General features: G+C 74.1%; 49 protein-coding genes and 1 pseudogene (1 of these 50 only partly in view). 32 read left to right on the top strand and 18 right to left on the bottom strand.

Going from position 1 to position 56277, the window contains the following annotated elements; all coding sequences use genetic code 11:
• Positions 1–42: 42 nt before the first annotated feature.
• The gene (locus tag ACIPRD_RS23120; RefSeq protein ID WP_356404696.1) at positions 43–237 is read right to left on the bottom strand and encodes a hypothetical protein; all 195 of its coding nucleotides are present in this window, start codon (positions 235–237) and stop codon (positions 43–45) included.
• 201 nt (positions 238–438) lie between these two features.
• Here ACIPRD_RS23120 and ACIPRD_RS23115 point away from each other — a divergent pair, with 201 nt between their 5' ends.
• From ACIPRD_RS23115 to ACIPRD_RS23085, 7 genes are all read left to right on the top strand, one after another.
• Positions 439–1446, top strand: coding sequence for a helix-turn-helix transcriptional regulator (locus ACIPRD_RS23115; protein WP_356404698.1), 1008 nt, complete (start codon positions 439–441; stop codon positions 1444–1446).
• A 345-nt stretch (positions 1447–1791) separates the two neighbouring features.
• Positions 1792–2292, top strand: a complete 501-nt coding sequence (locus ACIPRD_RS23110; protein WP_356404700.1) for a hypothetical protein — start codon at positions 1792–1794, stop codon at positions 2290–2292.
• A 120-nt stretch (positions 2293–2412) separates the two neighbouring features.
• A complete protein-coding gene (locus ACIPRD_RS23105) occupies positions 2413–2607 on the top strand; it encodes a hypothetical protein (RefSeq protein ID WP_356404702.1) in 195 nt (64 codons plus the stop codon).
• A gap of 113 nt (positions 2608–2720) precedes the next feature.
• Entirely contained in the window at positions 2721–2915 is a 195-nt protein-coding gene (locus ACIPRD_RS23100) for a hypothetical protein (RefSeq protein ID WP_356404702.1), read from the top strand.
• 192 nt (positions 2916–3107) lie between these two features.
• Positions 3108–3977 (top strand): JmjC domain-containing protein, encoded by an 870-nt coding sequence (locus tag ACIPRD_RS23095; RefSeq protein ID WP_356404704.1) that lies wholly within the window; start codon positions 3108–3110, stop codon positions 3975–3977.
• Between the two features lie 167 nt (positions 3978–4144).
• Positions 4145–5017 (top strand): JmjC domain-containing protein, encoded by an 873-nt coding sequence (locus ACIPRD_RS23090; RefSeq protein ID WP_401565553.1) that lies wholly within the window; start codon positions 4145–4147, stop codon positions 5015–5017.
• A gap of 139 nt (positions 5018–5156) precedes the next feature.
• The gene (locus ACIPRD_RS23085; RefSeq protein WP_401565550.1) at positions 5157–6146 is read left to right on the top strand and encodes an EamA family transporter; all 990 of its coding nucleotides are present in this window, start codon (positions 5157–5159) and stop codon (positions 6144–6146) included.
• A gap of 236 nt (positions 6147–6382) precedes the next feature.
• On the opposite strand, the gene ACIPRD_RS23080 is transcribed toward ACIPRD_RS23085, so the two are convergent.
• Positions 6383–7126: a class I SAM-dependent methyltransferase gene (locus tag ACIPRD_RS23080; protein WP_356404708.1), complete on the bottom strand. Its 744-nt coding sequence runs from the start codon at positions 7124–7126 to the stop codon at positions 6383–6385.
• Positions 7127–7240: 114 nt separating this feature from the next.
• On the opposite strand from ACIPRD_RS23080, the gene ACIPRD_RS23075 reads away from it, so the two are divergent.
• From ACIPRD_RS23075 to ACIPRD_RS23035, 9 genes are all read left to right on the top strand, one after another.
• The gene (locus ACIPRD_RS23075) at positions 7241–8035 is read left to right on the top strand and encodes a TIGR03084 family metal-binding protein (RefSeq protein ID WP_401565548.1); all 795 of its coding nucleotides are present in this window, start codon (positions 7241–7243) and stop codon (positions 8033–8035) included.
• The gene (locus tag ACIPRD_RS23070; protein WP_401565545.1) at positions 8032–9894 is read left to right on the top strand and encodes an acyclic terpene utilization AtuA family protein; all 1863 of its coding nucleotides are present in this window, start codon (positions 8032–8034) and stop codon (positions 9892–9894) included. The genes ACIPRD_RS23075 and ACIPRD_RS23070 overlap by 4 nt, the downstream gene beginning before the upstream one ends.
• A gap of 136 nt (positions 9895–10030) precedes the next feature.
• Complete coding sequence (locus ACIPRD_RS23065) at positions 10031–11629, top strand: carboxyl transferase domain-containing protein (protein WP_356404714.1); 1599 nt, start codon at positions 10031–10033, stop codon at positions 11627–11629.
• 5 nt (positions 11630–11634) lie between these two features.
• Positions 11635–13491, top strand: a complete 1857-nt coding sequence (locus tag ACIPRD_RS23060; protein ID WP_356404716.1) for a biotin carboxylase N-terminal domain-containing protein — start codon at positions 11635–11637, stop codon at positions 13489–13491.
• A gap of 75 nt (positions 13492–13566) precedes the next feature.
• Positions 13567–14727: an acyl-CoA dehydrogenase family protein gene (locus tag ACIPRD_RS23055; protein ID WP_356404718.1), complete on the top strand. Its 1161-nt coding sequence runs from the start codon at positions 13567–13569 to the stop codon at positions 14725–14727.
• Between the two features lie 74 nt (positions 14728–14801).
• Complete coding sequence (locus ACIPRD_RS23050) at positions 14802–16397, top strand: 4-coumarate--CoA ligase family protein (protein ID WP_401565541.1); 1596 nt, start codon at positions 14802–14804, stop codon at positions 16395–16397.
• Positions 16398–16450: 53 nt separating this feature from the next.
• Positions 16451–17227, top strand: coding sequence for an enoyl-CoA hydratase family protein (locus ACIPRD_RS23045; RefSeq protein ID WP_356404722.1), 777 nt, complete (start codon positions 16451–16453; stop codon positions 17225–17227).
• Positions 17215–17820, top strand: a complete 606-nt coding sequence (locus ACIPRD_RS23040) for a TetR/AcrR family transcriptional regulator (protein ID WP_356404724.1) — start codon at positions 17215–17217, stop codon at positions 17818–17820. The genes ACIPRD_RS23045 and ACIPRD_RS23040 overlap by 13 nt, the downstream gene beginning before the upstream one ends.
• A gap of 297 nt (positions 17821–18117) precedes the next feature.
• Positions 18118–19173, top strand: a complete 1056-nt coding sequence (locus ACIPRD_RS23035) for an isopenicillin N synthase family dioxygenase (RefSeq protein WP_401565538.1) — start codon at positions 18118–18120, stop codon at positions 19171–19173.
• Between the two features lie 95 nt (positions 19174–19268).
• On the opposite strand, the gene ACIPRD_RS23030 is transcribed toward ACIPRD_RS23035, so the two are convergent.
• The 3 genes from ACIPRD_RS23030 to ACIPRD_RS23020 all read right to left on the bottom strand — a co-directional run bounded on the left by ACIPRD_RS23030 (position 19269) and on the right by ACIPRD_RS23020 (position 23433).
• A complete protein-coding gene (locus ACIPRD_RS23030) occupies positions 19269–20984 on the bottom strand; it encodes a methyltransferase (RefSeq protein ID WP_401565802.1) in 1716 nt (571 codons plus the stop codon).
• A 65-nt stretch (positions 20985–21049) separates the two neighbouring features.
• On the bottom strand, positions 21050–22213 hold the full coding sequence (locus ACIPRD_RS23025) for a 4-hydroxybenzoate 3-monooxygenase (protein ID WP_401565799.1): 1164 nt from the start codon (positions 22211–22213) through the stop codon (positions 21050–21052).
• Positions 22214–22332: 119 nt separating this feature from the next.
• Positions 22333–23433: a citrate synthase 2 gene (locus ACIPRD_RS23020; RefSeq protein ID WP_356404730.1), complete on the bottom strand. Its 1101-nt coding sequence runs from the start codon at positions 23431–23433 to the stop codon at positions 22333–22335.
• Positions 23434–23596: 163 nt separating this feature from the next.
• Between ACIPRD_RS23020 and pdxH the strand changes: the two genes are divergently transcribed.
• From pdxH to ACIPRD_RS23005, 3 genes are all read left to right on the top strand, one after another.
• On the top strand, positions 23597–24283 hold the full coding sequence (gene pdxH, locus ACIPRD_RS23015; RefSeq protein ID WP_356404732.1) for a pyridoxamine 5'-phosphate oxidase: 687 nt from the start codon (positions 23597–23599) through the stop codon (positions 24281–24283).
• A gap of 423 nt (positions 24284–24706) precedes the next feature.
• Entirely contained in the window at positions 24707–25195 is a 489-nt protein-coding gene (locus ACIPRD_RS23010) for a GNAT family N-acetyltransferase (protein WP_356404734.1), read from the top strand.
• Between the two features lie 88 nt (positions 25196–25283).
• Positions 25284–26717 carry a PAS domain-containing protein gene (locus tag ACIPRD_RS23005; RefSeq protein WP_401565534.1) on the top strand — a complete coding sequence of 478 codons (1434 nt, stop codon included), beginning with the start codon at positions 25284–25286 and terminating at the stop codon, positions 26715–26717.
• A gap of 30 nt (positions 26718–26747) precedes the next feature.
• Here the strand turns inward: ACIPRD_RS23005 and ACIPRD_RS23000 are convergent, their stop codons facing one another.
• The gene (locus ACIPRD_RS23000) at positions 26748–27503 is read right to left on the bottom strand and encodes an SIS domain-containing protein (RefSeq protein ID WP_356404738.1); all 756 of its coding nucleotides are present in this window, start codon (positions 27501–27503) and stop codon (positions 26748–26750) included.
• 236 nt (positions 27504–27739) lie between these two features.
• On the opposite strand from ACIPRD_RS23000, the gene ACIPRD_RS22995 reads away from it, so the two are divergent.
• Positions 27740–28432 (top strand): metal-dependent transcriptional regulator, encoded by a 693-nt coding sequence (locus ACIPRD_RS22995; protein ID WP_356404740.1) that lies wholly within the window; start codon positions 27740–27742, stop codon positions 28430–28432.
• A 392-nt stretch (positions 28433–28824) separates the two neighbouring features.
• Complete coding sequence (locus ACIPRD_RS22990) at positions 28825–29682, top strand: alpha/beta hydrolase (protein ID WP_356404742.1); 858 nt, start codon at positions 28825–28827, stop codon at positions 29680–29682.
• A gap of 151 nt (positions 29683–29833) precedes the next feature.
• Here ACIPRD_RS22990 and ACIPRD_RS22985 read toward each other — a convergent pair whose 3' ends face one another.
• The 3 genes from ACIPRD_RS22985 to ACIPRD_RS22975 all read right to left on the bottom strand — a co-directional run bounded on the left by ACIPRD_RS22985 (position 29834) and on the right by ACIPRD_RS22975 (position 33022).
• Positions 29834–31498, bottom strand: coding sequence for a transporter (locus tag ACIPRD_RS22985; RefSeq protein WP_401565531.1), 1665 nt, complete (start codon positions 31496–31498; stop codon positions 29834–29836).
• Positions 31495–32271 (bottom strand): ABC transporter ATP-binding protein, encoded by a 777-nt coding sequence (locus ACIPRD_RS22980; RefSeq protein ID WP_356404744.1) that lies wholly within the window; start codon positions 32269–32271, stop codon positions 31495–31497. Before ACIPRD_RS22980 ends, ACIPRD_RS22985 begins: the two co-directional genes overlap by 4 nt.
• Before the next feature lie 100 nt (positions 32272–32371).
• Positions 32372–33022, bottom strand: a complete 651-nt coding sequence (locus ACIPRD_RS22975; protein ID WP_401565529.1) for a bifunctional DNA primase/polymerase — start codon at positions 33020–33022, stop codon at positions 32372–32374.
• Positions 33023–33297: 275 nt separating this feature from the next.
• On the opposite strand from ACIPRD_RS22975, the gene ACIPRD_RS22970 reads away from it, so the two are divergent.
• Both ACIPRD_RS22970 and ACIPRD_RS22965 read left to right on the top strand, forming a co-directional pair.
• A complete protein-coding gene (locus ACIPRD_RS22970; RefSeq protein WP_356404748.1) occupies positions 33298–34683 on the top strand; it encodes a transcriptional regulator in 1386 nt (461 codons plus the stop codon).
• A gap of 200 nt (positions 34684–34883) precedes the next feature.
• The gene (locus ACIPRD_RS22965) at positions 34884–36410 is read left to right on the top strand and encodes a hypothetical protein (RefSeq protein ID WP_401565526.1); all 1527 of its coding nucleotides are present in this window, start codon (positions 34884–34886) and stop codon (positions 36408–36410) included.
• Positions 36411–36492: 82 nt separating this feature from the next.
• On the opposite strand, the gene ACIPRD_RS22960 is transcribed toward ACIPRD_RS22965, so the two are convergent.
• Positions 36493–37833: an ABC transporter substrate-binding protein gene (locus tag ACIPRD_RS22960; protein WP_401565524.1), complete on the bottom strand. Its 1341-nt coding sequence runs from the start codon at positions 37831–37833 to the stop codon at positions 36493–36495.
• Positions 37834–37950: 117 nt separating this feature from the next.
• On the opposite strand from ACIPRD_RS22960, the gene ACIPRD_RS22955 reads away from it, so the two are divergent.
• Positions 37951–38451 carry a hypothetical protein gene (locus ACIPRD_RS22955; RefSeq protein WP_356404755.1) on the top strand — a complete coding sequence of 167 codons (501 nt, stop codon included), beginning with the start codon at positions 37951–37953 and terminating at the stop codon, positions 38449–38451.
• An 89-nt stretch (positions 38452–38540) separates the two neighbouring features.
• The gene (purU, locus tag ACIPRD_RS22950; RefSeq protein WP_356404757.1) at positions 38541–39422 is read left to right on the top strand and encodes a formyltetrahydrofolate deformylase; all 882 of its coding nucleotides are present in this window, start codon (positions 38541–38543) and stop codon (positions 39420–39422) included.
• Between the two features lie 95 nt (positions 39423–39517).
• Here purU and ACIPRD_RS22945 read toward each other — a convergent pair whose 3' ends face one another.
• Positions 39518–40717: an MDMPI N domain containing protein gene (locus ACIPRD_RS22945; protein ID WP_401565521.1), complete on the bottom strand. Its 1200-nt coding sequence runs from the start codon at positions 40715–40717 to the stop codon at positions 39518–39520.
• On the bottom strand, positions 40714–41286 hold the full coding sequence (locus ACIPRD_RS22940; protein WP_356404761.1) for a sigma-70 family RNA polymerase sigma factor: 573 nt from the start codon (positions 41284–41286) through the stop codon (positions 40714–40716). The genes ACIPRD_RS22945 and ACIPRD_RS22940 overlap by 4 nt, the downstream gene beginning before the upstream one ends.
• A gap of 337 nt (positions 41287–41623) precedes the next feature.
• Here ACIPRD_RS22940 and ACIPRD_RS22935 point away from each other — a divergent pair, with 337 nt between their 5' ends.
• The 3 genes and pseudogenes from ACIPRD_RS22935 to ACIPRD_RS22925 all read left to right on the top strand — a co-directional run bounded on the left by ACIPRD_RS22935 (position 41624) and on the right by ACIPRD_RS22925 (position 43293).
• Complete coding sequence (locus ACIPRD_RS22935) at positions 41624–41998, top strand: STAS domain-containing protein (RefSeq protein WP_356404763.1); 375 nt, start codon at positions 41624–41626, stop codon at positions 41996–41998.
• A gap of 551 nt (positions 41999–42549) precedes the next feature.
• Positions 42550–42744 (top strand): annotated as a pseudogene (locus ACIPRD_RS22930) (ATP-binding protein); the annotation flags it as partial.
• A gap of 105 nt (positions 42745–42849) precedes the next feature.
• On the top strand, positions 42850–43293 hold the full coding sequence (locus tag ACIPRD_RS22925; protein ID WP_401565797.1) for an ATP-binding protein: 444 nt from the start codon (positions 42850–42852) through the stop codon (positions 43291–43293).
• Between the two features lie 372 nt (positions 43294–43665).
• Here ACIPRD_RS22925 and ACIPRD_RS22920 read toward each other — a convergent pair whose 3' ends face one another.
• Entirely contained in the window at positions 43666–44727 is a 1062-nt protein-coding gene (locus ACIPRD_RS22920; protein WP_401565518.1) for a GlxA family transcriptional regulator, read from the bottom strand.
• Between the two features lie 104 nt (positions 44728–44831).
• On the opposite strand from ACIPRD_RS22920, the gene ACIPRD_RS22915 reads away from it, so the two are divergent.
• Positions 44832–46151: an MFS transporter gene (locus tag ACIPRD_RS22915; RefSeq protein WP_356404767.1), complete on the top strand. Its 1320-nt coding sequence runs from the start codon at positions 44832–44834 to the stop codon at positions 46149–46151.
• Positions 46152–46207: 56 nt separating this feature from the next.
• Here ACIPRD_RS22915 and ACIPRD_RS22910 read toward each other — a convergent pair whose 3' ends face one another.
• The 3 genes from ACIPRD_RS22910 to ACIPRD_RS22900 form a co-directional block, all read right to left on the bottom strand.
• Positions 46208–47401, bottom strand: a complete 1194-nt coding sequence (locus ACIPRD_RS22910; RefSeq protein WP_401565515.1) for a flavin-containing monooxygenase — start codon at positions 47399–47401, stop codon at positions 46208–46210.
• A gap of 305 nt (positions 47402–47706) precedes the next feature.
• A complete protein-coding gene (locus ACIPRD_RS22905; RefSeq protein WP_401565513.1) occupies positions 47707–48375 on the bottom strand; it encodes a pyridoxal 5'-phosphate synthase in 669 nt (222 codons plus the stop codon).
• A gap of 253 nt (positions 48376–48628) precedes the next feature.
• Entirely contained in the window at positions 48629–49264 is a 636-nt protein-coding gene (locus tag ACIPRD_RS22900) for a TetR family transcriptional regulator (RefSeq protein WP_401565795.1), read from the bottom strand.
• Positions 49265–49422: 158 nt separating this feature from the next.
• Here ACIPRD_RS22900 and ACIPRD_RS22895 point away from each other — a divergent pair, with 158 nt between their 5' ends.
• From ACIPRD_RS22895 to ACIPRD_RS22885, 3 genes are all read left to right on the top strand, one after another.
• Complete coding sequence (locus ACIPRD_RS22895) at positions 49423–50181, top strand: VOC family protein (protein WP_356404774.1); 759 nt, start codon at positions 49423–49425, stop codon at positions 50179–50181.
• A 213-nt stretch (positions 50182–50394) separates the two neighbouring features.
• On the top strand, positions 50395–52752 hold the full coding sequence (locus tag ACIPRD_RS22890; protein ID WP_356404776.1) for a serine/threonine-protein kinase: 2358 nt from the start codon (positions 50395–50397) through the stop codon (positions 52750–52752).
• A gap of 34 nt (positions 52753–52786) precedes the next feature.
• Complete coding sequence (locus ACIPRD_RS22885) at positions 52787–53440, top strand: hypothetical protein (RefSeq protein WP_401565509.1); 654 nt, start codon at positions 52787–52789, stop codon at positions 53438–53440.
• 170 nt (positions 53441–53610) lie between these two features.
• Here the strand turns inward: ACIPRD_RS22885 and ACIPRD_RS22880 are convergent, their stop codons facing one another.
• Both ACIPRD_RS22880 and ACIPRD_RS22875 read right to left on the bottom strand, forming a co-directional pair.
• Positions 53611–53796 (bottom strand): sigma-like protein, encoded by a 186-nt coding sequence (locus tag ACIPRD_RS22880; RefSeq protein ID WP_356404780.1) that lies wholly within the window; start codon positions 53794–53796, stop codon positions 53611–53613.
• A gap of 203 nt (positions 53797–53999) precedes the next feature.
• Positions 54000–56277, bottom strand: partial view of a BTAD domain-containing putative transcriptional regulator gene (locus ACIPRD_RS22875; RefSeq protein ID WP_401565506.1) — the 3' portion only. Its footprint extends 689 nt past the window's final position; 2278 of the gene's 2967 nt are visible here — the last part of the coding sequence; the start codon falls outside the window, past its right edge; its stop codon occupies positions 54000–54002.

Here is a 56277-nt window from a genome sequence, read left to right as displayed (position 1 = left end):
CCGGTGGCGGGGCGGCGGGGCGGTGGTGTCGGCGGGCGGTTCTCACGTCAGGGGCTTGCAGAGCGGGAGGTCGCAGCTGCCGCCCCAGGCGGTGTCGTACGCGCTGACCTGGCCGTCGTCCCCGGCCGCGATGCTCGTCAGGCCGTCCCGGCCGTGCTGTCCGGTCGTGGCCAGGACGGAGGCCGTGCCGCCGAGCAGGGCGGCGAGCAGGGCGGAGAGGGCGAGCAGGCGCTTCATGGGACGTCCTCCAGAACGAAGACCGGTGCGGATACGGGTGGTACGCGGCCACCGGAACGCGGACCAGCGAGTGATCCACAACGCCCCGGCGGCGTGCACCTAGCATGTCGACCAGGGGAGGCGGAATTCCATGCCGTGCCCACCTCACCAACTTCGCTGGCAGCAAGATGACTGGGGGACAAAGTGGGCATCTCGATCGATATGGCGGGTCAGACGGTGGATGCCGCTCCCGACCCGGTCGACGCCGCGGCCTACGCCTGGGTGGTGGAGCACGGCCGTGCGGACCCCGACGCCCTCGCCGCGCACCTCGAACGGCTCGGGCTCGATCCGCGGGCCGCGAAGGAGTCGCTGGCCAGGCTGACCGACTGGCACCTCGTCCGTCCAGATCCCCAGGACCCCGCCCGGATCCACGCGCGGGAGCCGCAGGCCGCGGCCGACGCCGCCTGCGCCCCCATCGAGGCCCTGATAGCGCGTTCCCAGGCGGAGATGGCGCGCAGCCGGGCCCGCACGGCCGCCTTCCTGCCCCACTATCTCGACGCCGCCCGGGACCACGCGCCCGGGCAGGGGGTCGAGGTCATCACTCATCTGCCCGACGTACGCGCGGCGTTGGAGCGGGCGTCCGCGGAGTGCACCAGCGAGGTGCTGGCCAGCCAGCCGGGCGGCTCCCGCGTTCCCGAGGCCATGCAGGAGGCGCTGCGCCGCGACCACGCGCTGCTCTCCCGGGGCGTGCGGATGCGCACCCTGTATCACCACACGGCGCGCTTCAACGGCCCCAGCCAGGCCTACGTGGAGGCGGCGTCCGAGCTGGGCGCCGAGTACCGGACCGCGCACCAGCTGTTCGGCCGCCTCATCGTCTTCGACCGCGAGACGGCCTTCGTCCCGCTCAACGACGGTTCCTGGGGTGCGGTGGTCGTACGGCAGGAAGCCCTGGTGGCCTATCTGTGCGAGGTCTTCGAGCAGACCTGGGCGCTGGCGCAGCCGTTCGTCTCGGCCGCGGAGGAGGGGCTGGAGCTCGTCGCGCAGGAGATCGACCGCACCATCCTCCGCCTGCTGGCGGCCGGCCTGAAGGACGAGGCGATCGCGCGCCGGGTGGGCCTGTCCCTGCGGACGGCGCGCCGCCACATCGCCGACATCATGGAACAGCTCGGCGCCGAGAGCCGCTTCCAGGCCGGGGCCGCCGCGATGCGCGCCGGCCTGCTCGACGACTGAGCCCGCCGGGGCCGCGCGGCCGCCCGTCCCCCGGGCGCTTCCGTCCCGCAGCCGCAGCCGCAGCCGCAGCCGCAGCCGCAGCCGCAGCCGCAGCCGCAGCCGCAGCCGCAGCCGCAGCCGTAACCCCGCCCCCGCCCCCGCCCCCGCCCGCGCCCCTGGCCCCGCTCCGCTCCGCCCCGCCCCCGGACCCGCCTCCGCCCCTGCCCCGGACGGATTCGCGTGTCACGGAGGTTCGTGACCGGGGCCCCGGTACCGGTCGTTCGTGACTTTCCGTCATGCCGTCGTCGCAGCAGGATTCATACCAGCGAACGGGAGAACCGGAGCGGGACGGGACGAGGAGCGGAGGTGACGGCCATGCAGTGGGAACAGGAACCCGGCGGGACGACCGGACACGGCGACCCGATGCGTGAGGTGGCCGGCTTCATCCGCGCCCATCTCGGCCGGGGGCCGGCGCTGCTGTGGACGGAGTACGAACCGCCCGTCGGCAGTGACCCGGCACCCCAGGACGCGGCGAGGGCCCTGGCCCACGCGCTGCGCCCGCTGCTCGACCGTACGGTGCGCATCGCGTCGTCCGCCCCCGGGCACGACCGCGGACAGGGCGGCCCGTCCGGGCCGGCCGGTCACGACGTGCTGCTGCTCCAGCGGCGGGCCGCGAGCGATGTCCTGCTCGCCCGGCCGTCCGGTCCCGGCTCCCGGTCGACGGCCGTGCGTCTGCGCGGCGGGCAGTGTCTGCTGCTGCCCCGCCAGTGGAGTTACACGCTGGACCGGCGGACCGCCGTGCGGCCCGTGGTCCTGCACCTCTCGTCCGGCGACCCCGACACCCCGGTGTGTGGCCGGCCGCGCTGAGCGCCCCTCCCCGAACCTCCGGTGCCCGATCCGCCGTCCGGCGATCCCGGGTGTCCGGCCGCTCCACCCTGCCTTTCCCTGCTGTTCCTCAACTCACCATCACAAGAAAGAGGTTGTTCCATGGACATCGAGGTCACCAAGCTCGCGGGTGTCGTTCGTCGTGCGGGTCTGTCCGTGGCGGTCGCCGCGGCGATCGGTGGTGCGGTCTTCGGTCCGGCCGCCGCCGCGCAGGCCTCCCCGCAGCCCGCGACCGCCGCGTCGTCCGGTCCGATCACCCCGGACGCCTGCGGCGGTTGCTACCCCGACGTCATCTGATCCGGTTCCCCCGACCGCGTGCCCGCCCCGCCGTCCGGCGGTTCCGGGGGTCCGCGTCCGGCTGCTCCACCCTGCTGTTCCTCAACTCACCATCACAAGAAAGAGGTTGTTCCATGGACATCGAGGTCACCAAGCTCGCGGGTGTCGTTCGTCGTGCGGGTCTGTCCGTGGCGGTCGCCGCGGCGATCGGTGGTGCGGTCTTCGGTCCCGCCGCCGCCGCGCAGGCCTCCCCGCAGCCCGCGACCGCCGCGTCGTCCGGTCCGATCACCCCGGACGCCTGCGGCGGCTGCTACCCCGACGTCATCTGATCCGGCTGGACCTTCCGCTCCATCCGATCCATCCGGGCCCGCGGGTCCGCCGGCACCCCGGCCGGCGGACCCGCCCTCGGCCGCGACGCACCCCCGCGCCGCGCTGAGCCCCCGACCGCTACGCCTCCCGGTCGCGCCGAGTCCGCGGCCGTTCGTGACACCACCCCTACAAGACAAGCGAGTTGACGGATCATGGACTGGCTCGAACGGTGCTTCCCGGACCCCGACCACTTCCTGCGCACCCAGTGGCGCCAGGGACCGGTGCTGCTGCGGCCCGAGCAGCCGCCCACCGAGGTCCTGACCCCGGAGGACCTGGACGAGCTGATCGACGCCGGACACCTGCGCACCCCGTACGCCGGACTGTTCACCGCCGCCGGTGCCGTGCCCGAGGACCGCTACTGCCCGCCCCGGATCGTCGCGGGGCACGCGCTGCACGGCTGTCTCGACCCGCAACGGGTGCGGGAGCTGATCCGCGAGGAGAACGCCACGCTCCAGCTGCGCTACCTCAACCACTGGCACCCCAAGGTCCGCGAACTGGCCGAGGGCCTGGGCGCGAGGCTGGGGCGCCTCACCGAGGTCTTCATGTTCTACTCCCAGCCCCAGCGGCGCGGCCCCGTCCACCGCGACGACGGCGACATCCTCGTCCTCCAGCTGGCCGGCGCCAAGCACTGGCAGGTGTACGCGGGACCCACCGACGCCTCCTGGCAGCCCGTGCGCGAGGAGAACCCCGGCCCCGTCCTGCTGGACACCGTGGTCCGCGCGGGCGAGCTGCTGTACGTGCCCAACGGGTACGCCCACACCGCCTGGGCCACCGACGAGGGGCCGTCCCTGCATCTGACGGTCACCCTGCGCGAGGCCGGTGCCGGCCATCTGCGCACCCAGCTCGCCGCCGCGCTCGCCCAGGGGCTGGAGCTGCCCGCCCGCCCCCTCGACGAGGCCGCCCTCACCCGCACCGCCGCCGCCCTGCTGGAGCACCTGGGCGAACGCCTCGCCGCCACCAGCCCCGCCGACCTGGTCGCCGCCGCCCGGCGCAACGCCTTCAGCAGCCGCCCCGCGGCCTGACCCCGTCGCCCCCGCGGCCCGACCGCCGTCATCCGCGCGGTCCGGCCCCGTCATCCTCCCGGCGGCCCGAACCGTCGTCCCCGAGGTCTGACCCCCGTCATCCTCCCGGCCGGACCCCTCGCCGTCCCGGCCCGAACCAGCCCGCACCGGGCGGAGAGCGACCCACCATGACCGACGACTGGCTGCGCCGCTGCGTGGCGGACGAAGACGTGTTCCTCAAGGACCTGTGGCGCAGCCGGCCCGCCGTGCTGCGTCCCGACGAGCCGCCGGTGGAGGTGCTGTCCGTCGCCGACGTCGAGCACCTGCTGGACCACGGCCTGCTGAAGGTCCCGTACATCGGGCTGGTCCAGAAGGACGCCCACCTGCCCAGCAGCCGTTTCTGCCGGCCGCGCGTGGTGCTCGGCGAGGTGCAGGGGGACTACGCCGACGGCCAGGACGTGCGCGCCCTGATCCGGGACGAGCAGGCCACCGTCCTGCTGCGCTACGTCGACCAGTGGCACCAGGGTGTGCGGGCCCTCGCCCGCGGGCTGGGCGGCAGGCTGGGCCGTCAGGTCGAGGCGTTCTTCTTCCTCACGCCGCCCGGCACCCAGGGGCGCCCCGTCCACCGGGACGACGCCGACGTGCTCGCCATCCAGATCAGCGGCACCAAGCGCTGGCGGGTGCACGGCGGTCCCGCGGACGGCAACTGGGTGCCCGAGCGTGAGGACGGCGACGTCGGCGAGCCCCTGCTCGACACCGTCCTGCGGCCGGGCGAGGTCCTGTACATCCCCCGAGGCTTCGCCCACAGCGCCCGCTCCGTCGGCGACGAGCCCTCGGCCCACCTCTCGCTCACCATCCGGGAAGTGGCCACGGCCAACCTCTACGCCCTCGCCCAGGCGCTGCTGACCGACGGCACGGAGCTGCCGGGCCGTCCCCTCGACGACGACGCCCTGCACGCGGCGGCCGAGGAACTGCTCACCGGCGCCCGCTCGATGCTGGAGATGCTGACGCCGGAAGCCCTGATCGAGTACACCCGGTCGGCGATGCGCCAGGACGCCTGACCGCAGGGGGTGCCGGACAGGGTGTCCAGAACGCGGACACCCTGTCCGGCACGGCTTCCCAGGCCAGGGAGAGTCCATTACTGTGGACTCGAAGGTGCAGTGTGATGAATGCAGCCTGCGTCGAACCCTGGAAGGCCCCGTGAAGCTCCCCGGCACCGCCCCCGCGTCCCCGACCTCCGCCCCCGCCCCGCCCGGCACGGCGGCGGAGGTGCCCGTGCCGAGCGGCGCGCCCGGCGGTGCGTCCAGCGGTGCGGCGGGCCGCCGGAGTGCGCTCGGGCCCGTCGGGCTGGTGCTGGCCGGCGGGATCTCCGTGCAGTTCGGCGGGGCGCTCGCGGTGACGCTGATGCCGCGGGCCGGGGCGCTGGGCGTGGTCACCCTGCGGCTCGTGGCGGCGGCCCTGGTCCTCCTCGTGGTCTGCCGCCCGCGCCTGCGCGGGCACTCGCGCGCCGACTGGGGCACCGTGATCGTCTTCGGCCTCACGATGGGCGGGATGAACGGCCTGTTCTACGAGGCCGTCGCCCGCATCCCGCTCGGCCCCGCGGTCACCCTGGAGGTCCTGGGCCCGCTGGCCCTGTCCGTCCTCGCCTCCCGCCGGGCGATCAACGCGGTGTGGGCCGGCCTCGCCCTCGGAGGCGTCTTCCTGCTGGGCGGCGGGGGCTTCGGCGATCTCGACCCCATAGGTGTCGCCTTCGCCCTGGGCGCCGGCGCCATGTGGGCGGCATACATCGTCTTCAGCGCCCGTACGGGCCGTCGCTTCCCCCAGGCGGACGGCCTGGCCCTCGCCATGGCGGTCGCGGCCCTGCTCTTCCTCCCGCTGGGCATCGCCGAGGCGGGCACCCGGCTGCTGGACCCGACCACCGTCGGGCTCGGTTCCGCTGTGGCACTGCTCTCCTCGGTGCTGCCCTACACGCTCGAACTCCTCGCGCTGCGCCGCCTGCCCGCCTCCACCTTCGCCATCCTCATGAGCCTGGAGCCGGCCATCGCGGCCACGGCGGGCTTCCTGATCCTCGGCCAGGCCCTGTCGGCGGCGGAGGCGGCCGCCATCAGCCTGGTCATCGCGGCGAGCATCGGCGCGGTCCGCACGCAGGTGGCCCAGAACAAGGTGCCCCCACAGGCCCCCGAGGCCTGACGCGCACCCCGCCGAGCTCTGGCAGGTACGGACGGGCACCCCGCCGAGCTCTGACAGGTACGCCGAGGCCCGACGGGCACCCCGCCGAGTTCTGGCGGGTATGCCGAGGCCCGACGGGCCCCCGAGGCCCCGACGGGGACGGGCCCTCCCGGGCCGACGGCGTGCCCGCCGGGACGGGCCCTCCCGGCGCCGGGCGCCCCCCCCAAGCGCGGGCAACCAGCAGGCATCCCGGCGGCTCAGCCGACCGGCTTCTCCCACACCGACACGTGCTGCCGGCTCTCGCCGGTGAACGGCTCCCGGTCCCAGCCGTCCCACCGGTCCCGCAGCCGCAGCCCCGCCAGCCGGGCCATCAGGTCCAGCTCGGCGGGCCACACGTAGCGGAACGGCACGGCGAGGTGCGTGGCGCTGCCGTCCTCGGCCACCCGCACATGGTGCGAGCTCATCGACTGGGTCGCCACGTCGTACAGGTCGAACCCGAGGCGCCCCTCCTCCACCCGGAACGGCACCGCGTCCTGTCCGGGCGGCAGCCGCCGCAGATCCGGCACCGTGACCTCGACGACGAAGCGGCCGCCGGGCTCCAGATGCTCCGCCGCGTTCCGGAAGCAGGCCACCTGGGCGTCCTGCGAGGTCAGGTTCATGATCGTGTTGAAGACCAGGTAGACGACCCGGAAGAGTCCGTCCGCCTTCGCCGACGCGAAGTCCCCGATGGTCACGGGGACGGCGTCCCCGCCCGGTTTGGCCCGCAGCCGCTCCACCATCGCCCTGGACAGGTCGATCCCGTGCACCTCGGCCCCGCGCTCCGCCAGGGGCAGCGCGATCCGCCCGGTCCCGATCCCCAGCTCCAGCATCCGCCCGCCCCCGGCGAGCCCGGCCAGCGTCCCGACCGCCGGCCCCACGACATCCGGCTCGAACATCTCCGCCGACGTCAGGTCGTACCGCGCCGCGACCGCTTCCCCGAAGTAACCGTCCTCATCGACCATCGGGGGACGGTACTGCGCGGACGCCCGCCCGCGCGCCTCCTTTTCGGGCCGCACCGCGACGAATTCATGCAAGCACGCTTGATTGTTTCTCCCCTCGCTGCCATGCTCCCCGACATGGCCGACCCGACGCCCGTCATCGACGACCTGCGTGCCGAGACCCAAGAACTCGACCTGCTGATGGCCGAGTTGGAGCCGGAGCAGTGGGCGCTTCCCACACCCGCGCCCGGCTGGAACCTCGCGCACCAGATCGCGCACCTCGTGTGGACCGACCGCTCCGCGCTGCTGGCGGTCACCGATGCCGGGGCCTTCCAGGCGCTGGTGGAGAAGGCGATCGCCGCACCCGGCTCCTTCGTGGACGAGGGGGCCGAGGAGAGCGCGGCGCTGGCACCCGCCGTGCTGCTGTCCACGTGGCGCGAGGGACGCGCCGCCCTCGAACGGGCCCTGCGCGCGGCACCGCACGGCGCCCGGTTCCCCTGGTACGGCCCGCCCATGTCGGCCGCCTCCATGGCCACCGCCCGGCTCATGGAGACCTGGGCCCATGGGCTGGACATCGCCGAGGCCCTGGGTGTGGTGCGCCCACTCACCGACCGCATCAAACATGTGGCGCGACTCGGGGTGCGCACCCGCGACTTCGCCTACGGGGTGCACGGACTCACGCCCCCGGCCGAGGAGTTCCGTGTCGAACTCACCGGACCGTCGGGCGAGGTGTGGGCGTACGGCCCGTCCGATGCCCCGCAGCGCGTCACCGGCCCCGCCCTCGACTTCTGCCTGCTGGTCACCCAGCGCGCCCACCGCGCCGACCTCGCCCTGACCGCCGAGGGACCGGACGCCGACCGCTGGCTCGGCATCGCGCAGGCCTTCGCGGGTCCGTCCGGCGAGGGCCGCGAGCCGAAGGTGGCGGCCCGGTGACCGCGGCGCCCGCGCCGCTGCGCGTCGGCAACTTCTCCGGTTTCTACGGCGACCGCGCCGACGCCCTGCGCGAGATGCTCACCGGCGGCGAGATCGACGTCCTCACCGGCGACTACCTCGCCGAACTCACCATGCTCATCCTCGGCCGCGACCGCCTGAAGGACCCGGCCGCCGGATACGCCCGCACCTTCCCGCGCCAGCTGGAGGACTGCCTCGGCCTCGCCCACGAACGCGGGGTGCGGATCGTCACCAACGCGGGCGGCCTCAACCCCGCCGGACTCGCGGACGCCGTGCGCGAGTCGGCCGGCCGGCTCGGCATACCCGTGCGGGTCGCGCACGTCGAGGGCGACGACCTCACCGCCGCGTACCCGGGCACCCTCGCCGCCCACGCCTATCTCGGCGGCTTCGGCATCGCCGAGTGCCTGCGGGCCGGCGCGGACGTCGTGATCACCGGCCGGGTCACCGACGCGGCCCTCGTCACCGGCCCCGCCGCCGCCCACTTCGGCTGGGGCCCGCGGGAGTACGACCGTCTCGCGGGGGCCGTCGTCGCCGGACACGTGCTGGAGTGCGGCACCCAGGCGACCGGCGGGAACTACTCCTTCTTCCGCGAAGGCGACATGCGCCGCCCCGGCTTCCCGCTCGCCGAGATCCACGCCGACGGCAGCAGCGTCCTGACCAAGCACCCCGGCACCGGCGGCTTCGTCGACGTCGGCACGGTCACCGCCCAGCTGCTCTACGAGACCGGCGGCGCCCGCTACCTCGGGCCCGACGTCACCGCCCGGCTGGACACCGTACGGCTGAGCCAGGACGGGCCGGACCGGGTGCGGATCGAGGGGGTGCGCGGAGAGGCGCCCCCGCCGACCCTCAAGGCGGGCCTCAACCGGCTGGGCGGCTTCCGCAACGAGGTCGCCTTCGTCCTCACCGGGCTCGACATCGAGGCCAAGGCGGCGCTGGTGCGGGCGCAGATGGAGGACGCGCTCGCCAAGTCACCGCCCGCCGAGGTGCGCTGGGACCTGGTCCGTACCGACCGCGCCGACGCCGGTACCGAGGAGACCGCGAGCGCCCTGCTGCGGCTCGTCGTGCGCGACCCGGACCAGCGGGCCGTCGGACGCCCGCTGATCGGTGCGGCGATCGAGCTGGCTCTCGGGAGCTACCCAGGGTTCCATGTGCTGGCGCCCCCGGGAAAGGGCTCGCCCTATGGGGTCTTCGAGGATGTGTACGTGCCCCATGGTGCCGTCGACCATGTGGCGGTCCTCCATGACGGCCGCCGGGTGACGGTGGCCCCGGCCCAGGAAACCGCCCCCGAAGCGACCGCTGCCGAATCCACCGGCGTCGTATCCACCGGCGCCGATGGCACCCCCTCCGCCGACCGCACCTCTGCCCCCGCCTCCGCCGACGCCACCTCCGCCACCCTCGCCGACCGAGCCGACGCCACCCCCGTCTCCACCGACCGAGCCGACGCCGACGGCACCCCCACCGACGGCCCGCCCCCGGCGCCCCTTCCCGAGCCCCTCCCGCCGGGCGGCCCCACCCGCCGCGCGCCCCTCGGCCTCCTCGCCGGGGCCCGCAGCGGCGACAAGGGCGGGAACGCCAACGTGGGCGTGTGGGTCCGGACCGACGAGGCCTGGCGCTGGCTCGCCCACGAGCTGACCGAGGACCGGTTCCGGGAGCTGATCCCCGAGGCCCGCGGCCTGACCGTCACCCGCCACGCGCTGCCGAACCTGCGCGCCCTCAACTTCGTCGTCGAGGGCATCCTCGGCGCCGGGGTCGCCGCCCAGCACCGCTTCGACCCGCAGGCCAAGGCCCTCGGCGAATGGCTGCGCTCCCGTCACCTGGACATCCCCGAGGCCCTGCTGTGACCGCCCCCGAGCTCACCCCGGAGTCCCTGCTGTGACCGCCCCCGAGCTCACCCCGGAGTCCCTGCTGTGACCGCCCGCGAGCTCATCCCCGAGGCCTTGCTGTGACCGCCCCCAAGCTCACCCCGGAGGCCCTGCCGTGACCGTCCTGCCGTCCTCCCTCGACACCACGAGCGCCGCCCACCAGGCCGACCGCGAGTCCATGCTCGCCAAGCTCGCCGGCCTGGAGGCCGAGCACGCCAAGGCGCTCGCGGGCGGCGGCGAGAAGTACGTCGCCCGGCACCGCGGACGCGGCAAGCTGCTCGCCCGTGAACGGATCGAGCTGCTGCTCGACCCCGACACCCCGTTCCTGGAGCTGTCCCCGCTGGCCGCCTGGGGCAGCGACTACCCGGTCGGCGCCTCCGTGGTCACCGGGATCGGCGTGGTCGAGGGCGTGGAGTGCCTGATCACCGCCAACGACCCGACCGTGCGCGGCGGCGCCAGCAACCCGTGGACGCTGAAGAAGTCGCTGCGCGCCAACGACATCGCGCTCGCCAACCGGCTGCCCGTGATCAGCCTGGTGGAGTCCGGCGGCGCGGACCTGCCCTCGCAGAAGGAGATCTTCATCCCGGGCGGGGCGATCTTCCGCGACCTCACCCGGCTCTCGGCCGCCGGCATCCCGACCGTCGCCGTCGTCTTCGGCAACTCCACGGCGGGCGGCGCCTACATACCGGGCATGTCCGACCACGTGATCATGGTCAAGGACCGCGCGAAGGTGTTCCTCGGCGGCCCGCCGCTGGTGAAGATGGCGACCGGCGAGGAGAGCGACGACGAGTCGCTCGGCGGCGCCGAGATGCACGCCCGCGTGTCGGGCCTCGCCGACTACTTCGCCGTGGACGAGCCGGACGCGCTGCGGCAGGCGCGCCGGGTGATCGCCCGCCTGAACCACCGCAAGGCGTACCAGGATCCGGGCCCGGCCGAGCCGCCGAAATACGACCCGGAGGACCTGCTCGGCATCGTCCCCGGCGACCTGAAGACCCCCTTCGACCCGCGCGAGGTCATCGCCCGCCTGGTCGACGGCTCCGACTTCGACGAGTTCAAGCCGCTGTACGGCACGAGCCTGGTCACCGGCTGGGCGGCCCTGCACGGCTACCCGGTCGGCGTCCTCGCCAACGCCCGGGGCGTCCTGTTCAGCGCCGAGTCGCAGAAGGCCGCCCAGTTCATCCAGCTGGCCAACCAGCGCGACATCCCGCTGCTCTTCCTGCACAACACCACCGGCTACATGGTCGGCAGGGAGTACGAGCAGGGCGGGATCATCAAGCACGGCGCGATGATGATCAACGCCGTCTCCAACTCGAAGGTGCCCCACCTCTCCGTCCTCATGGGCGCCTCCTACGGCGCCGGGCACTACGGCATGTGCGGCCGCGCCTACGACCCCCGCTTCCTGTTCGCCTGGCCCAGCGCCAAGTCGGCCGTGATGGGCCCGCAGCAGCTCGCCGGCGTGCTGTCGATCGTGGCGAGGCAGTCGGCGGCGGCGAAGGGGCAGCCTTACGACGAGGACGCGGACGCGGCCCTGCGCGCCATGGTGGAGCAGCAGATCGAGGCCGAGTCGCTGCCGGTGTTCCTCTCCGGGCGGCTGTACGACGACGGCGTCATCGACCCCCGCGACACCCGCACCGTTCTCGGCCTGTGCCTGTCCGCGCTCCACACCGCCCCCTACGAGGGCGCCCGTGGCGGCTTCGGCGTCTTCCGGATGTGAGGCTCATGATTTCGACTCTGCTGGTCGCCAACCGGGGCGAGATCGCCTGCCGGATCTTCCGCACCTGCGCGGAACTGGGCATCCGCACGGTCGCCGTGCACTCGGACGCCGACGAGGACGCGCTGCACACCCGCACGGCCGACGCCGCCGTACGGCTGCCGGGCGCGAGCCCCGCGGAGACGTACCTGCGCGGCGACCTGATCGTGAAGGCGGCGCTGGCGGCCGGCGCGGACGCCGTGCACCCCGGCTACGGATTCCTCTCCGAGAGCGCCGACTTCGCCCGCGCCGTCCTCGACGCCGGACTGGTCTGGATCGGGCCGCCGCCGGAGGCGATCGAGGCCATGGCGTCCAAGACGCGGGCCAAGGAGCTGATGGGGCTCGCCGCGCCCGACGGCTCCGAGGTCACCGAGGCCGACCTGCCGGTGCTGGTCAAGGCGGCGGCGGGCGGCGGCGGGCGCGGCATGCGGATCGTGCGGTCGCTGGCGGAGCTGCCGGCCGCGCTGGAGAGCGCGCGCGCCGAGGCCGCGAGCGCCTTCGGCGACGGCGAGGTCTTCACCGAGCCGTACATCGAGCGCGGCCGGCACGTCGAGGTGCAGATCCTCGCCGACACCCACGGCACCGTCCACACCCTCGGCACCCGGGACTGCTCCCTCCAGCGCCGCCACCAGAAGGTGATCGAGGAGGCCCCGGCGCCCGGACTGACGCCCCAGCTCACCGAGAACCTGTACGCGCTGGCGGTGCGCGCGGCCCGCGCGGTCTCCTACGTGGGGGCCGGCACGGTCGAGTTCCTGGTCGCCGACGGCGTCCCGCACTTCCTGGAGATGAACACCCGCCTCCAGGTCGAACACCCCGTCACCGAGGCGGTGTTCGGCATCGACCTGGTCGCCGCGCAGATCCGCGTGGCCGAGGGGCACGCCCTCGACGCGCGGCCGCCCCGGGCGAACGGCCACGCCGTGGAGGCCCGCCTGTACGCCGAGGACCCCGCCCAGGGCTGGGCCCCGCAGACCGGCACCCTGCACCGCCTCGCCGTGCCCGGCGGTGTCCGCCTCGACACCGGCTACACCGACGGCGACCGCGTCGGAGTGCACTACGACGCCATGCTCGCCAAGGTCGTCGCCCACGCCCCGACCCGCGCGGAGGCCGTCCGCAGGCTCGCGGGCGCCCTGGAACGCGCCGCCGTCCACGGCCCGCTCACCAACCGCGACCTGCTCGTCCGCTCCCTGCGGCACGAGGAGTTCGGGGGCGCCCGCATGGACACCGGCTTCTACGACCGCCACCTCGACGCCCTGACCGCTCCCGTCCTCGACGCCCACGCGCCCCTGGCCGCCGCGCTCGTCGACGCGCACGGCCGGTCCCGCTTCGGCGGCTGGCGCAATCTGCCGTCGCAGCCGCAGGTCAAGCGGTACGCGAGGGCGGGGGAGGAGCACGAGGTCCGGTACCGGCACACCCGGGACGGCTTCGCCGCCGACGGGGTACGGGTCGTACAGGTGGGACCGTCCTTCGCCGTGCTGGAGGCCGACGGCGTGCGGCGGCGCTACGAGGTGGCGCGGTACGGCGACCGCGTGCACGTCGACGGCACCGTCCTCACCGTGCTGCCCCGTTTCCCCGACCCGGCCGCCCAGCTCGCCCCCGGCTCCCTGCTGGCCCCGATGCCGGGCACGGTCGTCCGGGTCGCCGAGGGCCTCGCCGAGGGCGCCCGGGTGGCCGCGGGGCAGCCCCTGATCTGGCTGGAGGCGATGAAGATGCAGCACCGGATCGCCGCCCCGGCCGACGGCACGCTGACCGCGCTCCCGGTGGCCCCCGGGCAGCAGGTCGAGGTGGGCACGCTGCTGGCGGTCGTCGAGACCGGCACGCCCGGGTAGCGCGGGCCTGCCGACGCGCGGCCGCCACCGCGTGAGCGCGAGCGAACACAACCGACCCGCACCCGGAGGAACCGCATGACCACGCTCATCGAGTCCGAGGAACACAAGGCCCTGCGCTCCGCCGTGGCCGCCCTGGGAAAGCGCTACGGCCGCGAGTACGTCACCCGCTCCGTCGCCGAGGGCAGGCCCCTCACCGAACTCTGGTCCGACGCCGGGAAACTCGGCTACCTCGGCGTCAACCTGCCCGAGGAGTACGGCGGCGGAGGCGGCGGCATCACGGAACTCTCCATCGTGCTGGAGGAACTGGGGGCCGCGGGGGCGCCCCTGCTCATGCTCATCGTGTCCCCGGCCATCTGCGGCACGGTCATCTCCCGCTTCGGCACCGAGGAGCAGAAGCGGGCCTGGCTGCCCGGACTCTCCGACGGCACCCGCACCATGGCCTTCGGCATCACCGAGCCCGACGCCGGCTCCAACTCGCACCGCATCACCACCACCGCCCGCAGGGACGGCACCGACTGGCTGCTGACCGGCCGCAAGGTGTTCGTCTCCGGCGTGGACCAGGCGGACGCCACCCTCATCGTCGGCCGCACCGAGGACGCCCGCACCGGCACCCTCAAGCCCTGTCTGTTCATCGTGGAGCGCGACGCGGAGGGCTTCACGCGCAACCGGATCGACATGGAGATCACCGCCGCCGAGAAGCAGTGGGAACTCGTCCTGGACGACGTGCGGCTGCCCGCCGACGCGCTCGTGGGCGACGAGGACGCGGGGCTGCTGCAGCTGTTCGCCGGGCTCAACCCCGAGCGGATCATGACGGCCGCGTTCGCGATCGGCATGGGACGCTACGCGCTGGCCAAGGCGGTCGCGTACGCCCGCGAGCGCACCGTCTGGAAGAGCCCCATCGGGGCCCACCAGGCCATCGCGCACCCCCTCGCCCAGGCGCACATCGATCTGGAACTGGCCCGGCTGATGATGCAGAAGGCCGCCCATCTGTACGACGCGGGCGACGACGTCGGCGCGGGCGAGGCCGCCAACATGGCGAAGTACGCGGCCGGGGAGGCCTGCGTGAAGGCGGTCGACCAGGCCGTGCACACCCTCGGCGGCAACGGCCTCACCCGCGAGTTCGGGCTCGCCTCGCTGATCACGGGCTCGCGGGTGGCCCGTATCGCCCCGGTGAGCCGGGAGATGATCCTCAACTACGTGTCCCACCAGACCCTGGGTCTGCCCAAGTCGTACTAGCACAAGCAGCGTTCAGGCCGCCGTCACGCCGTCGTCGGGCCGTCGCCCGCCGGCGGCGGTCCTTGGGAGGAACCGTGTTCCGCAGCGCGTACGCAGACGTTCCGCCGATCGAACTCCCCATCCATGACGCCGTGCTGGGCAGGGCCGCCGAGTTCGCGGACCTGCCCGCCCTCGTCGACGGCACGGACGGCACCACCCTCACGTACGGACAACTCGACCGGTACCACCGGCGGCTGGCCGCCGCGCTCGCCGAGTCCGGGCTGCGCAAGGGCGATGTGCTCGCCCTGCACAGCCCCAACTCGATCGTGTTCCCGGCCGTGTTCTACGCGGCCACCCGCGCGGGCGCCACCGTGACCACCGCCCACCCCCTCGCCACGCCCGAGGAGTTCGCCGGGCAGCTCCGCGACAGCGGCGCCCGCTGGATCGTCACCGTCTCCCCGCTGCTGGACACGGCCCGCGCCGCGGCCGGAATCGCCGGCGGGGTGGAGGAGATCATCGTCTGCGACGGCGCCCCCGGACACCGCTCCCTGGCCGATCTGCTCGCCTCCACCGCGCCCGAACCCGGGGTGGACATCGATCCGGCCGGCGACATCGCCGTACTGCCGTACTCCTCCGGGACCACCGGCACCCCCAAGGGCGTGATGCTCACCCACCGGCAGATCGCCACCAACCTCGCCCAGCTCGAACCCTGCGTCCCCTCCGGGCCCGGCGTGCGGATCCTGGCGGTTCTTCCCCTCTTCCACATCTACGGCCTCACCGCCCTGATGAACGCGCCCCTGCGTCTCGGCGCCACCGTGGTCGTGCTGCCCCGCTTCGACCTGGAGACCTTCCTCGCGGCCGTCGAGACCCACCGCATCACCGACCTGTACGTGGCCCCGCCCATCGTGCTGGCCCTCGCCAAGCACCCCGCGATCGCCCGCTACGACCTGTCGTCCCTGAAGCACGTCATCAGCGCCGCCGCCCCCCTGGACGCGGCCCTCGCCGCCGCCTGCGCCGAACGGCTGGGGCTGCCCCCGATCGGCCAGGCCTACGGCATGACGGAACTCTCGCCCGGCACCCACGTCGTCCCGCTCGACGGCCTGCGCGAGGCGCCCGCGGGCACCGTCGGCCGGCTCATCGCCGGGACCGAGATGCGCGTCGTCGCCCTCGACGACCCCGGCAAGGACCTCGGCACCGGCGAGGACGGCGAGATCCTGATCCGGGGCCCGCAGGTGATGAAGGGCTACCTCGGCCGCCCCGACGCCACCGCCGCGATGATCGACGCCGACGGCTGGCTGCACACCGGCGACGTCGGCCGGGTGGACGAGGGCGGCTGGCTGTACGTCGTCGACCGGGTCAAGGAGCTGATCAAGTACAAGGGCTTCCAGGTGGCACCCGCCGAACTGGAAGCGGTGCTGCTCACCCACCCCGGCATCGCCGACGCCGCCGTCATCGGCACCTACGACGACGACGGCAACGAGATCCCGCACGCCTTCGTGGTCCGCCGGACCACCGCGGACCGCCCGGACGGCCCCGACAGCCCGGACGCCCCGGACGAGGACGAGATCACGGCCTACGTCGCCGGACGCGTCGCCCCGTACAAGCGGGTCCGCAGGATCACCTTCACCGACACCGTCCCCCGGGCCGCCTCCGGCAAGATCCTGCGCCGGCAGCTCAGGGACCGCGCATGAGCGCACCGAGCCGCCCCTCTTCCCCCGGAGCCCCCGTGACACCAGGAGCCCCCGTGACACCCGATACCCCCGTGACACCCGAGACCCCCTCGGCGGGCCCCCTGATCGGACGCAGCCGCGCCCGTGCCGTCGAGACCCTCGGCCTCGACAGCCCCGGCACCCGCAACGCCCTCTCGGCGCCGCTGGTCGCGGCCCTCGCCGGGGCGCTGGACGACTGCGCGAAGGACCCCGGCGTCCGCGCGGTCGTCCTCACCCACACCGGCACCACCTTCTGCGCCGGCGCCGACCTGCGCGACCCCCCGGCCCCGGACGCCCTGGTCGGCCTGCTCCGGCGGATCGTCGAGCTGCCCAAGCCGGTCGTCGCCCGGGTGACCGGGCACGTCCGGGCCGGCGGCCTCGGTCTCCTCGCCGCCTGCGACATCACCGCCGCCTCCGCCGCGGCCACCTTCGCCTTCACCGAGGTCCGCATCGGCGTCGCCCCCGCGGTGATCTCCCTGCCGCTGCTGCCGCGCACCGACCCGCGCGCCCTGGCCCGCTACTACCTCACCGGCGAGCGCTTCGGCCCCGCCGAGGCCGTGCCGCTCGGCCTGCTCACCCTCACCGGCGAGGACGTCGACGAGGCGCTCGCCCCCGTCCTGGACGGACTGCGCCGCTCCGCCCCCGAGGCCCTGGCCGAGACGAAGCGACTGCTCACGGCTAGGGTGCTGGAGACATTCGACCGGGACGCGGCGGACCTCGCCGCACTCTCGGCCCGGCTGTTCTCCGCCTCCCCGGCCCGGGAGGGGATGACGGCCTTCCTGGAACGGCGGGACGCGGCATGGGTGGTGTGAGCACGGCGGAACGCGACCGCGTGCCCAAGCAGGACCGCAGCCGCGTCACCCGGCAGCGGCTGCTGGAGGCCGCCGTGGCCTGCCTCGCCGAGCACGGCTGGGCGGGCTCGACGGTCTCGGTCGTCGCCGAACGCGCCGGTGTCTCCCGGGGAGCCGCGCAGCACCACTTCCCCACCCGCGAGGACCTCTTCACCGCCGCCGTCGAGTACGTCGCCGAGGAACGCTCCAGCGCGCTCAGGGACCTCTTCCCCGAGGGCGCCGCCGACCGCCGTGCCGTCGTCACCGCCCTGGTCGGCCTGTTCACCGGCCCCCTCTTCCGCGCCGCCCTCCAGCTGTGGGTGGCCGCCGCCAACGAGGAGCAGCTGCGCGGCCGCGTCACCGAGCTGGAGTCCCGCGTCGGCCGTGAGACGCACCGCATCGCCGTCGAGCTCCTCGGCGCCGACGAGTCCCGCCCCGGCGCCCGCGAGACCGTCCAGGGCTTCCTCGACATGGGCCGGGGCCTCGGTCTCGCCACCCTCCTCACCGACGACACCGGCCGCCGCGACCGCGTGGTGGCCCAGTGGGCGGCCCTGCTGGACGAGGCGCTCGGCTGAACCGCCGCGGCCGGGGGCGTGCCCGGGGGTGAGCCGGTGAGCACAGGTACCGGTGGCGCCGGTGTGAACCGGACCACACACGATTCCCGCGCGCCGCAGTACCCTTTCCGCATGCTTCCGATGCTCGTCCGCCGCCGCCACGTGGACTACGTGCGCGTCACGAGCATGGGCTGTCGGCGTTCCGCCTGACCTCAGCCCCTTTTTCTCTTTTTCTTTCGTCTTCCCTGTCTTCCGGCATCCGGAGGCCGCCCCACCCCGCGCGGCTGCCCGTGCCCCGTACACCCTGCGGACGCACTCATGACGAACACCCTGACGAACCCGTCGAACCCGTCGGCCCTGACGAACCCGTCGTACGACCAGCTCCCGATCATCGACCTGTCGGCCGCCGACCGCGGTCCCCAGGCCCGCGCCCTGCTCCACGCCCAGCTGCACAGCGCCGCCCACGACGTGGGGTTCTTCCAGCTCGTCGGGCACGGAGTGACCCGGGAGGAGACGGACGCCCTGCTCACGGCGATGCGCGCCTTCTTCGCGCTGCCCGAGGCCGACCGGCTCGCCCTCGACAACGTCAACTCCCCGCATTTCCGCGGCTACACGCGCACCGGTGACGAGCGCACCGCCGGGGCCCGCGACTGGCGCGACCAGCTCGACATAGGCGCCGAGCGGCCCGCCCGCGTGCCCGGGCGCGACGAGCCGCCGTACTGGTGGCTGGAGGGCCCCAACCAGTGGCCCGCCCGCCTCCCCGAGCTGCGCGCGGCGGCCCTCGCCTGGGTCGACAGGCTCAGCGCCGTCGCCGAGCGCCTGCTGCGCGAGCTGCTCACCGCCATCGGCTCGCCCGCGGACTTCTACGACGCGCTCTTCGGCGACCGCGCCTACCCGCACCTCAAGCTCGTCCGCTACCCCGGCAGCGCCGGCGACGGCACCAGCCAGGGCGTCGGCGTCCACAAGGACTACGGCTTCCTCACCCTGCTCCTCCAGGACACCGTCGGCGGCCTCCAGGTCCTGCGCGAGGACGGCCTCTTCCACGACGTGCCGCCGCTGGAGGGCGCCTTCGTGGTCAACCTCGGCGAACTGCTGGAGGTCGCGACCAACGGCTATCTGATGGCGACCAGCCACCGTGTGGTGAGCCCGCCCGGCGCCACCGAGCGCTTCTCCGTCCCCTTCTTCTACAACCCGCGCCTGGACGCCAAGGTCGCCCCGCTGCCGTTCCCGCACGCCTCCACGGCACCCGGTGTCACCACCGACCCGGCCAACCCGCTCTTCGCCGAGTACGGCTACAACGAGCTGAAGGGCAAGCTGAGGGCGCACCCGCTGGTCGCCGCCCGGCACCACGCGGACCTGCTGACCCCGGCCTGAGAAGGACGGACCGGGATCGAGGCGGCCCCAGGATCGAGGCGGCCCCAGGATCGAGGCGGCCCCGGGCTTGCGGCCGGCCCCGGGCCGTCGTCCGCTCAGCCCTCCTTGCGGGCGTGCAGCACGCTGCCCTCCAGGGGCAGGGGCGAGCGGCCCACCAGGGTGAGTCCCGCGTCGGCGAACAGCCGGGCGTAGTGGCCCGCGTGGCGTTCCCGGCCGCCGACGTTGCACATCATGTGCAGGTCCCAGGAGGTGGCCAGGGAGGCCGAGCCGTCGTCGGGCAGCACCCGCTCGACGACGAGCAGGTCGGCGTGGCCCGGCATCGCCCGGGCGCAGTGGCGCAGGATCTCGCGGCACCGCTCGTCGTCCCAGTCGTGCAGCACCCGGGACAGGACGTAGACGTCACCGTCCGGCGGCACCTGCGAGAAGTCACCGGCCCGGAAGGCACAGCGCCCGGCGGTGCCGGCGGCGCCCAGCGCCCGGCGGGCCGCCTCGATCACGTGCGGGCGTTCGAGCAGGACGCCGCGCAGGCGCGGGTGGGCGCAGAGCAGGTGTCCGAGCAGTTCGCCGGTCCCGCCCGCGATGTCGACGACCGTCCCGGGCGCGGACGCCGTGGCCGCCGCCACGACGGCCGGGTGCTGGGCCAGCGGCTCGAACATGCGGGTGCTGGCGGCCATGGACCGGTCGAACAGCCCGGCGAGCTCGGGGTCGCCGGCGAAGTGGTCGAAGTGGTTGTCGCCGAAGACGTGCTCGAAGCCGGGCTGTCCGGTGCGCACCGTGTGCCCGAGCGCGGCGAACGACCGGTAGAAGGGGCCGCCGTACAGCAGCGCCAGCGGGCGCAGCGAGTCCGGCGGGTCGGCCCGCAGCAGCTCCCCGGTCCCGGTGAGCCGGTAGCCGTCGCCGTCCTCGGCCACCACGTCGAGCGCCGCGAGGTAGCGCAGGAGCCTCGCCAGGCTCTCCGGGTCGGCGCCGGCCGTCCGCGCGAGTTCCTGGACACCGGCCGGGGCGCGGGTGTCCATGGCGTCGGGCACGCCCAGTTCGGCGAACGCGGCCAGGGCCTGGGTGGTCCAGGCTCCGGTCAGCAGGTGCAAAAGCGATTCGGCGGGGCGGCGCGCGCGGTGGTGCCGGTCCAGGTGGACGGCGAGCACGTCCTGGTGGTCGCCGTGCACGTACAGCTCCACCCGCCGGTAGCCGGCCTTGGAACCGGCGGGCGCGGTGAAGTAGAACACCGTGCCGTCCTCGTGCGGGTTGTAGCCGCCGCCGTCGGGGACCGCCCCGTGCCGTACGAGGGTCGCGCACAGGCCGTGCAGCGCCAGCGGGTCGGGGTGCTCCACCTCGAAGGCGACGTGCGCCTCGTGCTGGAGCGCCCGTTCGTGCTCCGCGAGCCGGGCCAGGTCCGAGCCCGGTGGCACGGTGAGGGCGAACACCTCCACGACGCGCCGCTCCCCGTCCAGGCCCGTCACCTCGGGACGCAGGATCCCGACGTCGAGTTCTGTCGCGTCGCGCCCGTGCCGCGCGGCCAGCCGCTCCCGTACGACGACGCTCGGGCGCCCGGGCCCGTCCACGGGCAGTCCGCACGCGGCGAGCGTGGTGCGCAGGGCCTCGGGTCCGGGCGGGAAGACGAGCAGGGCGGCGTGCGCGAACCGGCAGCGTTCGGCCAGCATCCGCAGTTCCGGGCCGTCCAGGCCCGGCAGCAGCAGCGGGAGCAGGCCGGCGGTGTCCTGTTCCCTGACGAAGCCGGCCGCGGCGCGCAGGCGGGCCGCGTCGCCGCCCGGGGCGGCCGCCGGACCGGGCGTCGTCGTGGGTGAGGGCATGGCGGTGGGCAGGGGCGTGGGCATCGGCAGAGGGACCTCGTTTCGGTACGGGGGTGAAGCCGTGCTCAGACGCCGACGTAGTTCTCGGCGAACCAGTCCTGGCGGGTGCGGGAGGTGCGCAGCGACTCCATGCGCGTGCGCCGCAGCGCGTTGTGGAACATCGTTTCGCCGTCCGCGGCGGGCGGGCCGTGCAGCAGCCGGAGCATCCACTGGGAGAACTCCTGCGCCCGCCAGATGTGCGTCAGGCAGCGTGCCGAGTAGCGGGCGAGTCCCTCGCCGTCGCCGTGGACCAGTTCGTCGGTCAGGGCGCGGGCGAGGAGTTCGGCCTCCAGGACAGCGAGGTTGGCGCCCTTGGCGGCGGACGGGCTGATCACGCTCGCGGCGTCGCCGGCGAGGAACAGCGGGCCGTGGCGCAGCGGTTCCACCACGTCGGAGACGTGGTCGACGACACCGCGCTCGACGATCGGCCCCCGGTGCAGCGGGCCGTACTCCTCGGCCCGCATCCGCAGGTCCAGTTCCGCCCAGATCCGGTCCTCGGGCCACGCGTCCGGTGAAGTGCCGCGCGCGCACTGGAGGTAGTAGCGGGTGACCTCGGGGGTGCGGGCCATGTGTCCGGCGAAACCCCGCTCGTGCACCGCGTACCCCACGGCGTCGAGGCTCGGCGGCGCCTCGGCGAGCAGACCGAGCCAGGACACGCCGTGGTCGCGGTGGTGGCGGACGGTGCCGGGCGGCAGCGAACGCCGTGCCGCGCCGTGCCGGCCGTCGCATCCGGCGACGTACCGCGCCCGCCACCGCCCCGGGCGGCCGTCCGCCTCGCGCACCGTCACCGAGGGCGGGCCGGACGGCGCCCCGAGCACGCCGACCGCCTCGGTGCCGAAGCGGACGCGGCCGCCGCCGTCCTGGAACCGTGCCAACAGGTCGGAGACCAGGTGCTGCTGGGGGTAGACGGTGTGGAGCTCACCGCCCCCGAGGGCGCCGTAGTCCAGGCGGAACCGGCCGTCCCCGGTGCGGAACTCGCAGGTGCCGTGCGTCCGGCCGTGCCGGCGCAGGCCGTCGGCGAGGCCGTGCCGCTCCAGGATCCGTACGGTGTTCGCGGCGAGGAAGCCGGCGCGCGCCCGGGTCCGGACGTGCGCCGGGGTGGCGCGCTCCAGCACCACGCAGTCGATCCCGGCGCTCAGCAGGAGGTTGCCGAGCACCAGCCCGGCCGGCCCCGCACCCAGGATGACCACGTCGGCCGTGTCCTCGGCCGCACGGATGTTCCGCCCCTTTGTCACGGGAGTGGATCTTAATCGGCGAAACGGTCACTCATGGGCGCATATCAGTCGAACGGTGCATTCCGTTTTCGGGCTCAGTGGGCGATGTCCGCGAAGCCCTCGATCTCCTGCGGGCCGCGCGTGCCGGGCCCCACATAGGTCGCGGACGGCCGCACCAGGCGCCCCGTCCGCTTCTGCTCCAGGATGTGCGCCGACCAGCCCGCGGTCCGGGCGCACGTGAACATGGACGTGAACATGTGCGCCGGCACCTCCGCGAAGTCCAGCATGATCGCGGCCCAGAACTCCACGTTGGTGGCCAGCACCCGGTCCGGGCGCCGGTTGTGCAGCTCCTCCAGCGCCGCCTTCTCCAGCGCCTCCGCGATCTCGAACCGGGGGGCGCCCAGTTCGCGGGCGGTGCGGCGCAGCACCCGCGCGCGCGGGTCCTCGGCCCGGTACACCCGGTGCCCGAAGCCCATCAGCCGCTCACCGCGGTCGAGCGCCTTCTTCACGTACGCCTGGGCGTCGCCGGTCCGCTCGATCTCCTCGATCATCCCGAGCACCCGGGAGGGCGCGCCGCCGTGCAGCGGCCCCGACATGGCGCCGACCGCGCCGGACAGGGCCGCGGCGACGTCCGCGCCGGTGGAGGCGATGACCCGCGCGGTGAAGGTGGACGCGTTCATGCCGTGCTCGGCGGCGGACGTCCAGTACGCGTCGACGGCCGCGACGTGCTTCGGGTCCGGCTCGCCCCGCCAGCGGATCATGAACCGCTCGACGACCGAGCGCGCCTTGTCGATCTCCCGCTGCGGCACCATCGGCAGCCCCTGCCCGCGCGCGGACTGGGCGACGTACGACAGCGCCATGACGGCGGCGCGGGCGAGGTCGTCGCGGGCCTGGCCGGCGTCGATGTCCAGCAGCGGCTTCAGCCCCCACACCGGGGCCAGCATGGCGAGCGCCGACTGCACGTCCACGCGGATGTCACCGGAATGGACGGGGATCGGGAACGGTTCGGCGGCCGGCAGACCGGGGTTGAAGGCGCCGTCGACGAGGAGTCCCCACACGTTGCCGAACGAGACGTGACCGACCAGGTCCTCGATGTCGACGCCCCGGTAGCGCAGGGCGCCGCCCTCCTTGTCCGGCTCGGCGATCTCCGTCTCGAACGCGACGACTCCCTCGAGTCCGGGTACGAAGTCGGACATCAGGCGGCTCCTCATGTGTCGGCGGCGGTAACCCCGTGATGCCCCGATCGCCCGGTGGTCACCCAAAACCGCGGGGGGATGAGCACGATATCCCCGGGCCCCGGCCTTGGGGAGTCCCCGCGACACCGAGTGCCACGGTCGCCCGGTACGGCAGGATGACCGCGTGACCGATCGCGAACCCCTGCTCGACCCGGCCATCGACCCCGCCGCCATGCGCAAGCAGTACCAGGCGGCCGGGCTCGACGAGAAGGACCTCGCCACGCACCCCATGGACCAGTTCACGCGCTGGTTCGAGGACGCGGCACGGGCCGCGCTGCACGGCACGCTCTACGAGCCGAACGCGATGGTGGTCTCCACCGCCGACGCGGCCGGCCGGCCCAGCTCGCGCACGGTCCTGATGAAGGGCTTCGACTCCGGCGGGTTCGTCTTCTACACCAACTACGGCTCGCGCAAGGCGGCCGAACTGACCGTCAACCCGTACGTCTCCCTGCTCTTCCCCTGGCATCCCGTCGCCCGTCAGGTCATCGTCTCCGGGGTCGCCCGCCGCACCGGCCGCGAGGAGACCGCCGCCTACTTCCGCAGCCGTCCCTACGGCTCCCGGCTCGGCGCCTGGGCCAGCGCCCAGTCCTCGGTGATCGGCTCCCGGGAGGAGCTGGAGGAGGCCTACGCCGCACTCGCCGCCCGCTACCCGGAGGACGGGGAGGTCCCGGTGCCGGAGCAGTGGGGCGGCTACCGCGTCGCCCCGGAGACGGTCGAGTTCTGGCAGGGCCGCGAGAACCGCCTCCACGACCGGCTGCGCTACACCGCCCGCCCGGACGGCACCTGGCGGACGGAACGCCTCAGCCCCTGAACACCCCGGGGCCGGGGCCGTGCGGGAGCCGTGGCCGTACGAGAGCCGGGGCCGCGCGGGAGCCGGGAGCGGCCGGGAACGCAGACGACCCGCGAGTTCGGGTTCTCCGCCGTGCGGCGGGGAGCCGGCCGGACGTACCGGCGAACTCGCGGGTCGGGCGACTGCTTGGATTGGGCCGGCTGCGCGCGTCTCGCACGCGCTGGTCCGGCACCGCACAGGTGTGGTGGCAGGCCGCTAGCCCGCAGCCACCTCCGACGTCCGGTGTGCGTACATGCTCCGAACCACCTCCTCTCTTCGGTGCTCCCCACCCTAGGAAGCCGCCGGGAGGACCTCAACCGTTTTTCCGCCGCCGTTCTCCCGCCGCTGTTCACGGCGTCCCCGACACGTGGACGGCCCGCCCCGCACCGGCCTACGGTGCCGGGCATGAGCGATTTCCGGATCCTGCCCGTGACCGGCGAGGCGATGCTGGAGCAGTGGCGGTACGTGCACAACGTGATCGTGCCGCCCGCCGCCATGTCCGCCGCGGACGCGCGGGAGCGTGCCGGGCGCTACCGGCTGGAGAACGCGTACCTCGGGCAGGAGCTGGTCGGCTGCTCCACCGTCCGGCCGCCGGCGGGCGAGGAGGCGGTGGCCACCGTGATCGCGCGGGTGCTGCCGGGGTTTCGGCGGCGCGGGTTCGGCAAGGCGCTCTACGACAACGCGCTGGCCCACGCGACCTCGGAGGGAGCGGAAGTGATCGAGACCTGTGTACTCGCCGCGAACGCGGACGGACTGCGGTTCGCCGGGCGGCGGGGGTTCGCCGAGACCGACCGGTACACGCTGGAGGAGGGCGGCGCCGAGTGGGTCGACCTGCGGCTGGGCCGGATTCCCGGGGACCCGCAGAACGATTCCTTCAATCTTGCGGGAACTTGATGTGGGCTGCGTCACGTTCGAGTTGAATGAAGGCCAGTGAGCGGACCGAGCGCACGACGTGCGCCGACGCAGCTTCCAGGGGGTCCAGGTGAGTGCTTCCCGGTGGAGTGGGATCACCGATGAGCGGGGACCGGGGGACGAGCCGGGGCGGGACCGCCCGAAGCGTCCCGAGGGTCCCGGGGAGTCGGGCGGGTCCGACCTGCTCGCCGCGCTGCTGGACGGCATGGACGCGGCGCTGTGCGCGTTCGACGCCGAGGGCGTGGTGACGCACTGGAACCGCGAGGCGGAACGCATCCTGGGCTGGAGCGCGGCCGAGGCGGTCGGGCGGCACGGATTCGCCGGCTGGGCGGTGCGCAGCGCGGACGCCGAGGAGGTCCAGGCCCGCCTGATGGCGGCCATGCACGCCTCCGGACGCCAGGTGCACGAGTTCGCGCTGCTCACCAAGGACGGCGGCCGTGTCCTCGTACGGACCCAGTCGGCGTCCGTGCGGGGGCCCGACGGCGAACCGGCCGGGCTGTACTGCGCCTTCAGCGAGGTGCACACGCAGATCGACCTGGAGCGGTCGATCGCCCTGAGCGAGGCCCTGTTCGAAGAAGCGGCCTGGGGTGTCGTCCTGGTGGACGCCGACCTGCGGCCCGCCGTCGTCAACGCCTGCGCCGCGCGCGCGTTGGGCAGCGGCCGGACCGCCGTGCTCGGCCGTCCGCTCGGTGAACTGCTCACGCAGGGCGTGGAGGAGCTGGAGGGCGCGCTCACCCATGTGCTGGCCGAGGGCGCGCCGCCCGCGCCCGCCGAGATGTGGGTGACCGTGCGCGCGGCGGAGGGCGAGCAACGGCGCTGCTGGCGCAGCGGGTTCGTGCGGCTGGCCTCGCCGCTCGCCGAGGAGCCCGTGCCGCTCGGCGTCGGCTGGCTCTTCCAGGACGTCACCGAGGCCAAGCAGGGGGAGCAGGAGGCGTCCCTGCTGCGCTTCCGCGGCAACCAGCTGCACCGCGCGGCCCGCGCCGCCGCCGAGTGCGAGGACCCCGCGGAAGCGGCCGTCGTCCATCTCGACTTCGCCCTCGCGGGCTTCGCCGACCACGCCGTCCTCGACCGGCTGTCGGGCCCCCGCGCCGAGGGCGACGACACCGCCCCCGTGCGGCTGGTGCGGCTCGCGGCCACTCCCGGCGGCGCCCCCGGCCCCAGCGTGCTCACCGGTGCCGCCGGGCTGCCGCTGCGCTACGCGCCGGGCCATCCGGCGCTCCAGTGCGTCGAGCGGACGAGCACCGTGCGCGCCGCCGCCGGCGGAGTCCCGGCCGAGCGGGCGCGGGAGTGGGCGCTGGCCCGCCAGTGGCCCCCCGAGGCGGTGCACGCCCTGTGCGCGGTGCTGCGCAGCAGGGGCCGGACGCTGGGCGTGGTCACCTTCCTGCGGGGGCCCGGCCGCAGCCGGTTCGAGCGCGCGGACGCGGCCTACGCGGAGGACGTGGCCGGACGCATCGCGGCCTCGCTGGACCTGGCGGGCGCGCTGCGCGGGAAGCCGGGGGAGTAGGCGCGGGGAGCGGGCACGGGGCCCGGCCGGTCAGTGGTGGTAGAAGATCCGGTCGCCGTACTCCTCCATGACCCGGCTGTTCCAGTCGTGGCCGCCGTCGACGTTGCCCGAGCGCAGGAGCGGGGGTTCGACGCCCCGCTCGGCCAGGGTCGCGGCCGTGGTGGCGAGGACGGCCTGCATCAGGGCGGAGGTGACGACCGTGGAGGCGGGGGCGAAGGGCGCCGGGATGGTGTCCAGGGTCAGCTCGGCGTCGCCCACGGCGATCTTCGAGTCCAGTACGACGTCGCAGTGGTCCTTCAGGAAGGTGCCCGAGGCGTGCCGGGAGCCGGTCCCGGTGGCGTAGGCGACCGAGGTGACGCCGATGACCCTGACGCCGAGGGCACGGGCGCCCTGGGCCATCTCCACGGGCAGCGCGTTGCGGCCGGACAGGGAGATGACGATCAAGGCGTCGCCCGCGCGGAGGGGGGACGTGCGCAGGACGGCGGTCGCCAGTCCGTCGACGCGCTCCAGGGCGGAGCCGAGGGTGGCCGGGAGGACGTCGACGCCGACGACCCCGGGGACGGCGAGCAGGTTCATCAGGGCGAGGCCGCCCGCGCGGTAGACCACGTCCTGGGCCGGCAGCGAGGAGTGCCCGGCGCCGAAGGCGAACAGCCGCCCGCCGGCCGCGACGGTGTCGGCGAGCAGGGCGCCGGCCGCGGCGATCGCGTCGGCCTCCTCCTCGCGGGCCCGCCGCAGCAGGCCGATGGCGGCGTCGAAGAACAGCTCGGCAGGCGTGGCGTCGCTCATGCGGTGCCCCTTCGCGTCGGTGTCGCGGATCACCGTGCGGTCTGGACCACTGCGGTGTCAATACGGCCGCCCCGCCCGCCCCCGGCCGCCCCGCGGATCCCGTGCGGCACGGGCGCGGGGGCCGCGGACGCCCCGCTTTCCCGGGTACCGCCCGCTTGTCAGTGGGGTACGGCAGAATTGATGCCAGGGCCAGCGCACGCGGCCGGGCTGCCGGCAGAGGTAATCGAGGGGCACGTATGTCCGGACTGATCGACACCACGGAGATGTATCTCCGCACCATCCTCGAACTCGAAGAGGAAGGCGTTGTCCCCATGCGGGCCCGTATCGCGGAACGGCTCGACCAGAGCGGGCCGACGGTGAGCCAGACGGTGGCCCGCATGGAGCGTGACGGCCTGGTGTCCGTCGCCAGTGACCGACACCTGGAACTGACCGACGAGGGGCGCCGGCTGGCGACGCGCGTGATGCGCAAGCACCGCCTGGCCGAGTGCCTGCTGGTCGATGTGATCGGCCTGGAGTGGGAGCAGGTCCACGCGGAGGCGTGCCGCTGGGAGCACGTGATGAGCGAGGCCGTGGAGCGCAGGGTGCTGGAGCTGCTGCGCCACCCGACCGAGTCGCCGTACGGCAACCCGATCCCGGGTCTGGAGGAGCTGGGCGAGAAGGACGGGGCGGACCCGTTCCTGGACGACAGCATGGTGTCGCTGGCCGACCTGGACGCGGGCACCGACGGCAAGACGGTCGTCGTCCGCCGGATCGGCGAGCCGATCCAGACGGACGCCCAGCTGATGTACACGCTGCGGCGGGCGGGGGTGCAGCCCGGTTCGGTCGTGAGCGTGACGGAGTCGGCCGGCGGGGTGCTGGTGGGCAGCGGCGGTGAGGCGGCCGAGCTGGAGGCGGACGTCGCCTCGCACGTGTTCGTCGCCAAGCGCTGAGCAGGGGTAAGGCCCCCGGCGCCTCGCGGCGTCGGGGGCCTGTCCTCCCCTGGTGCTGACCCGGAGCCCCGAGCTCTCAGGGTCATCCCCTTGCGGACCGTTTTTCCCCGAGCGGTCCGCCTCCCGCCTGAAAGATCCCCTCGCAGACGGCGATCATGCCTCGCGAGGTGTCACTCGAAGGAGGGGTGTTGTCCGCCGATGCGGAATTTTCGAATGAGCATTCGATAGTCTGCGACGGCGGACGAGGACCAGTACGACGACGAGGGCGACCGCCTCGACGGCACGCACCGCGTGTACGGCAAGCGCAGCGCGTACGGCGCCGAGGACGGCGACAGCGACGGGCCCGGGTAGTACACCGGTACGAGGCATGCGGAGCTGGGGGTGCCAGGCCGATGGCACGGCGTATCGACGTGACGGGAGCGGGCGGGGTGCGCCTGGCCGCCTGGGAGTACGCGGACCCTCCCAAGACGGAGGCGGAGTCCGCCGCACCGGGGGTGCTGCTGCTCCACGGTCTGATGGGGCGGGCCTCGCACTGGGCCGCCACCGCCCGCTGGCTCGCCGAGCGGCACCGCGCCCTCGCGCTCGACCAGCGCGGCCACGGCCGCAGCGACAAGCTCCCGCAGGCCGCCTACACCCGTGAGGCCTATGTCGAGGACGCCGAGGCGGCCCTCGAACAGCTCGGTCTCGCCCCGGCCGTCCTCGTGGGCCATGCGATGGGGGCCCTGACGGCCTGGCAGCTCGCCGCGAAACGCCCCGATCTGGTGCGCGGCCTGGTCCTGTGCGACATGCGGGCCTCCGCGCTGGGCGCGGCGTCGCAGCGGGAGTGGGCCGACTGGTTCCGCTCCTGGCCGGTCCCCTTCGCCACCCTCGCCGACGTCCGCAAGTGGTTCGGCGAGGACGATCCCCGGGCCGAACGCCCGAGCCCCGGCCGCGGCGAGTTCTACGCCGAGGTCATGCACGAGTGCGCGGACGGCTGGCGTCCGGTCTTCGAGCCCGAGCAGATGCTGAGGACCCGCGAGAGCTGGGTGTACGACGCGCACTGGGAGGAGCTGGCCCAGGTGCGGTGCCCCGCCCTCGTCGTGCGCGGCCTCGACGGCGAGCTGGGGCGGGCGGAGGCGCAGGAGATGGTGCGGGTGCTGCCGCGCGGGGCGTACGCGGAGGTGGCCGACGCGGGGCATCTCCTGCACTACGACCTGCCGGGTGCCTGGCGGACGGCCGTGGAGCCGTTCCTGGAATCCGTGCTGGGGTAGTTCGGCCCCCACGGCCCACCGGCCCCCACGGCCCCACCGGCCCCCACGGCCCCACCGGCCCCCACGGCCTCGCGGCCCCACGCCACGGCCTCGCGGCCCCACGCCACGGCCTCGCGGCCCGCCGGGCGAGCCCAGGGGCCGCCCGGTGCCGTCAGCTCTTGCTCACCGCCGTCAGGATCTCCGGCAGGCGGGCCGCCGTCCTGGAGGCCGCCAGGCGCAGCCCGGCCCAGGTGAGCGCCGCGCCGTACACCGCCCCCGCCGGGAGGACGAGCCACGTCCGGCCGTCGTCCGAGACGAGGTGCAGGGCGATCGTCAGGGCGATGACCGGCGCGCACAGCACGGCCGCCGAGAACAGCCCCCCGAACAGGGCGACGACGGCCAGCCCCGCCTGCCCCGGGACCACGTTCCGGTGGCCCTCCTGGGGGATGGAGTAGGGGAAACGGGCCGAGGCGAAGGCGCCGGTGGCCAGCATGGCGCCCAGGACGGCGAGGGAGAGGCCGAGGACCTCCGGCAGCCGCGGCCAGGCGTGCAGGAGGGCGGCGGTCGCGGTCGTCACCAGCGTGGCGTACGGCAGGGTGATCACGAGCAGGGCCAGGGCCCGGCCGCGCAGTTCCTCGTAGGCGTCCCGGGGTGAGGAGATGGTCAGGGCCACCATCCAGAAGGCGGAGGTGTCCTGCCCGAACTGGTTGTACATCTGCATGCCGAGCATGCCGGCGGCGAAGCAGGAGAAGTACACCGACCCGGTGCCCTGCAGGGCGTTGAAGACCGGCACGATCAGCCCGATGGCCAGCGAGGTCGCCCAGGCGGCCTTGGTCTTGGGGTCGCGCCAGATGTAGCGCAGGGAACGCTCCATGACCGTTCCCGTACGGCCCCCCGGCAGCAGCCGGCCCGGCCCGGCCGGGGAGCGGTCCCGTGCCGTGGCGTCCGCGCTCTGGAGCGTGGAGGCGTCGGGCGAGGTCATCAGCCGGGTCAGGCTGCGCGCCCAGGTGCCGATCAGCAGCGCCAGGGCCGCGGCCGAGACCGCGAGCCGGGCCGCCGCGGTGCCGTACGCGCCCTCGCTCACCGCGTGCACCGCGCCCACCGCGGAGGCGGGCGGCACCCAGGACAGCACCTCCGCGACCGGCCGCAGCGGGCCGAGCCCGGCCGAACCCAGCCGCTGCATGCCGAAGTTGACCAGCTGCGCGCCGACGGCGACGACCAGCCCGCTCAGCACGGCCAGATCGCGGCCCTTCCTGCTGCTCAGCAGACGCGTGTTGGCGGCGGCGACGACCCGTGCGAGGGCCACGCAGACCAGCAGCGCGACGGCGACGGCGACGGGCGCGAGGACGTACGCCGCCGCCCCGCGTGCCACCGCCAGCGTGCACCCGGCCAGCACCAGCAGCGTGAACAGCGGGCCGATCCCGGCCAGGGAGGCGGCGAGCAGGGCGCGGGCGAGCGGGCGGGGCCGCAGCGGCAGCATCGCCAGCCGGCCCGGGTCCAGGGTCTCGTCGCCGCCCGGGAAGAACAGCGGCATGACCGCCCAGCCGAGGGCCAGGAGGGCCGCGGCGGGCACGGCGACGGCCTCGGCGTGCGCGTGTCCGCGCAGGGCGAGCAGGCCCGCCAGCTGGAGCAGCGCGAACAGCACGGCGACCACCGCGGAACCGACGAAGACGGCCCTGCGGCCCGCCGACTGCCGCAGCCCGTTGCGCAGCAGCGAGAGTTTCAGGCGTACGAGGGTGGCGGTCGGACTCGGTGCGGCCTGCGGCCGCACCGAGTCCGCCGCCGCTGTCGCGGGCCCGGTGGGGGCCGGTTCCGAGGTGGCGGGCGGGAGGGTCATCGGGCCGCACCGCCGCCCAGCCAGTCCAGGTCGGAGGCGGTGTCGCGGCCGCCGGCGCCGACGAGTTCGAGGAAGGACCCCTGGAGGGTGGGGTGGCTCCCGCGCACCTCGGCCAGCGGGCCCGCCGCGCGGATGCGTCCGGCGGCCAGCACGGCCACCCAGTCGCACAGCGACTCCACCAGTTCCATGACGTGCGAGGAGAACACGACGGTCGCGCCGGAGGCGGTGTACCGCTCCAGCACCCCGCGGATGGTCTGCGCGGACACCGGGTCGACGCCCTCGAACGGCTCGTCGAGGAAGAGGACTTCGGGGTTGTGGAGCAGGGCGGCCGCGAGCCCGATCTTCTTGCGCATGCCGGTCGAGTAGTCGACGACGAGCTTGTGCTGGGCGCCGGCGAGGTCGAGCACGTCGAGCAGCTGGGCGGCACGCTTGTCGACCTCCGCGCCGGGCAGCCCCCGCAGCCGTCCCGAGTAGCCGAGCAGTTCACGCCCCGACAGCCGCTCGAACAGCCGCAGCCCCTCGGGCAGCACGCCGATCCGGGCCTTGACGGCCACCGGGTCCCGCCACACGTCCTGTCCGGCGATCTCCACGGTCCCGTCGTCGGGCCGCAGCAGGCCGGTCACCATGGACAGCGTGGTGGTCTTCCCCGCCCCGTTGGGCCCGACCAGCCCGATGAACCTCCCCGCGGGAAGGTCGAGATCGATCCCCCCGACGGCGACCTGTTGTCCGAACCGCTTCCAGAGCCCTCGCACACGCACCGCAGCCTCGGTCATGCGGCCCACACTACGACGGTCACGACACCTTCAGGGGCGGGGGCCGGACATCGGGGACCAGGGGTGAAGTGCTCCGCCCGACCGCGTACGTGACGGACCGTCAGCGGTCGCGGCCGCAGGCGTAGGCGAGCGGGGAGATCAGTTCCTCCGCGTCCGGCAGCCATCGGTTCGCCGGGGTGGGCCGGCACGCCCACTGCACCGCGCGGGACCCGAACCGGGTCGGCGGAGCGGCCACGTAACCCCCCTCGCCCAGCGGCACGAGGTCGAGCGAGGCCGGCGCCCACCCCAGCCTGCGCACCAGTTCGGCGACCTTCAGCGAGCCGCCCGGCAGCACGAAGAACCGCATCCGCCCGTCGGGGGCCAACGTGACCGGACCGAGCGTCAGTTCCATCCGTTCCATGCGGGCCAGCGCCAGGAAGCCCGCGCTCTCCGGGACGGACAGCGCGTCGAACGTCCGGCCCGTCGGCAGCAGGATCGACGCGGCCGGCTGCTTGTGCCACATGCGGCGCGCCACGGTCGCGCTCCCGGTCGCCTGAGCCGCCCAGTCGGGACGTGCGGGATGCGCGCCCGGCGCCGGACAGGAGGCGTCGCCGCACGAGCAGCGCTGCACCCCGTCGACGGCCTCCAGCCAGGAGCCCGGGAACACGTCCCAGTGCCGCTCCTCGGCGTAGCGTACGGCGGTCTCCAGCAGCGATTCCCCGCGCTGCTGCGGAATCTGGGCGGCTTCGGTGCCGGCGATCGTCTCTTCCACGCCCCACTCAACTTCAGTGCCCACCGGGGGTTACGGCCCTGGCGCGCGCGGGCGAGGGGCATCGGCCCGGCAGTCGGGGCGCATGGATGCACCTCCAGGGGCGCGCGGGGGGACGGGGGGCGTGCGGCGGGTAGCCAAAGAGGGGGCCGCCGCCGTCTTTACCCCGGCAAACCGCACATGTCACGCATTGACGGTATGTCAACGGGGCATCGATCTTCATGACCGGATTTTTCCCGGAGGGATCTCCACGTTCCAGGGTTCGCAGGGGGTAGCTCATGGCCGCAAGGCCTCTCGTGGCGAGGCAGCCCAACGAACGGCTGCAGGCGCTCATCCAGGAAGCGGGGTGTTCGAACGCCGGGCTGGCCCGGCGGGTCAACATGTGCGGCGCCGAGCACGGCCTCGACCTGCGCTACGACAAGACGTCCGTGGCCCGCTGGCTGCGCGGCCAGCAGCCGCGCGGCCGGGCCCCCGCGATCATCGCGGAGGCGCTCGGCCGCAAACTCGGCCGCACGGTCACCATCGACGAGATCGGGATGGCCAACGGCAAGAACCTCGCCTCGGGGGTAGGCCTCCAGTTCTCGCCCACCGTGCTCGGGGCCATCGAGCAGGTCTGCGAGCTCTGGCGCAGCGACGTGGGCCGGCGGGACTTCCTGTCCGGCTCCTCGGTCGCCGCCTCCGCGCTGGTCGAGCCCAGCCGGGACTGGCTGATCTCGGCGCCGGACGCCCAGGTGGCCCGGCAGGCCGGCCCGCGCGTGGGCCTGTCCGACGTGGCGGCCGTGCGGTCCATGACCCAGGCCCTGGTGGACCTCGACCACCAGTACGGCAGCGGGCATGTGCGCCCGGTCGTCGTGCACTACCTCAACAGCGTCGTCTCCGGGCTCCTCGCCGGGTCCTACCGGGAGGCGGTCGGGCGCGAGCTGTTCGCCACGGTCGCCCGGCTGACCGAACTGGCCGGGTACATGGCCGTCGACACCGGTCAGCCCGGGCTCGCCCAGCGTTACTACATCCAGTCGCTGCGCCTGGCGCAGGCGGCCGGCGACCGCGGCTACGGCGGCTATGTGCTGGCCGCCTCCATGAGCCACCTGGCTGCCCAGCTCGGCAACCCCCGCGAGATCGCCCAGCTGGCGCGGGCCGCGCAGGAAGGGGCACGGGGGCGGGTGACGCCGCGGGCGGAGGCGATGTTCCACGCGGCCGAGGCCCGCGGACACGCCCTGCTCGGCGACACCCACGCCGCCCACGCGGCCTCCGGGCGGGCGATCTCGGCGATGGAGCAGGCGGACGCGGCCTCCGGGGACGACCCGGTGTGGATCTCCCACTTCGACGAGGCCTATCTCGCCGACGAGCTGGCGCACTGCCACCGCGACCTCGGCCAGGCCGACGCGGCGGCCCGGTACGCCGAGCAGTCCCTGGCCGGGCATCCGGAGACCCGCGCCCGGCGCCGCGCCATCGGCCATGTGCTGCTGGCCTCGGCCCATGTGCAGCGGCGCGAGATCGAGCAGGCCTGCCACGCGGGTCTGAAGGCGGTGGAACTGCTGGAGACGCTCCGCTCGGGCCGGGGCGCCGAGTACCTGGAGGACCTTCAGCAGCGCCTCGAACCGTTCCGGGACGAGGCGGTGGTCCGGGAGTTCGGAGCCCGCCTCGACCTCCGGCAGGCCGCCTGAACACCAGCCCCGCGAGCGCGTGAACGGAGGGGAAACGGCGCCCGCGGAAGCGCGGTCGCCATGAACAGCGCATCGCGGGGTGGTTTTGTTACTGCTGTCACAGGGAAGTAGATCGCGCCCTGAGCTGCGTGGCACCCGGCTCGGGGGACCCGGTAGCGTGAGCCGACGATTCCGAAGGTCCCCCAATCGTAGGAGTCCTGGTGACGCAGAGTGGACAGGGCGATGAGCCCTCGGCGCAGCCCGCGCACGAAGGCATCGTGCTGCCCTCCGACGGAGGCGCACCGCTGCTGCCCGGCATGACGGGCGCGCCCGCGCCCGCCGCCCCGGCGGGCGGTCAGGCGTGGGGCGGTTCGTGGGGTCCCGGCGGGGACCACGCGCCCCAGCAGGACCAGGGCTGGCCGCAGGCCGCGGGACAGCAGTGGCAGCCCCAGCAGCAGGCCCAGGGCGCCGACGGCGCCGGCCCGCTGCCCCCGGAGGGCGCCCCGGCCCAGCCGTACGGCGCGCAGGGCTACGAGCCGCACGCCCAGAACCAGGGGTACGGCCAGGGCGGCGGACAGCCCGCCTACGGCGCCCCCGACCCGTACCAGCAGCAGTACGCCTCCCACGGCGCTCCGCTGCCGCCCGCCTATCCGGCGGCTGGCGCCCCGCTGCCCGCGGCCGACGGCGCGACGCAGTACATCCCGCCGGTGCCCGCCCAGGGCGGCGCGCCCGAGGGCGCGACCCAGTACCTGCCCCCGGTCCCGGCCGGCGGCGCGGACGAGGGCGCCACGCAGTACATCCCGCCGGTGGCGGCGGGCGCCCTGCCGCCCGAGGGACCCGGGGCGCACGACCCGTACGCCGGGCACGGACAGCAGCCGGGCCTGGACCAGCAGGCCACGCAGTACATCCCGCCGGTCACCGACCAGGGCGGGGAGCGGCAGCCCCCCGCCGAGTTCGACAACCTCTTCCGCGGCGCCCCCGCGGGCGGCCCGGCCGGCGCCACGCAGCAGATGCCGCGCGTCGAGGACTCCTACCCGGCACCGGTGCTGCCCCAGCAGTCGTCGTACCCCATGTCGATGGACGACGAGGGCGGCCGCCGCGGCGGCGGCCGGACCGGTTCGCGGCTGCCGCTGATAGCCGCCGTCGGTGTCGGCATCATCGTCATAGGTGTCGGCGCCGGCGCGCTGTTCAGCGGGGGCGGCGACGACAAGAGCGACGACAGCAAGCCGGCCGCGTCCGTGTCCTCCCCGGCCACCCAGCCCTCCTCCGCCCCGCCCGCCGGAGCCGACCCCGCCAAGCAGCAGGCGGTCGACCTGGACCGGCTGCTCGCCGACAGCGGCGGCAGCCGTGCCTCCGTGATCCGGGCCGTGGGCAACATCAAGCAGTGCGACAACCTCGACCAGGCGGCCGCCGACCTGCGCTCCGCCGCCAAGCAGCGCGCCGACCTGGTCACCCGGCTCGGCCAGCTGTCCGTGGACAAGCTGCCGGGCAACGCCGAGCTGTCCGCCTCCCTCACCCGGGCCTGGCAGGCCTCGGCCTCCGCCGACAACCACTACGCGGCCTGGGCCGACCAGGCGGGCCACGGCAAGAAGGGCTGCCCCCACGGCCACGCCCGCCCCACCGGCCAGACGCAGGCGGGCGACCAGGCGAGCGTCACCGCCAGCGCCCAGAAGGCCAAGGCGGCCGGCCTGTGGAACGCCATCGCCGGCAAGTACGGCCTCACCCAGCGCCAGCCGACCCAGCTGTGACCGGCGTTCCCGGCCGCCTCCGGCCGGGAACGCCGGTGGCGCCCTCCCCGGCCGGGAAGGGCGCCACCCGCGCGTGCGGACGTCAGTCGACGTCCGCGGTCTCCAGCGTTCTGGTCATGTCCGTGACCCCGTCGGGCCCTCCCTGGCCGCCCTTCGCCGCGACGAGCCTGCCGTCGCGGACCACCTGGAGGGTGACGTCGGCGTTGACGAGGCGCGGGAAGCCGACCGCGGCGAGCACGGTCCGGTCGGGCCAGTGCAGGGTCGGGGTGAGGCCGCCGGTCGACACCTTCAGGCCGTGGTCGAGCGTGTGCCGGACGGTGTCCGGGCCCACCTCACCCTCGGCGATCTTGTCCAGGGCGGCCATCAGCACGGTGTAGGCGATCCAGGTGGTCTGCACGCCGGCGTCCGCGGGGTCGATGCGGTTGTCGCCGAACGCCTCCTTGCTGATCACCTTCTTCATCGGATCCCAGCGCGGATCGGACGCCACCGGGTACCAGGCGGTGATGTACGCCCCCTCGTACGGCCCCTCCGCGCCGCCCGTGGCGTTGATGACGGTCTGGTCCACGCTGCCCAGCACGGTCGCGGTCCGCACCTTGGGGAAGTCGTCGCGGGCCCGGCGGAAGGAGTCCATGAAGGTGTCGGTGCGGTCTCCGAGCGCGGGCACCACGCACCCCTGGCGCGTGGTGCCCGTGGTCGCGAACCGCAGCGCCCGCTCGGACTGGTCGTCGTACTGCGTGGAGTTCTCCGCGGCGAGCTGGTCGCCCGCGTCCGCGTGGCCGCCCTGCTTCAGGCCCGAGTCGAGCATCGGGGGCAGGGCGTCGCCCGCGATGCTGTCGGGGCGGATCAGGCTCACGGGGCCGCAGGTGCCGGCCAGTGCCTTGCCGAGACCCGCCAGGAGCGCGGGCTGGCCGCCGTTGACGGGGTACGACATGGCGCCGGTGAACTCGTCGTTGGTGACGCCGTAGCCGCCGATGTAGGGGATGCCGGCTCCCTCCAGCGGGGCGAGGAAGGAGTCGCCGAACTGGCTGTAGGAGCCGACCACCGCGACCGCGCCCTCGGTCACCGCGCGCCGCGCGCACCGTGCCGCGCCCACGCTGCTGTTGTGGTCGTTGCAGGTCAGGACGTCGAGTCTGCGGCCGTGGACACCGCCGTTCGCGTTGATCCACTTCGCGTAGGCCACGGCCATGGCGGGCATGCCGGGCTTGTTGGTGGCGTCGGTGTTCTGGGGGGCCCAGGTCATCACCTTGATCGGGCCCTCGTCCGCGCCGCCCGCGGTGCCGGGGACGATGCCGCACCCTGCGGTGAGCGCGGCGCACACGGCCAGCGCGCACACGGCCAGCGCGCCCGCGGCGAGCGCGGCGGCGCGGACGGGGCGGGGAAGCGGGGGGAGGAAGGTGCTGCGCTTGCGTGGCCTGCCGGTCATGGACACGCACGATTCCCTCACATCGCTAACCCAGGAGTGACCCTCGGTCGACGAGAGGTGACGCACAGGTGAATTGCGGGGGCCTGTGAGGCGCGGGGGACGCGGAACGTACGATCGATGACCGTGCAAGGTTCGGAGAACTCTTCCCGTCGCGGCCGTCGCTCCTCCACCATGGGCGCCATGCCTCTCAACGACATGCCGTGGTGGCGCTGGCGCTGCAATGTGCGCTCCGCGCTGCACATGCTCTCCGACCCGGCGTTCCAGCGGGACGTCTGGCTGGCCGGCGTCGACGGATACGGCGACGTGACGGACGCCGTCTACCGGCTGGTGGAGGACACCTGGCTGGACAACTGGTCCGCCGAGAAATACGTCGGCACGATCTTCCGGGACTCGCAGGAGGCGGCGCTCGTCGACACCGCCGTGCTGCGGGTGCTGCGGATCATGCACCAGGTCGGTCCCGACGCGCCGGTCGCCGCCTACCTCGAACACCACGCCTGGCCGGAGGCCGTGCGGGCGGCGCGGGACGCCCATCTGCGGCTCGCGACGAGCGACGGGGACGACCCCGAGGGCCCGCCGCGCAGCCTGGAGGTCCTGCGGATCGTGACCCGGGCCGCCTGAACACCGCCGGGCGGCGAGTCCGGACACGACCCGGTCCGACCGGCGGACGGCTCGCCCCGGCGGCGGGCCCCCGTGAGACTCTGTGGTGTATGAACGAGCAGCCCAGCGGCGCCGTCGCGCCTTCGGACCAGTACGTCCTCACCCTCTCCTGCCCTGACAAGAAGGGCATCGTGCACGCCGTCTCGAGCTACCTGTTCATGACCGGCTGCAACATCGAGGACAGCCAGCAGTTCGGTGACCACGACACGGGCCTGTTCTTCATGCGGGTCCACTTCTCGGCCGAGGTCCCGGTGACGGCGGAGAAGCTGCGGGCGAGCTTCGCGGCGATCGGTGACTCCTTCCAGATGGACTGGCAGATCAACCGGGCCGACGAGAAGATGCGCATCGTGCTCATGGTCAGCAAGTTCGGGCACTGCCTGAACGACCTGCTCTTCCGGGCGCGGACCGGCGCGCTGCCGGTCGAGATCGCGGCCGTGGTCTCCAACCACACCGAGTTCGAGGAACTGGTGCGGTCGTACAACGTCCCCTTCCACCACATCCCGGTGACGAAGGAGACCAAGGCGCAGTCGGAGGCGCGGCTGCTGGAGATCGTCCGCGAGGAGAACGTCGAACTGGTGGTCCTCGCGCGGTACATGCAGGTCCTCTCGGACGACCTGTGCAAGCAGCTCAGCGGCCGGATCATCAACATCCACCACTCGTTCCTGCCGAGCTTCAAGGGTGCGAAGCCCTACCACCAGGCGCACGCGCGGGGCGTGAAGCTGATCGGTGCCACCGCCCACTACGTCACCGCGGACCTCGACGAGGGCCCGATCATCGAGCAGGAGATCGAGCGCGTCGGCCACGAGGCCACCCCGGACCAGCTGGTCGCGGTCGGCCGCGACGTGGAGTGCCAGGCGCTGGCGCGTGCGGTGAAGTGGCACGCGGAACGCCGGATCCTGCTGAACGGCCGCCGCACGGTGGTCTTCGCCTGATCCGCACGCCGGTGCCGGCCTGAGCCGCACGGCGGTGCCCGGTTGAGACATACGGCGGAGTCCGCCGGAGCCCCTTCCCGCGGGCCCCGGCGGAATCACATGCGGCTCAGCCCCGCCGCCGCGTACAGCACGTCCCGGATCACCTCGCGGTCGCCGTCCTGGCCGGCGGCCGCCTCCTCGGGGGAGATGTGTCCCGCGGCGAGGCGGCAGAACTCGACGCCGTCCAGGGCCACATGGGCCACCTCGTGGTCGGCGGAGCCCTGCGCGGCGGGGGAGTCCAACGGGATCATCCACTGCCCTCCCGCGTCGCCCTCGATCTCCAGGCGCAGGCTGCGGCCGGGCGCTCCGGCCGGGACCAGGTGCGGTGTCTGCCCGGGGGCGGACAGACCGGCCCGCCGGCGCCCGGCCAGAGCCACGGGGAGCATGCGGGCCGCCAGGTCGATCATCTTGTTCAGGTGCCGGGGCGCGGGCGGGTCGTACGGGTAGTCGACCGCGTCCGCGATGTCCTCGGCGTGCACCCAGCACTCGAAGGCGCGGTCCAGCAGCGCGTCGTGCAACGGCAGTTCGAAGTCGCCGTACGACACCCCGAAGCCGCCCGCGCTGCCGCCGGTGAAGGACGCCGTGCGGACCAGGTGGTGGCTCTGCTCCCGCCAGGGCGTCCGCACGGACCGGGTCGGCGGGAAGTGCGAGGCCCGCCAGAACGCCTCGGTGCGCCCGGTCGGCCCCGGCTCCCGCGCCGAGGCCACCTCGGCCAGCGGGTCCCCGAGCCCCAGCGCCATGGCGACCAGCCCGTCGACGGACATCAGGTGCGCGATCACCCCGGCCACCGTCGTACGGCGGCTCGCGGGCGTGTCGGCCTCGAACCACCGCAGCCGTACGGGCGCGTGCCACTCGGAGTCGCCGAAGTCCTGGAGCAGCGCGTCCAGCCGCGCGGTCTCGGCGTCGTAGGGCGCGGCCCAGCCGGGCACCGGGATGCGCGGCGGACGGCGGTCCAGGCAGCTCTCCAGGACGCGGGTGCGCAGGCCGGGATCGAGGTCGAGGGGCTCGGGCTGGTGCAGCAGGCCGACCGCCTCGCGCAGCCGGCGTGCCTCGTCCGCGCAGGCCCCGCAGTCGCCGAGATGGTCCTCGACGGCGGCCGTCTCCGCCGCCGAGCAGGCGGCCAGGGCCCACGCGCCGAGCAGCGACTTCAGGACGTCGTGCGACAGGCCGAGCGGTACGGGTACGGGCTCCTCCCACCCGGTGGGGCCGGGCAGCGGCCCTCCGCCGTGGGCCTCGGACGGTCCCGCGCCGCTCATGCCGCGCCTCCGTACTCCGGCGGGGTGCCGGCGTCGTGCGCGGTCGAGAGCAGTTGCAGGCCGAGGCGGAGCCGGCGCCGTGCCTCGTCCTCGGTGACGCCGAGGTCGGCGGCGGTCTGGCGGTAGTCGCGGCGCTGGACGTAGGCCAGTTCCAGGGCGGCGCGCAGCGGGGCGGGCATGGAGTGGACGATGTAGTCGGCGCGGGCGGCGACCGCGGCGTGGCGCACCTTGCTCTCCAGTTCCTCCGGGGAGCCGCTCTCGCCCCGGGTGAGCGCGGCCGTCTCGTTGTCGCGCAGCCGCTGCACGGCCAGCCGCCGGGTCACCGAGGCGATCCAGTTGCGCAGCGGGCCCTGCCGGGGGTCGTAGGTCTCGGGGTGCTCCCAGAGATGGGCGAAGACCTCACGGGTGAGGCCGTCGGCCGCGCGCTCCTCGCCGAGGACGCGGTGGGCGAGGCTGTGCACGAGCGAGGCGAAGCGGTCGTAGAGCTCGCCGAGGGCGGCGGCCTCACCGCGTGCGAGCCGCTGCTGCATCTTGCGGTCCCAGCGGGGCGATACGTCCGTCGTCGCCATGCGGTCCCTCCCCTCGCCCACGTCCAGCCTGTCCGTGCCGTCCTCTCGAATGTAGTCGGCACGTCAGACAGCGCACGCCCCTTTGTGTCAATGTGCGCCCCTCCCCGCGCCGCAGGTGATAGTGCCCTCTTCACACAACCTTCACACAAGGCGTGCGCGACTCTGATCGAACAGGATTGACAGTGACCGAAACAAGTCCCTTGCCGATCGCCATCGGTTTGTCGTTCAGGGTTTCAGGGAACCGCCGCTGGGCAGCCGCGCGGAGAAGACGACAATCGGAGGAACTGCTTCCGTTTCCGGGCGGTTCCGGGAGATCCGGCGAGCGGAGGGCAGGGCCGTGGGATTCGAAGTGACCGGCACCGAAAGGGGCGAATGGGCGGTGCTCCGGGTGGCGGGTGAGCTGGACCTGGTGACCTCACCGGTCCTGCGCCAGCGCGTGCACGACGTCGTCGCCGAAGGCCACCACCAGTTGGTGCTCGACCTCTCGGAGGTCTTCTTCTGCGACTCCAGCGGGGTCGGCGTCCTCATCGCCGCCCGCCGGCTGATCCGCTCCTGCCAGGGCCGGCTGCGGCTGATCCTGCCCGACCGGGGTGCGGACGACGGCTCGCACGTCAACCGGGTGCTCGGTGCGCTCGGCGTCCGCCGCCTGTTCGACGTGCGCCCCGACGTGGAGGCGGCCGTCGCCGACGAGGCGGACCCGCTCTCCGCCTGACCGCGGGCCGCCGCGCACCGCGCCGGGGCCGGATCCATGGCCCACGATGTCGCGGATCGTGGCGCAACCGGAATTACGGAGCGTTGATATCGGGTTGTGTCCATCGCGTGACTCGTCACGGCACGGAGTCGGCGGCCCCCTCGGGTACCTTGTGTGAGATGCGAGTGGCTGCGAGCACGAGCCGTGCCGGTGGTGCCCTTGGGGCGTCCCCGCGTCACGCGGTGCGCGCCGCTGTTCCAGGGGTGACAGGGGCCTTCGGCCCCACCCGTTCGACTCCCCGGCAGACGCGTCGCACAGTATGCCGCACGCGTACTCCTTCGCGCTGGAATATGCCCGAAGCGCTTGTTGGGGTGACTGTACGTCAACCATGCTGTCTCGTAAGGGAATCACGTTCCGTGACCCTTGCTCTGGCCGTTGTTCTGGCCATGCAGAAAATGGCTACGATCGTGGCCCTGGTCGCGCTGCTCGTCGCGGTTCGCGCCGCGATGTCCAGGTGGCGTGGGGTCATGTGTCCGCCGGTTCGGATGGTGTGAGCGGTGCAGGTGCTTCAAGTGCAGCTGGAGATCCGGCCCGACCCCGCGGAGGTGGGGCGGGCGAGGCGATGGGCCCGCTCGCGGCTCGCCGGGCTCGGTATAGAGGCCGACGAGCCGCTGGCCGAGACCCTGATCCTGCTCGTCTCCGAGCTGGTGACCAACGCGGTGGTGCACACCGGGCGCCCGGCCGTGCTCCGGCTCTCGCTGCCCGGCGGAGCGGTCCGGCCGGACACCGCGGCTCCGGATCCCGCGGACGGGCGGGCGGACGGGCCTGCGGCCGGTGCCGCCCCGGACACGCCTCTCCCGGACGCGCCGGGCATACAGGGGACGCGGGCCGCGTGGGAAGCGTCCGGTGCGCCCGGAACGCCGGGAGCACCGGTCGTCCGGGACGGCCGGGACACGCGGAACGGCATCCCCGCCGCGCCGGGAGACCGCGGCACACCGGAGCCGGTGGCGGCCGCCGCCACCACCGCCTCTGCAGCAGCCGCAGCCTCCTCGGCCGCCACCGCCACCGTGCGCCTCGAAGTGGCCGACACCAGTTCCCGCGCCCCTGTCCCGCGCTGTGCCGGCGGCGAGGCCACCGGCGGGCGCGGCCTCGCGCTCGTCGACTGTCTCGCCGACCGCTGGGGCTGGAGTCCCGAAGGGGCCGGCAAGAGCATCTGGTGCGAACTGGACCGTTGTCCGGGCGGCCGGGAGGGCGCGGAGACGGCGTACGGGAGCGGAACGGCCGCGTTCGAGGGCCTCGCCTTCGAGGCGGTGTAGACCCCGCCGTCCCCGTGCGCCGGGCGTGCACCCGTGCGCGGTCGGTTCCGACGAGGCCGTTCGTCATCGGCCGCGCACCGGTGTTGACGTCCGGTCGGCGTTTGAACACGCTGGTGAGCGGTGATTCGCCGCGAGGGGACGGCGAGGGCTCGGGGGACGGTGGTCCTCGCCGAGTGTGAGTCGCACCGGTTGGCGGTGGCAGGCGGGCGCAGGGGGGTGCGCCGCCAACTGGCACCCACCGGACGGGACCGGCGCCGGCGTCCCGAGCCGTGAGCCGGACCGTGCGTCGCGGCCCGCATCCCGTACCCGCGGCCGGAGTTCGCTTCTTCCCGTCCACAGGCTGTGGACGGACGGTCGCCGCGAGGGACCCGCTCAGTCCGCCGCCCCCACTACCCCCGCGTCCGCATCCGCCCCGACCGGATCCGCCCCGACCGAGTCCGCCCCGGCCGCTCCCGCGCGGAAGGTGCGCCGGTATGCCGTCGGGGTCACTCCCAGCGCCTGCTGGAGGTGCTGGCGCATCGACTGGGCGGTGCCGAAGCCGCAGTCGCGGGCCACCTGGTCGACGGACAGGTCGGTGGACTCCAGCAGATGCCGGGCGCGTTCGACGCGCTGCCCGGTGAGCCACTGCCCCGGACTGACCCCGGCCTCCTCGCGGAAGCGCCGGGTGAAGGTGCGTACCGACATGGCCTCGCGTTCGGCCATGTCCCGCAGCTGGATGGGTTCGTGCAGCCGGTCGAGGGCCCAGGCGCGGGCGCCCGTCGTCGTGGCGAGCTGCGGCTCGGGCAGCGGACGCCGGATGTACTGGGCCTGGCCGCCGTCGCGGTGCGGCGGGACGATCGTGCTGCGGGCGACGTCGTTGGCGACCGCCGTGCCGTGGTCGCGCCGCAGCATGTGCAGGCACAGGTCGATCCCGGCGGCCACCCCGGCCGAGGTCAGCACGTCCCCGTCGTCGATGAACAGCACCTCCGCGTTCACCCGGACCTTCGGGAACATCCGCTGGAAGTGCTCGGCGTGCGCCCAGTGCGTGGTCGCCGGGCGCCCGTCGAGGAGACCGGCTGCCGCGAGGACGTACCCGCCGATGCAGATCGAGGCGAGCCGGGTGCCGGGACGGACGAGGGCGAGCGCGCCGGCCAGGTCGTCGGTGAGCCTGCCCTCCTCGTAGAGCGGGCCGAGTTCGTACGACGCCGGGACGATCACGGTGTCGGCCGTGGCCAGGGCCTCCGGGCCGTGGACGACGTGCAGGCTGAAGTCGGCGCTGGTCGCGACCGGACCGGGCGGCCGGACCGAGCAGGTCACCACCTCGTACAGCGGGCGGCCGGCGGCGTCCCTGGGGCGGCTGAAGATCCGGTGGGGGATGCCCAGCTCGAAGGGGATCAGACCGTCCAGGGCCAGGACGGCGACGCGGTGCGGGCGGTACTCCTCGGGGACGGCCATGGCTCGACACTCCTCACCGGCACGGACAGGCGTGGCCCGATCCTAGCCAATGATGTCCTTCCGGCCACTCGATGCGGCCGGGCCACGGCCCGATCCTGGACGACGTGACTCAGACAACCGACGCCACCGTCCCCGCCTCCGGCCCCGTGGGGGACCCGGCCGACCGGCGCCGCCGCGTGCACCGCGCCTGGTTCGTCGCCGCGGTCACCTTCGTCACCATCATCGGCGCGGCGGCCTTCCGCTCGCTGCCCGGCCTGCTGATCGATCCCCTGCACCGGGAGTTCGACTGGTCGCGCGGCACGATCGGTGCCGCCGTCTCCGTCAACCTCGCCCTGTACGGGCTCACCGCCCCCTTCGCGGCCGCGCTGATGGACCGCTTCGGCATCCGCCGGGTCGTCGCCGTCGCGCTGACCGCGATAGCCCTCGGCTCCGGACTGACCGTGTGGATGACGGCCCCCTGGCAGCTGATGCTCTGCTGGGGCGTGGTGGTCGGCCTGGGCGCCGGGGCCATGGCGCTCGCGTTCGCCGCGACGGTCACCAACCGCTGGTTCACCGAGCGGCGCGGTCTGGTCAGCGGCATCCTGACCGCCGCCTCCGCCTCCGGCCAGCTCATCTTCCTGCCGCTGCTGTCCTGGATGGTGGAGAGCCACGGCTGGCGCCCGGCCGCCGTCACGGTCGCCCTGGCCGCCCTCGCCGTGGTCCCCTTCGTGTGGATCCTGCTGCGCGACCACCCGGCCGACGTGGGCCTCACGCCGTACGGCGCGCGGGAGTTCGTCCCCAAGCCGCCCCCGGTCACCGGTGCCGCCCGCCGTACGCTCGGCGTGCTCGGCTCGGCGGTGCGCACGGGGCCGTTCTGGCTGCTGGCCGGCACCTTCGCGATCTGCGGGGCCTCCACCAACGGCCTGGTCCAGACCCACTTCGTGCCCGCCGCGCACGATCACGGCATGCCCGTCACCGCCGCCGCCTCGCTGCTCGCGGTCATCGGGGTGTTCGACGTCGTCGGCACGATCGCCTCCGGCTGGTTCACCGACCGCTTCTCCCCGCGCCGGCTGCTCGCCGTCTACTACGCCCTGCGCGGCGTCTCCCTGCTCTTCCTGCCGATGCTGCTCGGCTCCGAGATCCACCCGCCGATGCTGTTCTTCATCGTCTTCTACGGCCTCGACTGGGTGGCCACCGTCCCGCCGACCCTCGCACTGTGCCGGGAGCACTACGGCGAGGACAGCGCCATCGTCTTCGGCTGGGTCCTCGCCTCCCACCAGATCGGCGCGGCCCTGGTCGCCTACCTCGGCGGCGTCTGCCGGGACGTCTTCGGCTCCTACGACATGATCTGGTACGCCGCCGGTGCCCTGTGCGCGGCGGCGGCCCTCATGGCCCTGGTCATCCGCCGGCTCCCCACCGCACCCCGGCTGCCCGCGCTGTCCTGAGCGCGGGGCGCGGGGGAGGCACCCGGGGCCGCGGCCGGCTCAGGGGGTGTCTCCCCTCAGGAGAACCGTTTCGCGACCGCCTTCGCGATCTTCTCCGCGTCGATCGCCAGTTCCCTGAACATGCCGCTGATGGGGTTGGTGAAACCGGTGAACCAGAGGCCCTGGGCGTCGGCCGGGGTCCGTGCCCCGTGCGCCACCGGGCGGCCCCGCTCGTCCAGGACGCCCAGGTGCCCGACCAGGCCCTCCAGGGCCCGGGTGTAGCCGGTCGCCGCGATCACCGCGTCCGGCGTGATCCGGCTGCCGTCGGCGAGGACGACCTGTCCGTCCGCGAACTCCTCGACGGCGGCCACGATCTCCACCTTCCCGGTTCGCACCGCGTCGACGAGGCCGACGTCCTGGACCGGGATGGCGCCCTGTCTGACCCTGCTGTACAGGCCGGTGTCGGGGCGGGGCAGGCCCTTGTCGGAGAGGTCGGGCGTGGCGGCCTTCGCCATCGGCCGGGCGAGCCGGTCGACGAGGCCGACGGGCAGCCGCCGGACCAGGATGCCCGTGTGCTGGGCGGCCCAGCCCGCGGTCGAGCGGCGCACGATGTGCGGGGTGGTGCGCACGGCCAGCCGTACCCGGGAGGCCCCGCCCTCCACCAGGTCGACGGCGATCTCGGCGCCGGTGTTGCCGACCCCGACGACCAGCACGTCGCGGTCCGCGTACGGCCGGGCGTTGCGGTACTCCCCGGCGTGCAGCAGCTCGCCCGTGTAGGCGTCCCGGCCCGGCCACTCGGGCAGGCGGGGGGTGTGGTTGAAGCCGGTCGCGACGACCACCGCGCTGCCCGCCAGCTCACGTCCGCCGGACGCGTGCAGCAGCCAGCCGCCGGCCTCCTCGTCCGCCGCCCGCTCGACGCGGAACACCTCGACGCCGGTGACGATCTCCAGCTCGTGGTGCTCGGCGTACTTCTCCAGGTAGCGCACCACGTCGTCCCGGGACACCCAGCGCCCGAACCTGCGGGGCATCTTCAGACCGGGCAGGGCCGACAGCCGGCGGGTGGTGTGCAGGTGGAGGCGGTCGTAGTGGCGCCGCCAGGACGCGCCGACGCGGTCCGACTTCTCCAGCACCACCGCCCGGACGCCCCGGGCCCGCAGCGCGTACGCGACGGCGAGTCCGCCGGGGCCGGCGCCTATGACGTAGACGGGTCGGTCGGCGGGGCTCGCGGACAGCTGCGCGGCGGGCTTGGAAGAGGGACGGGAGTCGGCCATAGCGCGAGCGTAATCACACACCCCGTTGATGGGTCTCGGTCAAGACCGGAATCGGTTGCGAATCGATCACGGCTGTGGGGGAGTTGAGAGACGCGCGGGTCCTGGGTGTGTGGAGTTCGGCCGCTGGCGGGGGAGTTCGCGCGGGCGACGCGGCGCCAGGTCCATCAGGACCCGGGCGCGTGGAGTTCGCCGGGGCCGCGGTTACGCGGGTGCGGTGACCGCCGAGGGTCAGCCGTGCCGCGCGGGCGGCCGGGGCGGAGGTGCTGCTGTTCGCCGACCTGACGGGGGCCGCGGGAGGCCCGTCCTCACGGCCAGAGCAGTCCCCTGCTCCAGCCGGACTCCGAGCGCCGGTACTCCAGCCGTACGTGCCGGCGGTCGGGGTCGCCCTGGAAGAACTCCACCGTGTCCGGGCGGAGCCGGTACAGCGTCCAGGTCGGTGAGGGCTCGTCCGGGTGGTTCCGGGCCCGTTCCCAGGCGGCCTCGGACGCCTGCCGCAGTTCCTCCGGCGAGGTCAGCTCCGCGCTCTGCCGCCCGGTGAGCGCCGCCGCGAGGGCGCCCGTGGAGCGGGCGTGCAGGTCGGCCTGGCTCTCCTGGGCGGGTGCGGAGGTCACCGGGCCGCGCACCCGCACCTGGCGGCCGAGGGCCGGCCAGTAGAAGGCGAGGGCGGCGTACGGGCGGGCGGCGAGGTCGCGGCCCTTGCGGCTCGTCGCGTGGGTGGCGAAGGACCAGCCGTCCGCGTCGGCGCCGTGCAGCATCACGATGCGTACGTCCGGGAGCCCCTCCGCGTCCGCCGTCGCCAGCGACATCGTGTGCGGCTCGGGCTGGCCCGCCGCGACGGCCTCCGCGAACCAGCTCGTGAACAGCGGCAGCGGGGCCGGGGGCGCCTGGTCCGGGTCGAAGGGCCGCAGCTCGGTCGCCCCGGGTGCCCACACCCGCAGCGAGCGCAGCATGTCGTTCAGGTCCTGTTGTGCCATGGGCCGAGTATTCCCCTGCGTCGGGGGCGGAGGGTCGGGCGGCCCGGGAGGCCGAGGCGTCCGGCGGGGCACGCACCCCGGCGGGCCGCGCCCCCCCCCGGAGGCCGCACGCACCCCGGCGGGCCGCGCCCCTCGGAGGCCGCGCGTACCCCGGAGACGGGAACAGGCGGTGGTCCACCCGGGTGGACCACCGCCTGCCAGACAGGACTTGGAAGCGGGAGGGAGGCCGGCGCGGGGCGCGCGGCGCCGCGTGCTACTTGGCCGGCTTCTTGCCCGTCACACCCAGATACATCAACAGCGCCAGGTTGGGCCTCAGTTCGGCCTGCTTGACGCCCCAGGAGGAGAAGCCCTTCTGGTGCGCGGCCACCGCGGCGAGCATGGCGACCAGCGAACCGGCGATGGCCGCCGGGTTCACGTCCTTGTCGATCCGCCCCTTGGACTGGAGTTCCTTGATGGACTCGGTGAGCGAGGTGTTCACCGAGTTCAGGATCTTCATACGGATCTTGTAGAACCGTTTATCCCCTTCGGCGGCACCGAGATCGACCACCCGCAGAAGGGCGTCGTTCTTCCGCCAGAACTCCAGGAACCCGTCGACGAGTTCCTGGGCGGTCTGCCAGCCGGCCTTGCCCGCCCAACTGCGCCCGGCGACCAGTTCGGTCAATCCGGCGCCCTCGGCGGCCATTTCCTCGGCGATCTCCAGGACGGCGCCTTCGACGTCCGGGAAGTACTGGTAGAAGGTCGCGGGCGAAGTGCCCGCCTTCCGGGCGACATCGATGACCTTGACGTCCCGGTAAGGGGAGGAGCTGAGCATCTCGCTGAGGCAGTCGAGCAGCTTCTGCCGGGTCGCCTGCCCACGTCGACCGGCCACGCGGCCGTCGACGGTACGCACTTGTCCTGTCATGCCGTCAGCTTACCGACGGGTGATCTGAGCGCGATTCGGCCGACTGCAAATGGGGTGCGAGCGTGTACTGAGGGTGATGTGACCCGGTCCGCGGGGGTGGAACGGCCCGCTCTGCGGGCCGCGCGAGAGCCGGTTACTTTGACGACATGGCCGAAAACAGGGCATCGGAGCCGGTGGGGACGCCGTCCTCGCCGGGGTCACCCGAGTACGGCGAGGGCGTCCCCTGCTGGGTGGACGCGCAGCTCTCCGACGTGGAGGCGGGCAGGCGTTTCTACGGTGAGCTTTTCGGGTGGACCTTCGAGGAGGCGGCCGGCGGATCCGTGTGGGCCCTGCTGGACGGCGCCCCCGTCGCCGCCCTCGCGCCCAAGTCCGACGGGCGGATGCCCACCGTGTGGACGGTGTACTTCGCCACCCCCGACGCCCACGCCCTGGGGCGGCGCATCACGGCGTCCGGCGGACAGCTCGTCACGGCCCCGTTCCCGGTGGACGGCCTCGGCACGACCGCGCTCGCGGCCGACCCCGAGGGGGCGGTGTTCGGGCTGTGGCAGCCGGGCAGCCACCCGGGTTTCGGGCTGCGGCACGCGGCGGACACGTTCGTGTGGGCCGAGCTGTACACCCGCGACACCGCCGCCGCGAACCGCTTCTACGGCGCGCTCTTCCACGACGCCCTGTTCGGTGCGGGCGCCGAGCCCGACTTCGGCCGTGCCGAGGTCACCGACGTCTTCCCGGCCGAGATGCCCCCGCACTTCCTCGCGCATTTCCGGGTCGCGGACCTCGCCGAGGCGCTGGCGACCGTCCGGCGGCTCGGCGGCCGGGTGCAGGCGCCGCCCTTCGAGGCGTCGTACGGACGGGTGGCCGTCGTCACGGACAATCAGGGGGCGTCGTTCGCGCTGCTGCAACGGTGACGCGCGCCACCACGACGGCGGTGGGCGCGGATCGGGGCGGCGAAATGGCCGTATGAGGCATGAGACACCCCGATTCGTCGCCGGGTTCGCAACCGGCCGCCCGGCCAGGAAGAATCGGGGTGCGTGCCGCCATGGCGGTGCGGTGGTGAGACGCTGCACTTCGGTCGCGTACATATGTGGGTGGCGCGGCTCGTACGGGGAGGTGGCAGGCAAGTGGTGGATCAGCTGACGCAGCACGATCCGCGGCGGATCGGGCCGTTCGAGGTGCTGGGCCGGCTGGGGGCCGGCGGCATGGGGCTGGTCTATCTGGCGCGTTCCGCGTCGGGTCGGCGCGTGGCGATCAAGACGGTCCGCACGGAGCTGGCCGAGGACCAGCTCTTCCGGGTCCGCTTCACCCGTGAGGTGGAGGCGGCCCGTGCGGTGTCCGGCTTCTACACGGCGGCCGTGGTCGATGCCGACCCGCGCGCCGCGGTGCCGTGGCTGGCCACGGCCTATGTGCCGGCGCCCTCGCTCGAGGAGATAGTGAACGAGTGCGGGCCGCTCCCGGCCCAGGCGGTGCGCTGGCTCGCGGCGGGCGTGGCCGAGGCGCTCCAGTCCATCCACGGCGCCGGCCTGGTCCACCGCGACCTGAAGCCGTCCAACGTGCTGGTGGTCGAGGACGGGCCGCGGGTGATCGACTTCGGCATCGCGTCCGGCGTTTCGAACACCCGTCTGACGATGACGAACGTCGCCGTCGGCACCCCGGCCTACATGTCACCCGAACAGGCCAAGGACTCCCGCAGCGTCACCGGCGCCAGCGACGTCTTCTCGCTCGGCTCCACCCTGGTCTTCGCCGCCACCGGACACCCGCCGTTCCACGGCGCCAACCCGGTCGAGACGGTGTTCATGCTGCTGCGCGAGGGCCCGGACGTCACCGGACTGCCCGACGAGCTGCGCCCGCTGATCGAGGCGTGCATGCAGATGGAGGCCCCCGGGCGTCCGTCGCCCGCCGACCTCCAGGCCCAGCTCGCCCCGCATCTGTTCGGCTCCGGCTCGGACGACAGCGGCACGGCCTCCGCGTGGCTGCCCGAGAAGGCCGTCGCGCTCATCGAGGCCCGCCGCGGCGGCCGTCCGCCCGCCAAGCCCGCCCCCACCGCCCCGGGTCCGCGCAGCGGCGGCCGGCCCGTCGTGCCCCCGCCGCCGTCGTACGACCCCGCCGTCCCGGCTCCCGCGCCCGTCGGCGCGCCGAGCGCGGTGGGCGGTCCCGACACCGGTCCGGTCCGCCTGGCCGGCGCCCAGGTGCCCATCGGCCCCGGGCCGCGCGTCGCCGACGCCCGTGCCGCCGCCGTCAAGGCGCCCCCGCCGGAGGCCGGTCTGGTCGCCGGCTGGTCGCGCCCGCGCCCCGGCGTCAACGGCGCGGACCCCGCCGTACCCCCCGTCCCCGCGCTGCCCCCGGAGTCCGCGGGCTGGCGCCCGTGGCGCTTCCGCATGTCCAACGACGTCTGGGGCACCCCGTCCGTCGCCGGCGACCTCGTCTACGTCACCTCCTTCGAGGTGCACGCGCTGGACGTGGCCACCGGCCGGCGCCGCTTCAAGACGCGTGACGTGGCCTGGTCCATGGCGGTCGCGGACGGCCGTATCCACGCCTCCGACGGCCCCACCCTGTTCGCCCTGGACGCCCGCGAGGGCGGCGATCTGTGGCGGCTGTCCACCGATGCCTGGGTGTACTCCCTGAAGGCCGACCACGGCACCGTCGTCACCGGCACCCGCGGGGGCGGCGTGCAGGCGTGGGAGGCGTCGAGCGGCCGGAAGCTGTGGGAGATCTCCGGCTGCCAGACGGACTTCGAGTCCCCCGAGGCCGGCCCCGCCGTCCACGACGGCACCGTCTACGTCTGGCAGGACGCCCGGCTGCGCGCCCTGGAGGCCCGCACCGGCGACGAGCGCTGGTCGTACCCCATCGGCGACGCGGCCTCCTGCGGCGGCGTGCCCGTCCGCATCACCCCCGCGCCCGACGGGCACGTCTACGTCTGCGCGGGCTCGCGGGTCCTCGCCGTCGACGTGGCGACCGGCAGGGTCCGCTGGCACTTCGAGGCGCCCGCGGTCTTCCTGTGCCCGCCCACCTTCGCGCCCGGCCCGGCCGTCACCGGCGGCGGTGTCTACCTGGCCGACTACCTCGGCACGGTCTACGCCCTCGACGCCGCCGACGGCCGCGACCGCTGGCGCATCGCCACCGAGTCCCGCGCCTCCGTCGAACCGGTGCTGGTCGCGGCCGGGCACGTCCACGTCGGCAGCGGCAAGGGCCTGTACACCCTCGACGCGGTCACCGGAACGCCCAAGTGGCGTTTCCAGGCGGGCGGCGATGTGGTGGGCGCCCCCTCGGTGGCCGAGGGCCGCATCCACTTCGGCTCCACCGACCACCTGCTGTACACCCTGAAGGCCGACGACGGCCGGCTGCGCTGGAAGCTCGCCACGGGCGGCGAGATCACCGGCTCCCCGGTCGTCAAGGACGGTGTGGTGTACGCGTGCAGCAAGGACCGGTGCGTGTACGCGCTGGACGCGGAGAAGGGAACGGGTACGGCCCGTACGACCTGACCCCCGCGGAGCCCTGCCTCGCTAGGCTGAACGTATGAATCTCCGGGGGCGCAGACTCAGGTTCACCGCGGTACTGGCAGTGGTCGTGCTCGCACTGACCGGCTTCTCCCGCCACGGCCACAGCCGGCACGGCGGGGGGAGCGGGGGCGGGTGCAGCAGTTCGCACCAGGACCACGACGGTTCGTCCTCGTCCGGCTCGACGTCGGGCGGCGGGTACAGCGGCGGTTCGTCGTCCGGCGGCTCGTCCTACGGAACTTCCTCGGACGGGGGCTCCTCGTACGGCGGTTCCTCGTACGGAGCACCGTCGTACGGCGACACGGACGGCGGCCAGGACAGCGGCGGGACCCCCTACCGCACCCGGCGGCCCACGCACCGGGCGACGTCCACGCCCACGGGCACCTCGTCCGGCACGGCGTTCCAGGACGGGACCGTGAGACTGATCAGCTGCGCCACCGCGAGCCGGCCGTACGCGACGGTCGAGATCACCAACCCGAACGGCGGCAAGGCCGGCTTCCGGGCCTCGGTCACCTTCTACGACGTCCACGGCAACGAGGTCCTGTCCGCCTCCTCACCGGTCGTCACGGTCGCGGCCAGGGGCAGCGAGAGGACGCGGGTGCCCGTCGCCGAACGGTTCCGGGACGCCGTCGACCGCTGCGCGGCGGAACCGGAGGCCGAGGCCAGGCGCTGAGAGGCCGGACGGCACGGCGAAGGGGCCCGACGGCACGGCGAAGGGGCCCGACGACATGGCGAAGGGGGCCGGGCATCATGCCCGGCCCCCTTCGGCCTTCGGAGAGCGTCCGGTCCCCCCGCGCGGCGGTTCCCCTCCCGCCGCCGCGGCCGGTGCTCCCCGGCCGGGGCCTACTTGTTGCCCAGGTCCAGCGCCGGCGGGACCGGCGAGTGGTTCTCGAGGGTGATGATCTCGGCGTCGGCGGACGGGGCGGCCGTCACGTCCTTCTGCTCCGGCGTCCCCACGCCGGCCGGCGGCACGGGCGAATGGTTCTCCATCGTCACGATCTCCGTCGGCTTCTTCTCGGCGTTGGTCATGATCTCGCTCCCCTGAGAAAGATGTACGGGCTGTATCGGCGCCTCTGTCCGGCGACTCCCCCGAGTATCGCCGGACAGAGGGCCACGTCCGGAGCCCGTGCCGGGCCCCATGCCCCGATCCGCCTGTCCCCCGTTCCGGCGGCTCGGTGGGACAACCATGGCGGTCCGTCATAAACGTTCGATGAACGGGTCCGAGGCGCCTGTCACGCCGCATCGAGCGGGGCCAGGAGCCCGCGCACCTCGGACGCCTCGGGCACCTCGGACTGTTCGAGCAGCAGCAGGGCCTCGGTCCAGCAGGCCCGCGCGCGGTCCGTCTGGCCGAGGGCGTGCAGGCTCTTGCCCAGGGTGTTCAGCACGCTGCCGCGGATGAGGTCGCCGCCGATGAACCCGATGGCCAGGGACTGTTCGGCGTGCTGGGCCGCCTGCGCGGGCCGGTCCGCCGCCAAGTGCAGCTGGGCGATGCGGAAATGGGTGGTGCCCTCCCACAGACGCTGGCGGTTGGCGGCGAACATCAGCAGCGCCTCCGAGAGCTCCGCGAGTCCCTCGCGCAGCAGGCCGCCCCGGGTCAGCGCCACCCCGAGCGAATAACGCGCGTTGGACAGCCGAAGGTTGGTCTCCAGGCGCTGGTAGATCTCGACGCCCTGACGTGCGAGGGCGATCGCGCTGTGGGCGCGGTTCATCCGCTGGTGCAGCTGGGCCAGGTTGCACAGGGCACCGGCCTCGCCCGAGAGGTTCCCGTCGGCGCGGTAGCCGTCCCTGGCCGTGGTCAGCAGCCGTTCCGCCTCCTCGTAGCGGCCCCGGTTGAGGGCGATGATCCCCCGGTCGGTGGAGGCCCAGCTGAGGGGAGTGGTGTCGGCGACGGTGTGGGCGAGCTCGATCGCCCGCCGGGCCTCCTCGTCCGCCTCCGAGTAACGCCCGGCCGCGAGATGGACGTTGGACAGCGCCGTGCGCGCCCGGCCCTCCGCGCGGACGTCCCCGATCGCCCGTGCCGCGTCCCGCAGGGCCAGCGCGGCCGATTCGTACTGCTTGCCGTTGGCTCCCGACTCCGCGAGGTCCTTGGCGGCCCAGAGCAGGTCGACCGCCCGGCGCAGACGGCCGTCCCGCTGCTGCTGCTGGGCGCACGCCAGCAGGGGCTGCGCCTCGGCGAAGAGCCAGTCGAGGGCCTCGGCCCGGCTGCGGAAGCGGAGCCCCCGGTACGAGGTGGGGGCCAGGTGGTCCACCAGCCGGTCGCCGGGCCGCTCGATCCCGTAGACGTGTGCCGCCGTCGCCAGATAGAAGTCCAGCAGCCGCGACAGGGCCGCCTCCCGCTCGCCCGGCGGCTGCTCGTCCCGCTCCGCGCAGGCACGGGCGTAGAGCCGTACGAGGTCGTGGAAGCGGTAGCGGCCGGGCGCCGCGGACTCCAGCAGGGACGTGTCGACGAGGGACTCCAGCAGGTCCTCCGCCTCCTCCGCCGGGAGGTCCAGGACCGCCGCTGCCGCCGCCAGCGACAGGTCCGGCCCGTCGGCCAGGCCCAGCAGGCGGAACGCGCGGGCCTGGGCGGGTTCCAGCTGACCGTAGCCGAGCTCGAAGGTGGCCTCCACGGCGAGGTCGCCGGCCTGCAGCTCGTCCAGCCGGCGGCGCTCGTCCGCGAGCTTCGCGGCGAGCACCGCGACCGTCCAGGTGCGGCGGGCCGCCAGCCGGGAGGCCGCGATACGGATCGCCAGGGGCAGGAAGCCGCAGGCGGCGACCACGTCGAGCGAGGCCTCGCGCTCCGCCGCCATCCGTTCCCCGCCGACGATCCGCGTGAACAGGGCGAGGGCCTCCTCCGGGGACATCACGTCCAGGTCCACGAGGTGGGCGCCGGCCAGGCCGGTCATGCGGACGCGGGAGGTGACCAGTGCGGCGCAGCCCTCCGCCCCCGGCAGCAGCGGCCGTACCTGTGCCGCGTCCCTGGCGTTGTCCAGCAGGACCAGCACGCGGCGGCCGTCGAGGACCGAGCGGTAGAGCGCGGCGCGCTCCTCCAGGGAGTCCGGGACGGCCGAGTCGGGGGTGCCGAGCGCGCGCAGGAAGGAACCGAGGACCGTCTCGGGCTCGGCGGGGCTCGGTCCGGCGCCCTGGAGGTCGACGTAGAGCTGGCCGTCGGGGAAGGCGGGGCGGGCCCGGTGGGCGACGTGCACCGCGAGGGTCGTCTTGCCGACGCCGCCGATCCCGGCGAGCGCCGACACGGCCATCACCCGGCCTCCCTCCGCCTCCGCCTCCGCCGAGAGGACCCCGCTCAGCTCCGACACGAAGGAGGACCGCCCGGTGAAGTCCGGTACGGACGCGGGGAGCTGGGCCGGTCGCACCTGCACCACGGACGGCCGCGTGGCCGGCGCCGACGGCTCCGCGAGGCCCGCGTCGGCCCGCAGGATGCCCTCCTGGAGCTCCCTGAGCCCCGGGCGCGGGTCCACGCCGAGTTCCTCCGCCAGCAGCCGCCGGGTGTCCGCGTAGACCGCCAGCGCC

The sequence above is a fragment of the Streptomyces sp. NPDC090108 genome (assembly GCF_044747185.1).
GTDB lineage: Bacteria > Actinomycetota > Actinomycetes > Streptomycetales > Streptomycetaceae > Streptomyces.
Note: the sequence above shows the minus strand (reverse complement) of the source record. Positions and strands in the feature narration are given on the sequence as shown.

What these genes read in the sequence shown, in the direction of transcription:
- ACIPRD_RS23120 (WP_356404696.1), bottom strand. Translation starts at nt 237, where the DNA reads ATGAAGCGCCTGCTCGCCCTCTCCGCCCTGCTCGCCGCCCTGCTCGGC.
- ACIPRD_RS23115 (WP_356404698.1), top strand. Translation starts at nt 439, where the DNA reads ATGGCGGGTCAGACGGTGGATGCCGCTCCCGACCCGGTCGACGCCGCG.
- ACIPRD_RS23105 (WP_356404702.1), top strand. Translation starts at nt 2,413, where the DNA reads ATGGACATCGAGGTCACCAAGCTCGCGGGTGTCGTTCGTCGTGCGGGT.
- ACIPRD_RS23100 (WP_356404702.1), top strand. Translation starts at nt 2,721, where the DNA reads ATGGACATCGAGGTCACCAAGCTCGCGGGTGTCGTTCGTCGTGCGGGT.
- ACIPRD_RS23095 (WP_356404704.1), top strand. Translation starts at nt 3,108, where the DNA reads ATGGACTGGCTCGAACGGTGCTTCCCGGACCCCGACCACTTCCTGCGC.
- ACIPRD_RS23090 (WP_401565553.1), top strand. Translation starts at nt 4,145, where the DNA reads ATGACCGACGACTGGCTGCGCCGCTGCGTGGCGGACGAAGACGTGTTC.
- ACIPRD_RS23080 (WP_356404708.1), bottom strand. Translation starts at nt 7,126, where the DNA reads ATGGTCGATGAGGACGGTTACTTCGGGGAAGCGGTCGCGGCGCGGTAC.
- ACIPRD_RS23075 (WP_401565548.1), top strand. Translation starts at nt 7,241, where the DNA reads ATGGCCGACCCGACGCCCGTCATCGACGACCTGCGTGCCGAGACCCAA.
- ACIPRD_RS23060 (WP_356404716.1), top strand. Translation starts at nt 11,635, where the DNA reads ATGATTTCGACTCTGCTGGTCGCCAACCGGGGCGAGATCGCCTGCCGG.
- ACIPRD_RS23055 (WP_356404718.1), top strand. Translation starts at nt 13,567, where the DNA reads ATGACCACGCTCATCGAGTCCGAGGAACACAAGGCCCTGCGCTCCGCC.
- ACIPRD_RS23040 (WP_356404724.1), top strand. Translation starts at nt 17,215, where the DNA reads ATGGGTGGTGTGAGCACGGCGGAACGCGACCGCGTGCCCAAGCAGGAC.
- ACIPRD_RS23035 (WP_401565538.1), top strand. Translation starts at nt 18,118, where the DNA reads ATGACGAACACCCTGACGAACCCGTCGAACCCGTCGGCCCTGACGAAC.
- ACIPRD_RS23030 (WP_401565802.1), bottom strand. Translation starts at nt 20,984, where the DNA reads ATGCCCTCACCCACGACGACGCCCGGTCCGGCGGCCGCCCCGGGCGGC.
- ACIPRD_RS23020 (WP_356404730.1), bottom strand. Translation starts at nt 23,433, where the DNA reads ATGTCCGACTTCGTACCCGGACTCGAGGGAGTCGTCGCGTTCGAGACG.
- ACIPRD_RS23010 (WP_356404734.1), top strand. Translation starts at nt 24,707, where the DNA reads ATGAGCGATTTCCGGATCCTGCCCGTGACCGGCGAGGCGATGCTGGAG.
- ACIPRD_RS23000 (WP_356404738.1), bottom strand. Translation starts at nt 27,503, where the DNA reads ATGAGCGACGCCACGCCTGCCGAGCTGTTCTTCGACGCCGCCATCGGC.
- ACIPRD_RS22995 (WP_356404740.1), top strand. Translation starts at nt 27,740, where the DNA reads ATGTCCGGACTGATCGACACCACGGAGATGTATCTCCGCACCATCCTC.
- ACIPRD_RS22990 (WP_356404742.1), top strand. Translation starts at nt 28,825, where the DNA reads ATGGCACGGCGTATCGACGTGACGGGAGCGGGCGGGGTGCGCCTGGCC.
- ACIPRD_RS22985 (WP_401565531.1), bottom strand. Translation starts at nt 31,498, where the DNA reads ATGACCCTCCCGCCCGCCACCTCGGAACCGGCCCCCACCGGGCCCGCG.
- ACIPRD_RS22980 (WP_356404744.1), bottom strand. Translation starts at nt 32,271, where the DNA reads ATGACCGAGGCTGCGGTGCGTGTGCGAGGGCTCTGGAAGCGGTTCGGA.
- ACIPRD_RS22970 (WP_356404748.1), top strand. Translation starts at nt 33,298, where the DNA reads ATGGCCGCAAGGCCTCTCGTGGCGAGGCAGCCCAACGAACGGCTGCAG.
- ACIPRD_RS22960 (WP_401565524.1), bottom strand. Translation starts at nt 37,833, where the DNA reads ATGACCGGCAGGCCACGCAAGCGCAGCACCTTCCTCCCCCCGCTTCCC.
- ACIPRD_RS22955 (WP_356404755.1), top strand. Translation starts at nt 37,951, where the DNA reads ATGACCGTGCAAGGTTCGGAGAACTCTTCCCGTCGCGGCCGTCGCTCC.
- purU (WP_356404757.1), top strand. Translation starts at nt 38,541, where the DNA reads ATGAACGAGCAGCCCAGCGGCGCCGTCGCGCCTTCGGACCAGTACGTC.
- ACIPRD_RS22945 (WP_401565521.1), bottom strand. Translation starts at nt 40,717, where the DNA reads ATGAGCGGCGCGGGACCGTCCGAGGCCCACGGCGGAGGGCCGCTGCCC.
- ACIPRD_RS22940 (WP_356404761.1), bottom strand. Translation starts at nt 41,286, where the DNA reads ATGGCGACGACGGACGTATCGCCCCGCTGGGACCGCAAGATGCAGCAG.
- ACIPRD_RS22920 (WP_401565518.1), bottom strand. Translation starts at nt 44,727, where the DNA reads ATGGCCGTCCCCGAGGAGTACCGCCCGCACCGCGTCGCCGTCCTGGCC.
- ACIPRD_RS22910 (WP_401565515.1), bottom strand. Translation starts at nt 47,401, where the DNA reads ATGGCCGACTCCCGTCCCTCTTCCAAGCCCGCCGCGCAGCTGTCCGCG.
- ACIPRD_RS22905 (WP_401565513.1), bottom strand. Translation starts at nt 48,375, where the DNA reads ATGGCACAACAGGACCTGAACGACATGCTGCGCTCGCTGCGGGTGTGG.
- ACIPRD_RS22895 (WP_356404774.1), top strand. Translation starts at nt 49,423, where the DNA reads ATGGCCGAAAACAGGGCATCGGAGCCGGTGGGGACGCCGTCCTCGCCG.
- ACIPRD_RS22885 (WP_401565509.1), top strand. Translation starts at nt 52,787, where the DNA reads ATGAATCTCCGGGGGCGCAGACTCAGGTTCACCGCGGTACTGGCAGTG.
- ACIPRD_RS22880 (WP_356404780.1), bottom strand. Translation starts at nt 53,796, where the DNA reads ATGACCAACGCCGAGAAGAAGCCGACGGAGATCGTGACGATGGAGAAC.